The organism is Streptomyces sp. NRRL F-4489 (assembly GCF_001509485.1).
Lineage (GTDB): Bacteria > Actinomycetota > Actinomycetes > Streptomycetales > Streptomycetaceae > Streptomyces.
In genome coordinates this window covers 1-41,661 of sequence record NZ_LLZI01000249.1, presented here as the reverse complement: position 1 = coordinate 41,661, position 41,661 = coordinate 1, and the positions used below count along the sequence as shown (strand labels likewise).

At 73.2% G+C, this 41,661-nt stretch carries 39 protein-coding genes and 1 pseudogene; 24 read left to right on the top strand and 16 right to left on the bottom strand.

Features of this window, described 5'->3' with window-relative positions:
- Nucleotides 1–250: 250 nt before the first annotated feature.
- The 3 genes from ADL22_RS35500 (at nt 251) to proP (ending at nt 3,633) form a co-directional block, all read left to right on the top strand.
- Entirely contained in the window at nt 251–970 is a 720-nt protein-coding gene (locus tag ADL22_RS35500) for a hypothetical protein (RefSeq protein ID WP_066984078.1), read from the top strand.
- A gap of 142 nt (nt 971–1,112) precedes the next feature.
- A complete protein-coding gene (locus ADL22_RS24995; protein ID WP_066984075.1) occupies nt 1,113–1,814 on the top strand; it encodes a class F sortase in 702 nt (233 codons plus the stop codon).
- 229 nt (nt 1,815–2,043) lie between these two features.
- The gene (gene proP, locus ADL22_RS24990; RefSeq protein WP_066984072.1) at nt 2,044–3,633 is read left to right on the top strand and encodes a glycine betaine/L-proline transporter ProP; all 1,590 of its coding nucleotides are present in this window, start codon (nt 2,044–2,046) and stop codon (nt 3,631–3,633) included.
- A 30-nt stretch (nt 3,634–3,663) separates the two neighbouring features.
- Here proP and ADL22_RS24985 read toward each other — a convergent pair whose 3' ends face one another.
- Nucleotides 3,664–4,353 carry a hypothetical protein gene (locus ADL22_RS24985; protein WP_066984069.1) on the bottom strand — a complete coding sequence of 230 codons (690 nt, stop codon included), beginning with the start codon at nt 4,351–4,353 and terminating at the stop codon, nt 3,664–3,666.
- Nucleotides 4,354–4,503: 150 nt separating this feature from the next.
- On the opposite strand from ADL22_RS24985, the gene hemC reads away from it, so the two are divergent.
- Together hemC and ADL22_RS24975 are read left to right on the top strand one after the other, a co-directional pair.
- On the top strand, nt 4,504–5,439 hold the full coding sequence (hemC, locus tag ADL22_RS24980) for a hydroxymethylbilane synthase (protein WP_066984065.1): 936 nt from the start codon (nt 4,504–4,506) through the stop codon (nt 5,437–5,439).
- A 79-nt stretch (nt 5,440–5,518) separates the two neighbouring features.
- Nucleotides 5,519–6,538, top strand: a complete 1,020-nt coding sequence (locus ADL22_RS24975; protein ID WP_079064401.1) for an agmatine deiminase family protein — start codon at nt 5,519–5,521, stop codon at nt 6,536–6,538.
- Between the two features lie 21 nt (nt 6,539–6,559).
- On the opposite strand, the gene ADL22_RS37035 is transcribed toward ADL22_RS24975, so the two are convergent.
- Nucleotides 6,560–6,655, bottom strand: coding sequence for a 50S ribosomal protein L37 (locus ADL22_RS37035; protein ID WP_372503274.1), 96 nt, complete (start codon nt 6,653–6,655; stop codon nt 6,560–6,562).
- A gap of 243 nt (nt 6,656–6,898) precedes the next feature.
- Between ADL22_RS37035 and ADL22_RS24970 the strand changes: the two genes are divergently transcribed.
- Nucleotides 6,899–7,453, top strand: coding sequence for a MarR family winged helix-turn-helix transcriptional regulator (locus ADL22_RS24970; protein ID WP_066984059.1), 555 nt, complete (start codon nt 6,899–6,901; stop codon nt 7,451–7,453).
- Entirely contained in the window at nt 7,450–10,035 is a 2,586-nt protein-coding gene (locus tag ADL22_RS24965; protein WP_066984056.1) for an MFS transporter, read from the top strand. The genes ADL22_RS24970 and ADL22_RS24965 overlap by 4 nt, the downstream gene beginning before the upstream one ends.
- Before the next feature lie 79 nt (nt 10,036–10,114).
- On the opposite strand, the gene gntA is transcribed toward ADL22_RS24965, so the two are convergent.
- Both gntA and ADL22_RS24955 read right to left on the bottom strand, forming a co-directional pair.
- Nucleotides 10,115–10,849 (bottom strand): guanitoxin biosynthesis heme-dependent pre-guanitoxin N-hydroxylase GntA, encoded by a 735-nt coding sequence (gene gntA, locus ADL22_RS24960; RefSeq protein WP_066984053.1) that lies wholly within the window; start codon nt 10,847–10,849, stop codon nt 10,115–10,117.
- 135 nt (nt 10,850–10,984) lie between these two features.
- Nucleotides 10,985–11,767 (bottom strand): MerR family transcriptional regulator, encoded by a 783-nt coding sequence (locus ADL22_RS24955; protein WP_066984049.1) that lies wholly within the window; start codon nt 11,765–11,767, stop codon nt 10,985–10,987.
- 173 nt (nt 11,768–11,940) lie between these two features.
- Between ADL22_RS24955 and lpdA the strand changes: the two genes are divergently transcribed.
- The 3 genes from lpdA (at nt 11,941) to ADL22_RS24940 (ending at nt 14,821) form a co-directional block, all read left to right on the top strand.
- Nucleotides 11,941–13,341 carry a dihydrolipoyl dehydrogenase gene (lpdA, locus tag ADL22_RS24950; protein ID WP_066984046.1) on the top strand — a complete coding sequence of 467 codons (1,401 nt, stop codon included), beginning with the start codon at nt 11,941–11,943 and terminating at the stop codon, nt 13,339–13,341.
- A 212-nt stretch (nt 13,342–13,553) separates the two neighbouring features.
- Nucleotides 13,554–13,985 (top strand): Rrf2 family transcriptional regulator, encoded by a 432-nt coding sequence (locus ADL22_RS24945; protein WP_066984043.1) that lies wholly within the window; start codon nt 13,554–13,556, stop codon nt 13,983–13,985.
- 83 nt (nt 13,986–14,068) lie between these two features.
- Nucleotides 14,069–14,821: an SDR family NAD(P)-dependent oxidoreductase gene (locus ADL22_RS24940; RefSeq protein WP_066984040.1), complete on the top strand. Its 753-nt coding sequence runs from the start codon at nt 14,069–14,071 to the stop codon at nt 14,819–14,821.
- Nucleotides 14,822–15,181: 360 nt separating this feature from the next.
- Here the strand turns inward: ADL22_RS24940 and ADL22_RS36420 are convergent.
- Nucleotides 15,182–15,346, bottom strand: a pseudogene (locus tag ADL22_RS36420) (phytanoyl-CoA dioxygenase); the annotation flags it as partial.
- Nucleotides 15,347–15,518: 172 nt separating this feature from the next.
- Between ADL22_RS36420 and ADL22_RS24930 the strand changes: the two are divergent.
- Nucleotides 15,519–16,931, top strand: coding sequence for a hypothetical protein (locus ADL22_RS24930; RefSeq protein ID WP_066984034.1), 1,413 nt, complete (start codon nt 15,519–15,521; stop codon nt 16,929–16,931).
- Between the two features lie 88 nt (nt 16,932–17,019).
- Here ADL22_RS24930 and ADL22_RS24925 read toward each other — a convergent pair whose 3' ends face one another.
- Both ADL22_RS24925 and def read right to left on the bottom strand, forming a co-directional pair.
- On the bottom strand, nt 17,020–17,820 hold the full coding sequence (locus tag ADL22_RS24925; protein ID WP_079064403.1) for a nucleotidyltransferase family protein: 801 nt from the start codon (nt 17,818–17,820) through the stop codon (nt 17,020–17,022).
- A 105-nt stretch (nt 17,821–17,925) separates the two neighbouring features.
- Nucleotides 17,926–18,534 carry a peptide deformylase gene (gene def / locus ADL22_RS24920; protein ID WP_066984031.1) on the bottom strand — a complete coding sequence of 203 codons (609 nt, stop codon included), beginning with the start codon at nt 18,532–18,534 and terminating at the stop codon, nt 17,926–17,928.
- A 73-nt stretch (nt 18,535–18,607) separates the two neighbouring features.
- Between def and ADL22_RS24915 the strand changes: the two genes are divergently transcribed.
- The gene (locus ADL22_RS24915) at nt 18,608–19,186 is read left to right on the top strand and encodes a helix-turn-helix domain-containing protein (RefSeq protein ID WP_066984028.1); all 579 of its coding nucleotides are present in this window, start codon (nt 18,608–18,610) and stop codon (nt 19,184–19,186) included.
- 9 nt (nt 19,187–19,195) lie between these two features.
- Here the strand turns inward: ADL22_RS24915 and ADL22_RS24910 are convergent, their stop codons facing one another.
- The 9 genes from ADL22_RS24910 to ADL22_RS24870 all read right to left on the bottom strand — a co-directional run bounded on the left by ADL22_RS24910 (nt 19,196) and on the right by ADL22_RS24870 (nt 26,591).
- The gene (locus ADL22_RS24910; protein WP_066984025.1) at nt 19,196–19,960 is read right to left on the bottom strand and encodes an alpha/beta hydrolase; all 765 of its coding nucleotides are present in this window, start codon (nt 19,958–19,960) and stop codon (nt 19,196–19,198) included.
- A gap of 246 nt (nt 19,961–20,206) precedes the next feature.
- Nucleotides 20,207–21,019, bottom strand: coding sequence for a TIGR03619 family F420-dependent LLM class oxidoreductase (locus ADL22_RS24905; RefSeq protein WP_066984022.1), 813 nt, complete (start codon nt 21,017–21,019; stop codon nt 20,207–20,209).
- Nucleotides 21,016–22,374: a class I adenylate-forming enzyme family protein gene (locus ADL22_RS24900; RefSeq protein WP_066984018.1), complete on the bottom strand. Its 1,359-nt coding sequence runs from the start codon at nt 22,372–22,374 to the stop codon at nt 21,016–21,018. Before ADL22_RS24900 ends, ADL22_RS24905 begins: the two co-directional genes overlap by 4 nt.
- Nucleotides 22,371–22,892, bottom strand: a complete 522-nt coding sequence (locus ADL22_RS24895; protein WP_066984015.1) for a polyketide synthase — start codon at nt 22,890–22,892, stop codon at nt 22,371–22,373. Before ADL22_RS24895 ends, ADL22_RS24900 begins: the two co-directional genes overlap by 4 nt.
- On the bottom strand, nt 22,889–23,986 hold the full coding sequence (locus ADL22_RS24890; protein ID WP_234430851.1) for a beta-ketoacyl-[acyl-carrier-protein] synthase family protein: 1,098 nt from the start codon (nt 23,984–23,986) through the stop codon (nt 22,889–22,891). The genes ADL22_RS24895 and ADL22_RS24890 overlap by 4 nt, the downstream gene beginning before the upstream one ends.
- 5 nt (nt 23,987–23,991) lie before the next feature.
- Nucleotides 23,992–24,375, bottom strand: a complete 384-nt coding sequence (locus tag ADL22_RS24885) for a 3-hydroxyacyl-ACP dehydratase FabZ family protein (RefSeq protein ID WP_234430850.1) — start codon at nt 24,373–24,375, stop codon at nt 23,992–23,994.
- A 7-nt stretch (nt 24,376–24,382) separates the two neighbouring features.
- Entirely contained in the window at nt 24,383–24,934 is a 552-nt protein-coding gene (locus tag ADL22_RS24880) for an acyl-CoA thioesterase (protein WP_234430849.1), read from the bottom strand.
- A 5-nt stretch (nt 24,935–24,939) separates the two neighbouring features.
- Nucleotides 24,940–26,325, bottom strand: a complete 1,386-nt coding sequence (locus ADL22_RS24875) for an aminotransferase class III-fold pyridoxal phosphate-dependent enzyme (RefSeq protein ID WP_066984006.1) — start codon at nt 26,323–26,325, stop codon at nt 24,940–24,942.
- Nucleotides 26,322–26,591, bottom strand: a complete 270-nt coding sequence (locus ADL22_RS24870) for an acyl carrier protein (protein ID WP_066984003.1) — start codon at nt 26,589–26,591, stop codon at nt 26,322–26,324. Before ADL22_RS24870 ends, ADL22_RS24875 begins: the two co-directional genes overlap by 4 nt.
- A gap of 708 nt (nt 26,592–27,299) precedes the next feature.
- On the opposite strand from ADL22_RS24870, the gene ADL22_RS24865 reads away from it, so the two are divergent.
- The 12 genes from ADL22_RS24865 to ADL22_RS24810 all read left to right on the top strand — a co-directional run.
- Entirely contained in the window at nt 27,300–27,815 is a 516-nt protein-coding gene (locus tag ADL22_RS24865; protein WP_066984000.1) for a nucleoside 2-deoxyribosyltransferase, read from the top strand.
- Nucleotide 27,816: 1 nt separating this feature from the next.
- Complete coding sequence (locus ADL22_RS24860) at nt 27,817–28,710, top strand: dihydroorotate dehydrogenase (protein ID WP_066983997.1); 894 nt, start codon at nt 27,817–27,819, stop codon at nt 28,708–28,710.
- Nucleotides 28,707–29,489: a creatininase family protein gene (locus ADL22_RS24855; RefSeq protein ID WP_066983994.1), complete on the top strand. Its 783-nt coding sequence runs from the start codon at nt 28,707–28,709 to the stop codon at nt 29,487–29,489. Before ADL22_RS24860 ends, ADL22_RS24855 begins: the two co-directional genes overlap by 4 nt.
- Entirely contained in the window at nt 29,486–30,808 is a 1,323-nt protein-coding gene (locus ADL22_RS24850; RefSeq protein WP_066983991.1) for a hypothetical protein, read from the top strand. The genes ADL22_RS24855 and ADL22_RS24850 overlap by 4 nt, the downstream gene beginning before the upstream one ends.
- Nucleotides 30,805–32,256, top strand: coding sequence for an MFS transporter (locus ADL22_RS24845; RefSeq protein WP_066983988.1), 1,452 nt, complete (start codon nt 30,805–30,807; stop codon nt 32,254–32,256). Before ADL22_RS24850 ends, ADL22_RS24845 begins: the two co-directional genes overlap by 4 nt.
- A 192-nt stretch (nt 32,257–32,448) precedes the next feature.
- Complete coding sequence (locus tag ADL22_RS24840) at nt 32,449–33,816, top strand: homocitrate synthase (RefSeq protein ID WP_066983984.1); 1,368 nt, start codon at nt 32,449–32,451, stop codon at nt 33,814–33,816.
- A complete protein-coding gene (locus ADL22_RS24835) occupies nt 33,813–34,826 on the top strand; it encodes an iron-containing redox enzyme family protein (protein ID WP_066983981.1) in 1,014 nt (337 codons plus the stop codon). Before ADL22_RS24840 ends, ADL22_RS24835 begins: the two co-directional genes overlap by 4 nt.
- The gene (locus tag ADL22_RS24830) at nt 34,823–36,061 is read left to right on the top strand and encodes a hypothetical protein (protein WP_066983978.1); all 1,239 of its coding nucleotides are present in this window, start codon (nt 34,823–34,825) and stop codon (nt 36,059–36,061) included. The genes ADL22_RS24835 and ADL22_RS24830 overlap by 4 nt, the downstream gene beginning before the upstream one ends.
- A gap of 10 nt (nt 36,062–36,071) precedes the next feature.
- On the top strand, nt 36,072–37,376 hold the full coding sequence (locus ADL22_RS24825; protein WP_066983975.1) for an ATP-grasp domain-containing protein: 1,305 nt from the start codon (nt 36,072–36,074) through the stop codon (nt 37,374–37,376).
- A complete protein-coding gene (locus tag ADL22_RS24820; protein ID WP_066983972.1) occupies nt 37,373–38,674 on the top strand; it encodes an ATP-grasp domain-containing protein in 1,302 nt (433 codons plus the stop codon). The genes ADL22_RS24825 and ADL22_RS24820 overlap by 4 nt, the downstream gene beginning before the upstream one ends.
- Nucleotides 38,671–39,960: an MFS transporter gene (locus ADL22_RS24815; RefSeq protein WP_234430848.1), complete on the top strand. Its 1,290-nt coding sequence runs from the start codon at nt 38,671–38,673 to the stop codon at nt 39,958–39,960. The genes ADL22_RS24820 and ADL22_RS24815 overlap by 4 nt, the downstream gene beginning before the upstream one ends.
- Before the next feature lie 9 nt (nt 39,961–39,969).
- Nucleotides 39,970–41,661: BCCT family transporter (locus ADL22_RS24810; RefSeq protein WP_066984081.1), on the top strand; the 1,692-nt coding region annotated here is incomplete at its 3' end.

The following is a 41,661-nucleotide window of genomic DNA, read 5'->3' as shown; positions in this document are numbered from 1 at the left end:
CGCGGCCCTCTCGAAGCCCCCCATATCGGCCCTCTAGCCCACCCTGATGACGACACGCCGGAGCCACCCGCCGTCCAACGGGTGAATACGTCGTTCCGCGCCACCCGAAGAGCCGACGTTGTCCCCCGAATGCGGCGTTCTCCGGTGGTGCCGCGCCCGATTACGGCTGACGGTGATCACGTCGCTACTGCGATCCGATGTGCCGACGAAGTGTCAGCCTTCGCAGTCGCGCCGAAAGGAACATGTCTCCATGCGCACTGCCCGCACTCTGCTCGCCTCCGCCGCCATCACGGCGGCGCTGACCATCTCCGCGCCCGCGGCATACGCCATGGGCCTGGCCGAGGACGTCACCTCGGGCAGCGGTACCGCGGTCACCGGCAACGACCACGACCACGGCAATAGCGACCACGACCGGAACGGCAGAGGCGACCGTGACCGTGACCACGGCCGTGACCGTGACCGTGACCACGGTCGGGACCACGACCGCGACCGTGACCGGGACCGTGACCGCGACCACGGCCGCGGTGACCACGACCACGGCCGCGACCACCACCGCAAGCCGCACGGCGGTGTGCACACCGGCGGCGGCGCGCTGGCCATGCCCGTGACCGGGGACTGGGACCAGGGCTACGGCGACGACCACGGCCGCGACCGTGACCGCGACCACGGCCGTGACCGTGACCGTGACCACGGCCGTGACCGTGACCGTGACCGTGACCACGGCCGTGACCGCGACCGTGACCACGGTGGCTACGGCGACCGCGACCACGGTGGCTACGGCGACCGCGACCACGGCCGCGGTGACCACGACCACTGGGGCCGCCGCCCGCACGGCGGTGTCCACACCGGTGGCGGCGGGATGGCGATGTCCGGCAGCGGTCTGGCCGCCGGCTCGGTCCTGATGCTCGGTGGTCTGGGTGCCGGTGCCTACATGCTGCGTCGCCGCAACACGTCGGGCACCGCGGCCTGATAAGGCTGCCCCCTCCGGAGGTCGATGTGCAGTCGCGGCCACCGTCCTCGCCGGACGGTGGCCGCGGCGATTGCGGCCCCGCCGCGCCGGTGCCGCGCGCCCCCTCCGCGCCTCGCCCCGCCCGCTCACGAAAGGCCCTCCCATGACCGCCCAGCAGCCGCCCCAGCCGAATCCCGACCCCGACCCGCCCACGGCAGCCGCCGCGGCCCGCCCCGCCGGGCGCGGCCTGATCTGGGCAGCGGGAGCCTTTCTGCTGGGTGCCTTCCTCGTCTACAACTCCGTCGACACCTCCGCGGACGCCACCACCCCGCAGTCCCGGCCCGCGGTCGCCGCCTCCGCCTCGCACCGGGCCGCCACGCCCCGCACCGACCTGGCGCTGCCCCGGTCCGCGCCGAAGCGGCTGACGATCCCGGAAATCGCCGTGGACGCGCCGTTCACCCAGCTCACCCTGGCCCCCACCGGGCAGCTCAACCCCCCGCCGGCCGGCGACACCAACCTCGTCGGATGGTTCAAGGACGGCGCGGCGCCGGGCGAGCGCGGTGCGGCGATCGTCGCGGGGCACGTCGACACCAAGACCGGGCCGGCGGTGTTCCTGCAACTGGAGACCCTCAAGCCCGGCAGCACCGTGGAGATCACCCGTGAGGACGGGATCGTCGCCACCTTCAAGATCGACTCGGTGGAGACGTTCAGCAAGGCGAACTTCCCCAACGACCGGGTCTACTCCGACACCCCCGACGCCCAGCTCCGGCTGATCACCTGCGGTGGCGCCTACGACCGCAAGGCCAAGGACTACGTGGCCAATGTGGTGGCGTTCGCCCACCTCGTCTCGTCGAAACGAGCCTGAAGCGCGAAGCGCGCGTGAACCGGCCATGACCACGGCCCGGGCCGGCCGGCCACCGGCCCGGGCCGTGCGAGCGCCCAGCCACGGGCCGTTCGCCTCCCTCCGGCCCGGGCCTTTCGCCTCCCGTCACCGCGCCCGACACGCGGTCCCGGCGGGTCTGCTCTCCGCGCGGAACGGCCGGGGAAATAATGGCGAATATGAGGCACCGAATTCCGCTCCGTGACGGGAAGAAATGAGCGCCCGCCGCAATCCTCCGGGCCCGCGCCGGGACCGGAGGGTTTCCGGTGGGCGGAGCGCCGAGACCGAACGCCTTCTGCGCATTCTGCTGCGCCGCAGGAAAGAGCCGCTGAGCGCCGAGGACGTGACGATCACCGACCGTCCGGCGGTGCGCCGGGCGGTGTCGGCGGCCGCGCTCGGCAACATGATGGAATGGTTCGACTTCGGCGTCTACGCCTATTTGGCGGGGACGTTGGGGAAGGTGTTCTTCCCCGCCAGCTCGTCCGGCGCCCAGGTGGTCTCGTCGTTCGCCACCTTCGCCGCGGCCTTCGTCGTCCGGCCGCTGGGCGGGATGGTGTTCGGGCCGCTCGGCGACCGGATCGGACGGCAGCGGGTGCTGGCCGCCACCATGATCATGATGGCGGTCAGCACCTTCGCCGTAGGATTCCTGCCCAGTTATCACGCCATCGGCTTCACCGCGCCGATTCTGCTGCTGATCTGCCGGCTGGTACAGGGATTCTCCACCGGCGGCGAATATGCCGGAGCCACCACCTATATCGCCGAATACGCCCCCGACAAACGGCGCGGATTCCTCGGCAGCTGGCTCGACTTCGGCACCTTCGTCGGCTATTCGCTGGGTTCCGGACTGGTCACCGTCCTCACCGCGGTGCTCGGCGAGGACGGGCTGGTCTCCTGGGGCTGGCGGCTGCCGTTCCTCGTCGCCGGACCGCTCGGACTGATCGGCCTCTACATGCGGCTGAAGCTGGAGGAGACCCCGGCCTTCCAGCGCGAGGCCGAACTCGCCCACCAGGAAGCGGAGGAGAGCGTCGCCGCGGGCGGTGAGGACCCGGTGGAGACCGCCCGCCAGTCCGGTCACGGCCGGCTGCGGGAGATCTTCACCCGGCACTGGCAGGCCGTGCTGATCTGCATGGGGCTGGTGCTGCTCTACAACGTCACCAACTACATGGTGACCTCCTACCTGCCGACCTTCATGACCGAGACGCTCGGCGAGGACCCGCTCACCGCCCAGCTGCTCGTCCTCGGCACGATGATCGTGGTGGTGCTGACCATCACCACCGTCGGCCGCAGCTCCGACCGCTGGGGCCGCCGCCCCCTCTTCATGTCCGGCAGCATCGCCCTGATCGCGCTCGCCTACCCCGCGTTCCTCCTCATCCGGGCGGGCGGCATCCTGCTGCCCGCCTTCGGCTGCCTGATCCTGGGACTGCTGCTGGTGTGCTTCGCCGGCACCTCCGCCGCCACCCTCCCGGCGCTGTTCCCGACCCGGCTGCGCTACGGCGCGCTGTCCATCGCGTTCAACATCTCGGTGTCGCTCTTCGGCGGCACCACGCCGCTGTTCGCCTCCGGGCTGGTGGCGCTGACCGGGAGCCGGATGGTGCCCGCGTACTACCTGATGGCGGCCGGCGTCGTCGGCCTGTTCTCGACGCTCTTCCTGCACGAGACGGCGGGCAAGCCGCTACGGGGCTCCGGTCCGATGGTGGAGACCAAGGAGCAGGCCCGCAGGCTGGTCGCGCACAGCCGCACCGAGGCCGGCCGGCGCGCCCGCGACATCTGGATCCGGCTGCGGCACCCCTGGCACCGCCACTGACCCTCCGCCCGTCCCACCGCCGGGCCCCCGTTACGCCCGTACCGTGCCGTCCCAGCGCCACCGGGTGCGGCGCGGGTGCCCGGGAAGCTCGGCGCGCCCGGTGGCCCAGAGCAGGGCCGGCCAGGGCGCCGCGCCCTCCGGGGCGTCCGGGAACAGGCGGGCCAGCACCCGGGCGCACAACTCGGCCGGCGGCTCCCAGCCGAGCCCCAGACCGGCGGCCAGGTCGTGGGTGTGCACCAGCGTCTCGACGATCCCCATCGCCGCGAAGCCCTCCGCGTCCGAGACGCCGAACACATGGTGGGCGCGGACGTGCGGGGGAGTGGTGCGGACCATGGCGACCAGCAGCGCGCCGCACGACTCCAGGACCGCGAGGAGCCCGGCCGGCCCGGCGGCCCGGTCGGCGTGCACCGCGTTGGCCGGGCCGCCGGGCCGCCGGCGGTGCCAGTCGAACGGCACCTCGCGGTCCAACGGCGGTGCGGCGGGCCCCAGTTGGGCGGCGTAGGCGAAGAGGTCGTCGGCGAGGTGCTCGGCGGTCTCCCAGCAGTCCCACTCCAGCGTCCCGGCCGGGCCGCCGTCCCAGGCCGCGGCCGGCGCGGTGCGCAGCAGCGCCACCGAGAGCCGTACGGCGCGGGCGAGATCATCGGCGGTGACGGGGCCGGGTGCGGCGGTGGCGGGGGAGGGCCGTTCGGGTATCCCGGCCTGCGTCTCGGAGGTGGACATGACGAGACGCTATCGTGCGGGCCGGTACGGGCCCGGCGCGGGTCCGGTACGGTCCGGTCGTCCGCGGACCGGGCCGCGGGTGACGCGACGCACGGAAACTCCGACGCGCTGTCGGTAACTGTCCGGATTTGACGTTCTATCATCGGCGCCATGTCCGCCCCTGAACTCATCCGCATCGTCTCCCGCGACTCGCCCATGGCCCTGGCCCAGGTGGAGCGCGTCCGCACCGAACTGGCCGCGCTGCATCCCGGCATCACCACGGAGGTCGTCCCCGTCAAGACGACCGGTGACCGGTGGATGGGCGCGCTCTCCCAGGTGGAGGGCAAGGGGGCGTTCACCAAGGAGGTGGACGCGGCCCTGCTGGCGGGCGCCGCGGACCTCGCGGTGCACTGCGTCAAGGACATCCCCGGCGACCGCCCGCTGCCGGCCGGGACGACGTTCGCCGCCTTCCTCAAGCGCGACGACGTCCGCGACGCGCTGATCCACCCCGGCGGGCTCACCCTCGACGAGCTGCCCGCCGGCACCCGTATCGGCACCTCCTCGGTGCGCCGGATCGCCCAGCTCGCCGCCTCGCACCCGCATCTGGAATGCGTGCCGATGCGCGGCAACGCCAACCGCCGGATGGAGAAGCTGGCCGCCGGCGAGGCCGACGCACTGCTGCTCGCCGTCTCCGGGCTGGAGCGGATCGGCCGCACGGACGCGATCACCGAGATCCTCCCGGTCGAGATGATGTGCCCGCCGATCGGCGCCGGGACGCTCGCCCTCCAGTGCCGGGAGGACGACACCGCCACCATCGAGGCGGTCAGCGGCCTCGGCGACCCGGCGACGTACCGCGAGACCATGGCCGAGCGGATGCTGCTGCACGTCCTCCAGGGCCACTGCAACAGCCCGATCGCCGGCTACGCCACCACCGACCGGCGCGGCGAACTCTCCCTGCGGGCCAGCGTCTTCACGCCGGACGGCAAGACCGTGCTCAACGCCCACGAGTGGGCCGGTCCGCTCACCCCGGAGACGCTGGGCACCTCCGTGGCCGTGGCGCTGCTGCGCCAGGGTGCCCGTGAGCTGATCGACGGGATCGCGCACTGACGCGCTGACCCGCCCGCGTACCGTTCCACCCGCGCACCGACCCCGACGACCCCGCCGCCGCGACCAGGGAGCCCGCGCCATGCGCCTTCGGATGCCCGCCGAGTGGACCCCGCACGACGCCTGCCTGATGGCCTGGCCGAGCCGGGAGTCGCTGTGGGGCGCGGCCTTCGGGGCCGCCCGCCGGGAGTACGCCGAGGTGGCCCGGGCGATCGCCGCCTTCGAGCCGGTGATCATGATCGCCGCGCCCGGGCAGGGCGCGGCGGCCCGGGCCCGGTGCGGTGCGGACATCGAGATCATCGAGCTGCCGCTGGACGACTCCTGGCTGCGGGACTCCGGCCCGGTCTTCGCCTTCACCGACGACGGCCGCCGGGTCGGCGTGGACTTCCGCTTCAACGCCTGGGGCGGCAAGCACCGCCCCTGGGACGACGACGACCGGCTGACCGCGCGGCTGCTGGAGCGGCTGGGTATCGAGCGGGTGCACTCCGGGATGGTGCTGGAGGGCGGATCGTTCACCGTCGACGGCGAGGGCACGCTGATCACCACCGAGCAGTGCCTGCTGCACCCCAACCGCAATCCCGCGCTGACCCGCGCGGACATCGAGGCCGAGCTGGGCCGGCGGCTGGGCGCGGAGAAGGTGATCTGGCTGCCGTACGGCGGGGTGGAGGACACCGAGACGGACGGGCATGTGGACGGGGTCTGCGCCTTCGTGGCGCCCGGGAAGGTCGTCGCGTTCCTCCCGGACGACGAGCGCCACCCGGATTTCGCCCGGATGCGGGCCAACCGCGACATCCTGGCGGCGGCCACCGATGCCCGGGGCCGCCGGCTGGAGATCGTCGAGCTGCCGCAGACCGCGTACGGCACGGTCGGCGGCGAGCCCGTCGAGGTCGGCTATCTGAACTTCTATCTGGCCAACGGCGGGGCGGTGGTCCCGGTGGGCGGCGGCGACGGGGACGAGGCCGCGCTCGCGGTGCTCGCCGGCGCGCTGCCCGGCCGCCGGGTGGTCGGCGTACCCGCCCCGACGCTCGCCTACGGGGGCGGCGGGGTGCACTGCATCACCCAGCAGCTGCCCCGGGCGCCCCGCCCCGTCCAGCCGGCCTGACCGAAGGAGCCGGCCGCCCGCTCAGGACTGCGGGCGCTTGCCGTGGTTGGCCGCGTGGTTGCGGCGGGCCTTCTTCTTGCGGCGGCGCTTCGACGACATGGTGTCTCCCTTCGTCACGAGGGCCAATGGTGCATTTCCGGCATGTCTACCACTTTGCCGGGTACTCGGCCGGGGGAGCGGAGGTGGTGTCGGGGGCGCGCGGCGAGCACTCCCGAGCCGCGCCGTGCTGCGGTGAGCCGTCCCGTGGTCGGCGGCACCCGTCGGCAGCCGCTATGCTTGCTGGATACAAGCAATGTATCCAGTGGACCGGCTGGAACATGCCTTCACGCATGCACGCATTCAGTGCGAGGGATCACGACGATGAGTAACGGCACGGTCCATGCCTGCGACGCGGACGGGGTCGCGCAGATCACCGTCGCGTCGAGCCTGGACGAGGCCGCCGCGGGGCTGGGAACGGAAGTGGTCCGTTTCAGCCGCCTGATCGCGGCCTGGAAGCAGCGGGTCAAGCACGACGCCGGGGCGGCCGACCGGGTCCTGCTGGCCAGGCTGGTGTGCGGCGGGGACCAGCGGGCGACCGATCTGGCCGCCGACGCCTTCCTCGACCTGTCGACCGTCAGCCGGCAGGTGCGCTCGCTGGTCGAGCGGGGCCTGGTGGCCCGCCGCCCCGACCCCGAGGACCGCCGCGGGTCGCTGCTGACCGCGACCGAGGCGGGGCGGGCCCGCTTCGAGGACTACCGGCGTCAGCGCGACGCCGAACTGGCCGGGATCCTCGAATCCTGGTCGCCACAGGACCGGGCCGACCTGATCCGGCTGCTCAGCCGGCTCAACAAGGACCTGGCAGAACGACAACACTCACGGCCGGGCCCCGGGGGAGACCAGGGCACCGCCGTGGAGCAGGGAGAGATACGTACATGAGCACAGCCACCTCTCCGCCAGGGGCGCAAGCCAAGGCGATACCCGGGGCGGGGGCGCTCAGCCACCGCCAGATCCTGACCATCCTCAGCGGCCTGATGCTGGGGATGTTCCTGGCCGCGCTCGACCAGACCATCGTCAGCACCTCCATCCGGACCATCGCCGACGACCTGCACGGGCTGAGCCAGCAGGCCTGGGCGACCACCGCCTACCTGATCACCTCCACGATCGCCACGCCGCTGTACGGCAAGCTGTCCGACCTCCACGGCCGCAAGCCCTACTACCTCGCCGCGATCAGCATCTTCGTGGTGGGCTCGGTGCTCTGCACCTTCTCCACCTCGATGACCGAACTCGCGTCGTTCCGCGCCCTCCAGGGCCTGGGCGCCGGTGGTCTGATGTCGCTGGCACTGGCGATCATCGGCGACATCGTCCCGCCCCGGGAGCGCGCCCGCTACCAGGGCTACATGCTCGGTACGTTCGCCACCTCCAGCGTCGCCGGTCCGCTGATCGGCGGCGCGCTGGCCGGCCAGGCCACCCTGCTCGGCATCACCGGCTGGCGCTGGGTCTTCCTGGTCAACGTGCCGATCGGCATCATCGCGCTGTTCGTCGTCGCCAAGGTCCTCAACATCCCGCACACCCGCCGCAACCACCGCATCGACTGGTGGGGCGCGCTGACCATCACCGTCGGCGTGGTGCCGCTGCTGCTCGTCGCCGAGCAGGGCCGGGAGTGGGGCTGGACCTCGGCCGCGTCGATCGCCTGCTACGCCATCGGTGTCGTCGGCATCATCGCCTGGATCTTCGTCGAGCGCTGGATCGGCGACGACGCGCTGATCCCGATGCGGCTGTTCCGCAACGGCACCTTCAGCAAGACCAGCGTGCTGTCCGTGCTGATCGGTATGGGCATGTTCGGCGGGATGCTGATGATCCCGCAGTACCTCCAGATCGTGAAGGGCGCCAGCCCCACCAAATCGGGCCTGGAGATGCTGCCGCTGATGGCGGGCATGATGATCGCCTCCATCGTCTCCGGCCAGGTCACCGCCAAGACCGGCCGCTACAAGGTCTTCCCGATCGTCGGCACCGCGCTGATGATCGCCGCGATGCTGCTCTTCCACTACCGCGTCCAGTGGGACACCGCGCTGTGGGAGACCATGGTCTACATGCTCGTCTTCGGCCTCGGCCTGGGCGGCTGCATGCAGACCCTGGTGCTGGCCGTGCAGAACGCGGTCCCGCCGCGCGACATGGGTGTGGCCACCGCGTCCTCCACCTTCTTCCGGCAGATGGGCGCCACCGCCGGTACCGCGATCTTCCTGTCGGTGCTGTTCAGCACGGTCGGCGACAAGATCGGCGACGCGTTCAAGGCGGCCGCGTCCACCGCGCGGTTCCAGGGCGCGCTGAAGGACCCGTCGGTGCTGCACGACCCGGCCAACAAGCCGGTGCTCGACATGCTCAAGCACCCCGGCAACGGCGGCGCCTCGGGCGTGCTGAGCGACTCCTCGTTCATCCAGCACCTCGACCCGCGGCTGGCCGAACCGTTCAAGCGCGGTTTCGCCGACTCCATGCACACCGTCTTCCTGATGGGTGCGATCGTGGTCGCGCTGGCCTTCGTGCTGATGTGGTTCATCAAGGAGGTGCCGCTGCGGCAGATGTCGGGCCTCCAGGCGCGCGCCCAGGCCGATGCCGAGGCGAACGGCGAGGTCCCGCCGGCCGCGGAGACCGCGCCGGCCGAGGCCCCGGCCCCGGAGGCGGTCCCGGCCCCGGAGGCGGTCCCGGCCGCCGCCGCGACCGCCGTGGCGGCGCCGGCCCCCGGCCCCGACGCGACCGGCCCGGTGATCACCGGCACCGTGCGCGACAGCGGCGGCCACCCGGTGCCGCAGGCCGCGGTCACCCTGATCAGCGTCGGCGGGCGGCAGCTCGGCCGCACCACCACCGACGCGGACGGCGGCTACGCGCTGCCGACCACCGGCGCCGGCACCTACGTCCTGATCGGCTCCGCCGGCGCCCGCAAGCCGCAGGCGCTGACGGTCGTGGTCGGCGCCGAGCCGGTCACCTTCGATCTGACGCTCAGCGGCGCGGCCGGACTGTCCGGCGAGGTCCGCGAGGAGAAGAACGACGACCCGGTGCCCGGCGCCCTGGTGGTGGCCACCGACATCCGCGGCGAGGTCGTGGCCTCCGGCGTGGTGGGCCAGGACGGCGGCTTCGCGTTCGAGGAGCTGACCCCGGGCAGCTACACCCTCGCGGTCAGCGCCGAGCGGCACCGCCCCTCCGCCCTCCAGGTGGAGGTCGCCGCCGGCACCCGCAACTGGTACGAGGTCCGGCTGACGCTGGGCGCCCAGGTCCGCGGCACCGTCCGCACCAACCGGGGCGGCCCGGTGGGCGACGCCCGGGTCACCCTGCTGGACCCCGCGGGCAACGTCGTGGGCAGCGCCACCAGCGGCCACGACGGCGAGTACGTCTTCACCGACCTCGACAGTGGTGAGTACACGCTGATCGCCAGCGGCTACCCGCCGGCCGCCGCGCCGCTGCGGCTGACCGCCGCCGGCCAGGCCGAGTGCGATATCGAGCTCAGCCACGACACGGTGAACTGACACCCGCCGCCACGGCAACGGGCAAGGGCGAGGGCCCGGCGACTCCGGTCGCCGGGCCCTCGCCCGTACCCGGGGACGGCTACCGCTGCCGGGGCCGCATCACCTCGCCGCCGGCCGGGGCGGAAAGGCCCTCCACGGCCGGCGCCGGCTCGTGCCGGGAAGTGAACGGGCAGGTCCAGTCCGGCTCGGTGAACCGCCCCGAGAAGTGCCGGGCCGGCTGCTCGTACTCGTACTCCGCGAAGCTCGGGTTCACCGAGCCGTTGATGCGCTGCTCGCGGCGGCGGATCGCGTGCTGGAGCGAGTAGAACTTCTCGCCCAGCAGCATGAACTGCGCCAGCGAGTTGAAGGCGATCGCCGGCACCGGGGCGCGGCGGCTGGCCCGGGACGACCCGGGGTGCATCCCGACCAGGAAGAACGACATCCCGCCCACGTGGAAGCCGAAGTGCGGCTGGGTGGGGTCGGAGGTCGAGCCCGTCTCGACGCCGTGGCCGGGGGCGTCGAGGTCGTGCATCAGCTGGAGGTGCCGCCACAGCACCTCCTCGAACGCCGCCTCGTCGAGCCCGTCCGGTCCGTCGAAGGTCGCCACGAACGTGCGGAAGCTCTGCGCCGACAGCTGCGGGCGGACCTCGGTGACGTACGCCAGGACGTCCTGGTGGTTCCGCTCGGCCGCTTCCGGGTCGCCCAGCTCGCCGTAGTGCCGGTGGGTGATCGCCGCGCGCTTGAGGGCGGAGCGGGCGCCCAGGCAGCTGAACTCGCGGGTCTGTATGAAGTGTTCCAGTGCGGCACGGTGCGCCGCGGTACGGGGTTCGGTCATGGGGAGCCTTGATCGGTGGAGGGTGGTCGTGGCGGGCGGGGTATCCGGGAAGATCGGCGGCTGCCGTGATCGACAGTGCGGTGCCCTGGCCGGCACGGCAAGGACCTAACCGGACAAAATCCGGCCGTTGCCTGCTTACGGGGCGTCGGGCGCGTCCGCTGCCTCGTACGCGTCCGCGTCCCCTGGTGCGCAGGCGTCCGCGTCCGCCAGATAGGTGTGCAGGCGTCCCGAGCCGTCGAGCATCGCCCGGGACCGGTGGGTCAGTTCCTCCGCGCGGCGGGCGAGTGCGGTGCGCAGCTCCGCGCTGCTGCCCGTGCGCCGCAGGCCGTCCAGCACCGTGCGGATCCGCGGCAGCGGATAGCCGCCGCGCCGCAGCAGCTGGACCAGCCGGGCGTCCCGCAGCTCCGCCGGGCCGTACCAGCGGTACCCGGTGGCCGCTTCCCGCTCCGGCGCCAGCAGCCCGGCGGACTCCCACACCCGCAGTGCCGAGGTGCGCAGCCCCAGGCGGGCGGCGACCTCCCCGATGCGCAACGGGAAGCGGTCGCCCGGACCGGCCGGCTCCGGATGGTGGCCCGCCAGGCCGTCCAGTGCCCGCTCCACCTCCTGGAGCGCCTGCCGTTCCCCGTGCAGCTCGGCGTGGCCGGCGTCGATCAGCGCCAGCGCCTCCGGCACCCGTCCGGTGTGCACCGCCCGCATCACCGCCTGCGCGGCCGGCCGCCCGTAGCCGCGCGCGAGGGCCCGGTAGGTCAGGACGGCCGCGCGGTGCCGGGCGGAGTAGCGGCGGTAGCCGGACGGGGACCGGGGCACCGGGGGCAGCACCCCGTCGTCCTCGTAATTGCGGATCAGCTGGGTCGAGACGCCCGCCAGCCGCGCCAGGTCGATCGGCCGGAGGGTGCCGTGCGCCCGCGTCCCGGACATCGCCGCCCGCCTTTCCGCCGGACGGGCGCCCCGCCGTCCGCCACCGATTGCCTCGCAGTTGGGGTGCAGGCTAACGGGGACGGCGGCCGGGCGGGCTAACGGGGCCCGGCCGCCCCCCCCGCCTGGACCGCGACGCGCTGCGGAGCCGATGCCCCCCGCCTAGGCTGCCGCCCATGAACGGACAATTCGACGTCGTCGTCCTGGGCGCGGGCCCCGGAGGGTATGTCGCGGCCATCCGGGCCGCCCAGCTCGGGCTGCGCACGGCGATCGTCGAGGCGAAGTTCTGGGGCGGGGTGTGTCTCAACATCGGCTGCGTCCCGTCGAAGGCCCTGCTGCGCAATGCCGAGATCGCCCACCTCGTGGGCCGCGAGGCGAAGACCTTCGGGATGCGGGTCGACGGCCAGGTCACCTTCGACTACCGCGAGGCGTATCTGCGCAGCCGCAAGGTGGCCGAGGGGCGCGCCAAGGGCGTGCACTTCCTGATGAAGAAGAACAAGATCGAGCAGTTCGAGGGCGTCGGCACCTTCATCGATCCGCACACCCTGCACGTCACCCTGGGCGACGGCCGCACCGAAACCCTCTCGTTCCGCCACGCCATCATCGCCACCGGCTCGGTCACCCGGCTGCTGCCCGGCACGTCGCTGAGCCGCCGGGTGGTGACCTACGAGGAGCAGATCCTCTCCGACGAACTGCCGGGCAGCATCCTGATCGCGGGGGCCGGCGCCATCGGCGTGGAGTTCGCCTACGTCCTGCGCGCCTACGGTGTCGAGGTCACCCTGGTGGAGTTCCTGGACCGGGTCGTTCCGCTGGAGGACGAGGAGGTGTCGGCCGAACTCGCCCGCCGCTACCGCAAGTTGGGCATCAACGTGCTGCCGTCCACCCGCGTCGAGGGGATCGACGACTCCGGGGAGAAGGTCCGGGTCACCGTCACCACGGGCGGCCAGCGGCAGACGCTGGAGGCCGACAAGGTGCTCCAGGCCATCGGCTTCCAGCCGCGGATCACCGGCTTCGGACTGGAGAGCACCGGCGTCCGGCTGACCGACCGCGGCGCGATCGACATCGACGGCCGGTGCCGGACGAGCGTGCCGCACATTTACGCCATCGGCGATGTCACGGCCAAGCTGATGCTGGCGCACGCCGCCGAGGCGATGGGCGTGGTCGCGGCGGAGACCATCGCCGGCGCGGAGACCATGGAGCTGGACTACCTCATGATCCCGCGGGTGACGTTCTGCCAGCCGCAGATCGCCAGCTTCGGCTGGACCGAGGCGCAGGCCCGCGAGCAGGGCTTCGACGTCCGGGTGGCGAAGTTCCCGTTCACCGCCAACGCCAAGGCGCACGGGCTCGGCGACACCGCGGGCTTCGCCAAGCTCGTCAGCGACGCCCGCTACGGCGAACTCCTCGGCGCCCACCTCATCGGCCCCGAAGTCACCGAGCTGCTACCGGAGTTGACGCTGGCCCAGAAGTGGGACCTCACGGTCCACGAGCTGGCGCGCAACGTCCACGGCCACCCGACCCTCGGCGAGGCGATCCAGGAAGCGGTCCACGGCCTGGCCGGGCACATGATCAATATGTGACCGGTCAGCATATGGCCGATCAGCGCGGTGACCTGCGGCGATGAGTGGGACTCAGCCGCTGGCCGGATCGTCCGATCGTGTCGCCGACGACGTTGTCCAACTGATCTGTGCGTGGAGTCAGGCTCGGCCCGGTGCCGCCTCCAGTGACTTGCCGAACGTCAATGTAACAACTAACGTTACGACGACCTGAGGCGTGAAGGGGGTGAGGGGCGATCAGTGCCAACAGCAGACTGACCATCGCCGCGCATGCCCTGACGTGGATCGGGCTGTACCAGCGCCGCGGCCACGACGTGGCCACCTCCGAGCAGATCGCGACGAGCGTCAACACCAACCCGGTGGTGGTCCGCCGCCTCCTGTCCGAGCTCCGCCGGGCGGGCCTCGTCGCGTCGCGGCGAGGCGCCGGTGCCGGCTGGACGCTGGCACGGGACCTGGAGGAGATCACCCTGCTCGATGTCTACGAGGCGGTCGAGCCGGGGCCGCTTTTCGCGCTGCACCGCTCGCGGCCCGACCCCGAGTGCGTCGTGGGCCGCGGCATCGGGCCGGCGCTGACCTCCGCCTACACAGAGATCGAGGCCGCCCTCCGTCAAGAGTTGGCGAGGATCACACTGGAGTACGTCCTGCGGGACGTACTCAAAGCCGCCTAGCACGCCCCTCGGGCCGTATCGGTGGCAGTTTTCCGCGCCGTCGATGTAACAAACATGGTTACCTCAAGGATCCGGAGAATCCCATGGGACAGCTGGACAACAAAACCGCCCTGGTGACCGGCGCTTCCACCGGCATCGGTCTGGCCATCGCGCGCCGGTTCGCCACTGAGGGAGCGACGGTCTACCTGACCGGCCGCCGCAGGGCCGAACTGGACACCGCCGTCGCGCAGGTCGGTGACCGGGGAATCGGCGTTCAGGGCGACGTGTCGCAGCTCGACGACCTCGACCGGCTCTTCGCCGGGATCGAGGAGCGCAGCGGACGCCTCGACATCGTCGTCGCCAACGCCGGCCTCGGGGACTACGGCCCGCTCGGCAAGATCACCGAGGAGGAGTACGAACGCACGACCTCCGTCAACCTCAAAGGCACGATCTTCACCGTGCAAAAGGCCCTGCCTCTGCTGCCGGACGGCGCCTCGGTGATTCTGCTCTCCTCCAGCGCGGCCCTGCGCGCTGTCCCGGGCCTGGGTGTCTACGCCGCCACCAAGGCCGCGATCCGCAGCCTTGCCCGCACGTGGGCCGCCGAACTGGCCAACCGCCGGATCCGCGTCAACGCCCTGACGCCCGGCCCCGTCGAGACCCCCGGCGGTGACGAACTGCGGGCCGCGTTCCCGCAGGACAACCAGTCCGCGGCGGCCCAGCCCGCCGCACCGACCCCGCTCGGTCGCGCCGGTCACCCCGACGAGGTCGCCGCCACCGCCCTCTACCTGGCCGGAGACCAGAGCTCCTTCACCACCGGTGCGGAACTACTCGTCGACGGCGGCGCAACCCAGCTCTAGAGCTGCCCTGATACGCATGCGACACTCGTGCGACTTGCCGTGGGCGGGGTGGCCTGTCTCCCCGCTGAAGCCTGCGAAGCCGGGCCGGCCAGGTGCGGACCGGCGCGGCCTTGATGCGGGGCCGGAGTAACTGGAGCAGCCGCGAGCAAGCGGCCCGAAAGCTCCGGGAACCGATCGATGCGGGCGACACCGTCTCGGTGCCGGTGCCGGTGCACGTGTCCGGGGACAGAAAGGGAATGCCCCTCTCGGTCGCGGTGCGCCCTCCCGATCACGCGGACCGGGACAGCGTGTACGGGAAGCTGACGCTGGGCTGAGAGGTTGCTGACGCGGTTTCCGGCGCTCTCCCTGGTGGGGCTGCGGGGCCTGTCCAAGGCCCCGGCGGATCGCTGTCTCCACGGGTGAGTAGGCGCTGTCGGCCCGCTCCGGTTCGTACGGGGCGGCGGGCAACAGGGGCGGTTGGGCCATGAAGCGGGGTCGTGGGCCGTGGTGTGGTGGTTCCGCGTGGATCAGGAAGGTGCGGAACAGTTCGCGGTACCGCGCAGGGGGAGCGCTTCACGCCGATTTCATCGGCTGCGCCTAGCGTACGCATCCCCGGCATCCTGCGCGCAGGAGCTTCCTCAAAAGGCCATGTACCTAACGGTGTTGACGCGGCAACCGCTTCCTCCGTCGTCCGGGGGGCCGCGGGAAGGAGGGCGCCGTGAGTGACTACGTCAAGCGTCTGCCTCCGGCAGCGCTGCCGGAGGGCGGTGTGGCGTCCTGGTCCGTCGCCGACGCCGAGCGCTGGCGGGCGGCTCGCGTCCCGGCGATCTTCAGCCCAGCCGTGGGGAGTTGGCTACTCCTCGTCCTGGTCACCGCGTCGTACGTTCTGACGTCCGGGTTCTCGGCGCCGCGGTGGAACGGTGGCGCGTCGATGCCTGGCGACACCGACTGGCTCGGGTACCCCGCGACGGTCCTGCTGACGGCGCTGCCGTGGTGGTACCGCTACCTGCCGGTCCCCACGGTGCCGGCCGCGGTCATGGTCGCCGTGGAAGCGGCCCGCTCACTGGCGTCTTCCGACACCGGCGACCGCCTGGCCACCAGCGGATACTGCCTCGCCCTGGCCGTCTCCGCAGGGGCGTTCACGGGTGCCTGGCTGCGCCTTCGGGCCCGCCGCGAGCAGCGGGCGCTCGCCCTCGCCGCGGCCGGCCCGCGCCGTCACGAACTCCCGGACGGGGCGCCCGAGACGGACGACTACCGCGGCTACCGGCAGTTCTACCTCGGCCTCGGTTTGTGCCTCGTCGCCGGCGTCCTCCTCATCCACGGTCTCGTCAACAGCCTGATGGCGCCGGACCACGCACCGTACGACGCCGTCGGGCAGCAGGTCGCCGCCCTGCTGTTCCTCGTCCCCGGAACCACGGTGTACGGGCGCGGCCACGTCGCCTACCGAGCGGCCCGTCGGCTGAACGAGGCACCCCAGCCGGCTCTGCTGGTGGGCGTACGCATCGGGCCGGACGGCTACCACTGGCTGTATCCGGACGCCCGCACCACCTCGGGGCGGCCCCTGATCACCTACTTCCCGCGGGCACGGGACACCGACGGCACCGCGCGCCTCCTGGGCACCGATTCCGCCTACGGAGCCGGCGACGGGCACTACGACATCGACCCCCGCAGCGAACCCTTCGAGGCGGTCCTGTACGGCGCGCCCTGGGAAGGTGCCGAGGTCGCCCTGGAGTACGCGGTCATTGACCGCAGTGCGTACCAGGGCTCGGAGCGTACGTACGCCGCCGTCACGGTCGCCCAGCTGCTGCCGCGCCGGCACCATGGCCTCGGTCCGTGGCAGCCGGCGGACGGCGCGGCCCGTGCCGCCGCCCGGCGCGAGCGGATCCGCAAGGAGGAGCGGGAGAGACGGGAATGGGCCGAGAAGCAGGAAGAGCGCCTGCGCCAGCGGCAACGGACCTCCTCGACGCGGCGGACACCCCGGGGGCGCGGGGGCGGGACGCGCGGCCGGCGACACGGCAGGCCCGGCAGCTGGGGCGAGGGGCACGGCTGCGGAACCGGCGGTCACAGCTGCGGCGGCAGCCATGGCTGTGGCGGGCACGGTTGCGGAGGGCACGGCTGCGGCGGCGCATGAGCGACCGGTGCCGCCGGCCGGGCGGGCGCACCGTCGTGGCCGTGGCATCCGCGGGTCGCAGGATCAATAGGTGAGCGCCACTGGGTGATTACTCGGTCCGAGTCGTGTGGGTTGCCTGGCGGGAGGTCCTTCGGGCGGTCCTTCGGATGGCCAGATCGCGTTCCAGACTCATCACGTCCGCCGGGGTGTTCACCGCCCGCCACGGCGCGTCGATCGGGTAGCCGGTCAGCTGGCGGGCGCCGACGAGGCGGGGGAGGGTGGTGTCGGCGTGATCGCCCTCCTCGGGGAGGAGGGCGGTGACGCGCCAGGCGAAGAGGTACACCCCGGCGTTCACGCGGCCCGGCACCGGGGTGGCCGGGGCGAGGTCTGTCACCCGGCCCAGCTCGTCGTGGGCGACCGCCCTGCCGGGCAGGCCGGGACCGGCGAGCGCCACGGTCGCCGCGGCCCCGGCCCGTACGTGATGGGCGCGCATTCCGCCCAGGCAGAAGCGCGTCCAGATGTCCCCGTAGACGGCGAACCACGGTTCGCCCGGATACGGCAGCGCCCGCGCGGCCCGGCGCAGGCCGCCGCCGCGCCCCAGCGGCCGTTCCTCGACCACCGCCGCGGTCCGCGGGGGCGGCGGACGGGAGTCGAGGTACGCGACGATCACCTCGGCCAGATGCCCCGCGGACACCACGACGCGTTCGACGCCGCACGCGGCGAGCCAGTCGAGTTGATGGCGCAGGATGGGCACCCCGTTGACCTCCACCATCGCCTTGGGCCGCTCCCGGGTCAGCGGCAGCAGGCGCGTGCCCGCTCCGCCGGCCAGGATGACGGCCTGCCGCGCGGACAGCGGGCCGCCGCCTCGTCCGCACCCGTGAACGCCGGGCGAGGGGTGGGATTGGATCATGTTCTGGTAGATACCCGCCCCGCCGCACCGGAACCGGACGGGCGGCAAAAGGCGTGCGGGGCAGTGGAGTTGGGCGGTGACCGGGGGCGGGTGCGCCCAACCGCTTCACCGGGCCAGGCGGGCAGCCCTGGCCGCGCGTTGGGCGAAGACGTCCTCCTTGCGGTTTTCCATCTGCCGCAGCGCGTTCTTGCGGTCCCGTGCGGTGAGCCGGTCGAGGTAGGTGTGGCCGAGGAGGTGGTCGGTCTCGTGCTGCAGGCACCGGGCGAAATAGCCCGTGCCTTCGATGACGAGGGGGTTGCCGTCCTTGTCGAAGCCGCGGACGGTGGCGCGATCGGTGCGCGGAACCTCCATGGTCGCGCCGGGCACCGACAGGCAGCCCTCGAAGTCGTCGATGAGGCGGCGGCTGCCTGGATCGGGCAGCTCCAGTACCGGGTTGACGACATGGCCGACATGGCGGACGCCGTGGTCGTCCGGGCAGTCGTAGACGAAGAGGCGCAGATCGACGCCGACTTGATTGGCCGCCAGACCGGCCCCGTCCGCCACGGACATGGTCAGGAACATGTCGTCGATGAGCGCCGACAGCTCCGGGGTGCCGAAGTCGGTCACTTCCCGGCACGGGCGGCTGAGCACCTCCTCGCCGATCACGGTGACCCTGCGGAACGACCCCCGTTCCGCCTCCGGCGGAAGCGTCGGGCGTTCGTCACGAACAGGCATTGCTGTCCCCCTTCTTGGCTTGCGCGGCCTTCTTGGCTTGCGCAGCGCTTTGCAAAGTAGCAGACTTTGCAAAGTGACTGAAGATGACCTCAACGCCCCGGCCCGCCGGACCGCCGGTGCCGGCGAGGGACTGCCCGAGCACGAAGTCCGCACCGCGCTGCTGGACCTGCTCGCCGACGTCGGCACCGCGACAGCGACCGAAGCCGCGGCCCGGCTGGGCTACAGCTCCGGCCTCTGCTCGTTCCACCTGCGGCAGCTCGCGCGCCACGGGTACATCGAGGAGGCCCCGCACCGCGGCGGCCGCGCGCGCCCCTGGCGGCTGCGCCGGGGGGCGCCCGCGGCCGGCGGCGCCGCCGAGGAGGAGTTCAGCGACTTGGCCCGCGGGCTGGAGGACGAGAGCTGGCAGCGCTGGCTGGACCGGCGGGGGGAAGCGCCGGACGGGTGGCGCCACGACGAGGCGTTCAGCGCCGTCGCCTATCTGACGCCCGAGGAGATGAGCCGAGTCGCGGACGCGATCCGGCGGACGCTGGCGCCGTACCAGGACCGCGAACAGCGGCCGCTGGCCCGGCCCGAGGACGCCCGGCCGGTGGCGCTCATCACCCGGCTCTTCCCCCTCCTGCCTCAGCCGGCGGACGGCGGGGACGCGGACTGACCGCGCGCGTCAGGCCGCCGAAGCGACCGCGCTCCCCAGGTGCCGGGCGAAGAACCGGACCGCGCTGTCGACCTCGAACCGCGGCAGCTCCTTGTGCCTGCCCGAGTTCACGTGCAGGGACTTCTCCTTCGAGGCGAAGGCGTCGAACAGCGCGAGACCCTCCTCGCGGGAGATGTGCTCGTCGTCCCACTGGAGGTCGAACTCGATCGGGATGGTGATCTGCCGCGCCTTCCCGGCCAGGACCTGCGGCCAGTGCTGGCCGAAGACCGCGGCGGTGATCCTGGGTTCTGCGGCCACGAACGGCACGCCGATCGCGGTGCCCATGTTGATGCCCCAGTAGCCGACCGGACCGCCGGTGCCGATCTCCGGCAGCTCCTGGAGGGCGTCCAGCAGCGCGCGGTACTCCGGCACGGCGAGCCGCGCCAGGTGGTCGTTGTAGCGGACGACGATCGGGCCTTCCGGCTCGCCCGCCGCCCGCGCCCGGAACAGCTCGGCGATCTCCGCCTCGTCGTGCGCCGTGCGCGGCCGGTCGCCGTGACCGGGCGCGTCGAGGACGGCGACGTGGAAACCGCAGCCGGTGACGAGGCGCTGCGCCCGGCCCGACATCGCCGGGTGCTTCTTGTGGTTGCCGCCGCCGTGGCCCATCAGGACCAGGGGCGCGCGATCGGCGCCGGAAGCCGGCGACCAGAGAACTCCGGGTACGTCATCCACGGTGAAGTCGCGCTCGCGCACGCCGTTCGACGACGACTCGGAGGTGAAAAGGAAAGCATTCATGGCGTATGGCCTTTCGGGAGTGCCTGGTGTGTCGAGGCGCTCCCGGCGGCGACGCTACGTCAGTCGCCGGCCGTGACGGGAAGGGGGAGCACCCACATCGCTACAGCGTTCACGGGGTCTCACCTCCTCGGGCGGGGTCACGGACGACCGGAAAGCTATCAGTGCGTTGATCATTTCTCCAACCCTTTTTCCCGCTTTCCCGCCGCGTGATCACCAGTCCGTAAGCCGTCCGCTAGCCGCTAGCCGCTACCCGCTCACCGCCGCCCGCACCGGCGCCAGGAGCGACAGGTCGTCGGTGGTCACGGTCAGATGGGTCGCGCCGGCGGACTGCCAGGCGTCGGCGAGGGCGCGCCAGGTGCGCGGGCGGTCGGGGGCGGGGTGCAGGCGGGCCTCGATGCCGAAGGCGGACAGGTCGCGGCCGGCGTCGGTCACCGCCGTGCGCAGCTCGGTGATGAGCGCGGCGCCCCGGCCGACGCGGTTGGCGAGCAGGGCCGACATGGTGAAGCCGTCGGCGAGGGCGGCGATCCGGCGCAGGGCGCGCGGCCGGCCGCCGGTGCGGAGGGTGCCGCCGCCCATCCAGAGCGGGACGCGCGGCGGCCGGGGGGTGAGGGTGACGCCGGAGAACGCGATGTGCGCTCCGGTGAACTCGGCGTCCGGGCGCGTCAACAGCAGGCGGAGCGCGCGGACCTGTTCCGCGAACAGTGCCGCGCGGTCCGCCGGGGCGACGCCGAGCGCGGCGGCTTCGGCGGGGTCGGACCCCAGGGCGACGCCCAGCCGCAGCCGGCCGCCGCTGAGCTGGGCCAGCTGCGCGGTCTGCTTGGCGGCGAGCACCACCGGGCGGTACGGCAGGATCGTCATCGCGGTCGCCAGCTCGATGCGGGTGGTGACGGCCGCCAGGAACGCCACCAGGGTCAGGCTCTCGTAGGCGGGGGTGGGGGAGACCAGGTGCTCCGGGACGGAGAGGTGGTGGTAGCCGAGGCGTTCCGCGGTTTCGGCGAACTCGCGGAGGCGGGCGGGGGACAGGCCCGCGGGGACGGTGCAGCCGAGGCGGAGGGTCATTTGCGGAAGGTCTCCGGGTCGGCGGGCGAGAGGAAGACCGCGCGCGGGCGTTCGGCGGGCAGCAGCTGGGAGTTGAGCAGGCGCCGCACCGCCCGTTCGCCGCCGCGCAGGGCGTCGGTGACCCACAGGTGGACGTCGAGGACCTGCCCGCCGTCCTCGGTCACCACCTCGGGCAGGCAGCGCACCACGCCCGGGATGGCGTGCGCGGCCTGCCGGACGGTGTTGAGGGAGACCTTCTCGCCGCGCAGTACGACGAAGTCCGACAGGCGGCCGTGGAAGGTGAGATAGCCGTCGTCGATCGAGAAGGCGTCGCCGGTGGCGAGGGTGCGCGGGCCCAGCAGGACCCGTCCGCTGCGCTGCCCGACCCGCCGCAGCAGGACGGTGTCGGACTCGACGAGGAGTTCGCCGACGCCGTCCCGTACGTCGCGCAGTGAGGCGCGTACGCCGGGCAGCGGGCGGCCTACCGAGCCGTGGCGGTGCGGCGGTTCGGCGTGCGCGGCCAGGGTGGACACCCGCGGCCCGGCCTCGGTGAGGCCGTAGGTCAGATACAGCTCGCCGGACGGGCGCGCGGCGAGCAGGGCCGCCACCTCGGCGGGCGCGAGCCGGTCCCCGCCGACGGCCAGCGCGCGCGGACCGCGGGGTACGAGCCCGGGGGCGGCCAGCAGGCGGCGGGCGAGGGTCGGGGTCAGCGAGGAGTGGGTGACACCGTGCGCGGTGACCGCCGCGCGGTATCCGGCCGGTGAGAACGGCGGCCCGTCGAGGACCAGCCGCGCCCCGGTGGCGTACGCGGCGAGCGCCTGTGCCACCAGCGCGTAGGAGTAGTACAGCGGCAGATTCACCAGCAGGGTGTCGGACGCGGTGATGCCGGTGGCCCCGGCGTGCAGGCGGGCGTTGTGCAGCAGCGCCGGCACCCGGTGCACGCACGCGCTGAACATCCCCGACGTACCGGAGGTGGACAGCAGGATCTCGCCCGGCCGGTACGGGGTCGGGGGATGCCCGGTCGGGACGGCGAACGCGCCGCCCACCGGCGTCCGCGGCCCGTCGCCGGTCGGCCGGGTGGTGACCACCGTGCCGGCCCCGAGGTGCCCGGCCAGCGCGCGCAGCCGCTGCCACGGGGTGCTCGGCGGTACGGCCAGCGGTACGAGTCCCAGCAGCAGTGCGGCGAGCAGGACGCGCAGCAGCTCGCCGCCGTTGGCCAGGCACAGCACGACCGCTTCGCCCGGGGCCAGGCCGAGCCCGGACAGGTCCGCCAGGACGTCGTCCACCCCGCCGGGGGCGCGGTCGTCGGCCCGGGGCGCGGCGGCCTCGACCCGGGTGAGGAAGCCGGCCACCCCGGACCGGGTCAGGCCCGTCACCGGTCCGCCCCGGCAGCGGTCAGGACCAGGCACGAGCACAGCTCGCGGCCCGCGGCGCTGCCGCACAGGCCGACCAGGAAGACGTGCCGGGCGTGGCCGTCCGCGAACCAGCCGCCGATCACGGTGAACGCCGCGGGGGTGGCGTCGTCCGGATGCGCCGCCAGCAGCAGCGACGGCCCGCGCAGCCCGTGGCGCAGGGCCGGCAGCCCGGCCAGCACCCCCGGATTGGCGCCGGCGAAGCGCAGTGGGGAGACCCGGGAGCGCGGTACCGAACCGGCGATCCGGCGCATCGTCCGCCGGGTCCCGGTCGCGCTCATCACCAGGATCCCGGTGTCCTCGGCGGCGTCCGGGACGGGCGCGGCGGCGCAGTCGGCCAGCGCCCGGTCCACGGTCTCGGCGACCAGCCAGGCCACCGGGTCGGCGTAGAAGGACGGTTTGTTCCGCGCGTGGTCGGCCGGGTCGTCGGCGACCAGCGTCGCCGAGCCCAGCAGCCGCGTGCCCGGCGGTACCCGCGTCACGCCCTCACCCCTTCGAACAGCAGACAGGTGTTGAAGCCGCCGAACCCCAGCGTCAGGCTCAACCCGGCGCCGGCGCCCACCGGTTGGGCCGCGCCCGTGGCCAGCCGCAGCGGAGTCGCGGGCGCGCGCAGTCCGGTGACCGGCGGCACCCGGCGGTGGCGCAGCGCCAGGACGGTCGCCACGGCCTCGATGGCGCCGGTCGCGCCCAGGCTGTGCCCGAAGGCGCCCTTGGTGGCGAACACCAACGGCCCGCCGGGGCCGAAGAATTCCAGCAGACTGCGCGCCTCGACCGCGTCGTTGAGCGGTGTGCCGGTGCCGTGGGCGTTGACCACCGCGATATCGGCGGGGGCCAGTCCGGCGGAGGCCAGGCACCGTTCCATCGCGCGCAGTACGGCGCGGCCGGACGGGTCCGGGGCGGTGAGCCCGGCCGCGTCGTTGGCCGCGCCGGTCCCGCGCAGCCGGGCGTGGACCCGGGCGCCGCGCTCCCGGGCGGAGTCGGGGTGCTCGACCACCATGACCGCCGCGCCCTCGCCGAGCAGCATGCCGTCGCGGGTACGGTCGAACGCCCGGAGGCCGGTGGGGCTCATCGTCCCCAGCGCCGAATGCCCGAGCCGCTTAGCCTCGGTGACCACGTCCACCCCGCCCGCCACGCAGATCCGCCGCGCGCCCGAGCGCACCAGGGCGTGCGCGACGGCGAGCGCGTCCGATCCGGCGGAGCACGCGGTCATCACGCACAGCGGCGTGCCCGGGTGCCCGAGGTCCGCCGCCGCGTCATCGGCCCAGGTGTGCAGGGACGGTTCGTCCTCGTCCAGACAGGCGCCGAAGCTGGTGCCCAGGACGAGGCCGATGCCGGGGTCGGCGGGGGACAGACCGGCGTCCGCGAACGCGGCGGCCAGCGTCCGGCCGGCCAGCACCCGCTGGCGCTCGGCCGGCGGCGTCCCGTAGGGCGGTGACGCGACGACGGCCGCGGCGGTGTTGCGCAGCGGATGCGGCGAATCGACCGGCGCCAGGCCCGAGTCGCCCGCGCACAGCCGCTCCCAGACCGCCTCCGGGTCCCGGCCCAGCGGCGTGTCCCAGGCCAGTCCGGTGATCACCGGTGTCACCACGGCCGGGCCCCCGCCGGATCCAGCCGCACCCGGCTCATCGCGCCGCGGAAGGCGGCGACCGGCCGGCCCGCGACCGTCACCCCGGCGGAGAAGGCGAACGTGCGGCCGGAGTGCCGGTCCGCGCGGACGTCGAGCACCACCTGGTCGCCGGGCACGACCGGGGCGAGGAAGCGGGACTTGACCGTGCCGACCAGCGTCGCCTCGTCGTCGGCGAGTGGCGCGCTGCTCAACTGGTAGAGCAGCACGCCGGATTGGGCGAACGCCTGCATGGTGTGGCTGCCCGGCAGGATCACCCCCGGGATCAGCCCGCGCTCGGGCAGGTGCCCGGACAGCGCGCCCATCTCCGCCGAGACGGCGAACATACTGCGCAGGAACACCCCGGGCTCATGGTCCAGCACCCGGTCGATGAACAGCCGGGGATGGCGTCCCCGTACCAGCGCGGCGATGGCCGACGTGCCCAGGGGCCGCGCCGCGCGGTCCGCCGGGGGAGGGGGTGGCGAGTCCTTCGTGTGCTCGTTCGCGTGCCGCATCGGTGACGATTCCTCTCAGTGCCTGTCGCAGCGGCGCCGGCAGGGGCACCGCGCGCCGGGTGCCCGGGTCGACGGCGGCGAAGACCAGATCCCCGGCCGCCAGCGGGGTGCGGGCGCCGTCCTCCTCCTCGCGCAGCAGGCGCACCGCCAGCGCGAACCAGGCCGCGCCGGCGTGCCCGACCCCGGCGTCCGCGACGATCACATCGCGGTACCCGGCGCTGCGGAGATAGCGCACCCGCAGCTCGGCGGCCACCAGATCGACGCCCGCCGCGCCGAAGGCGGTCAGCCCCGCGCCGTGCGCCTCCAGGTGCTCCATGCCCGCGGTCTCCATCAGGGAGGTGAAGCGGGAGAAGTGCACGATCCCGGTCGCGTCGGTGTCGACGTGCTCGATCCGGGTGCGGAACACGGCGCTCACCGCAGGGCCCGGGCGCCCGCCGCCACCCGCTCCACGATCTCGTCGGCCTGCGCGGCGGTCGCGGTCAGCGGCAGCACGATCCGCAGCGTGGGGTGGATGTAGCGCCGGCCGCCGGGGCGCTTCCCCGCGCCCGCCATGAACTCCGCGTACACACCCGCCTCGATCAGCGCCCGGCGCAGCGCGCCGATCCGGCCCGCCGCCGCGGCGGTCAGCTCCACGCCGAGCATCGCGCCGGTGCCGCGGACCTCGGTGAACACCTCCGGGTGGCGGCGCACCAGGACGGCGTCGAGGCGGTCGGCCAGGTGCGCGCCGACGCCGGCCGACCGCCGCAGCAGGCCCTCGGCCTCGATGTGCTCGAGGCCGTCCCGCATCACCGCGCAGGGCAGCGGCCGCAGATCGGAGGTGGCCACCGCGCCGGTCGCGCGGACGGTCAGCTCCCTGCGTGCGATCACCATCGAGGTGGACACCGCGCCCATGCCCAGGAACTTCCCGATGACGGTGATATCGGTGGGCACCGGCCCGTCCGCGTCGCGCATCGCGAACCAGCGGCCGGTCTTGGCGAACGTCAGCACCTCGTCGGCCACCAGCAGCACACCGGCGGCCGCGCACCGCCGGGCGAGGTCGCGCAGATAGCCGGGCGGCGGCGCGAGCACGCCCGCGTCGCCCTGGACCGGTTCGACCACGACGGCCAGCAGCCGGCCGGCCGCCGCGGCGAAGTAGTCCGCCAGGGCGCCCGGATCGCCGAACGGGAGGTGGTCGACGCGCAGGCCGTACGGCGCCGCGGTCTCGGGGGCGGGCAGCCCGGTCCGGTAGTAGCCGCGGTTGAGCAGCGGCACCAGCCCGCCGGTCCAGCCGTGCCAGGCACCGTGGAACGCCAGGACGGTGTCCCGCCGCTCCTTGCCCGGGCGGTGGCGCAGCCGCCGGCCGTCGAACCGCGACTCCAGCACCAGCCGCAGCGCCAGCTCATTGCCCTCCGAACCGGAGTTGCGGCCGCTGACGTGGTACTGCCCGGTGGGGAAGTGGTCGGTCCACAGCCCGCCGGGGCCGAAGAGCCGGTCCAGCAGCTCCGCCCGCTCCAGCGACCCCAGTTCGTCGGTGACGCCGCCGGCGGCGGCGCCGCGCACCAGCGCGTCGCGGACGACGGGGTGGCCGCCGCCCAGGGCCGCGCTGGCGTAACCGCCACTGGCGTCCAGCAGCCGCAGCCGCCGGCCCCGCCCCTCGGGGCTGAGGTCGACCACCTCCAGCTCCAGACCGCGCCCGCCCACACAGGCGAACGGCAGCCGCGCCGTGCCGTAGTGGTTGAGGTGGAGGTCCGTACCGCGCGCCAGGACACCGGCCGGCGCCCCGGTGCGGCCGCCGCGGGCGACCGGCGCCGCGCTCATGCGGTGGCCTGGGGGCGGTCGGCCCCCGACAGCCGCTCGACCAGGGCCAGCACGTCGCCGAGCGTGGCCAACCGGCCCGCGGCGACCGCCTCGTCCGGGATGGTGATACCGAACGCCTCCTCGCACTGCACGCGCAGCTCCACGAAGCCGAGTGAGTCCATGCCGTAGCTCTCGCGCAGGCTGTCGTCGAGCCGCATCTGGTCGATCGGCACCTCCACCAGCACCTCGGAGTGCAGAATGCGTTTGATGGTCTGCAAGGCGTTCACCAGAACTTTCCCCTCTGGGTGGGTTCATTCAGAAAGCCGCGGCCGGGTGTCGTCCGGCGCGTGGAAAAAGGAAGACGGGAAACGGCGGAAACGGGCGGGCCGAAGGTGAGCCGGCGCCGACCGGAAAGAAGGCGGCGGGCCGGACGAGGCATTTTCATCGAAGCTAGTCGAGGCGTTATCGGCTGTCAATGGCCGCCGATTTCCCCGTCGCCCGTGTATTCCTTACCCGCTTTCCCGCGCCGATATCCGCGAGGATTGTGCACGTGCGTTCGACGGTGTTTCGGACGCTGGTGACCGGCGATAGATTTTCCGGCGGATCAGTAATCCGCGGTACGTCGCCCGCGCCCGCGCGACCAGGGGGAAGCGTGCGTCCCGGGGGCGGCCGCCGCCCATCGCGGGCGGATTGGTATGCACGTTTCGTGCCCATTTGGGCCACATTTCCGTCTGGCGCAGACTGGTGGTTGTGGTGATGAATCGCCCCGGACTAGTCTTAACTCGTCTATTTGCCTACCTGGTGGACGCCGTGTGCGGGACGAGGAGGCAACCGGGCAGCACCCGGTGACACCGCCGGTCCTGGCGCCCTCAATTCCCTGCAATTCACCGAAAGCGCAGGACGTGCTTGCGCTGCCTCTCCCATGCCATTCCGGTGGCCGGCCCCGCCCGATTGCCGGTCGTCGGCAGTACCTTCCGAAGGAACCGCGAAAAGCCATGAGTGTCCCCCCGGACGCCCTGCGCGGCGTCACCCTGTTTGTCGGCGGACCGATCCAGCACGCCCTGGTGCCCGGCGGAATGGCGGCGCCGATCCGCGACTGCCTGAGACTGGCCATCGACCGGTCGCGGGAAGCCGGCGCCACCGTGCTCTCCGCGCATGTGGCGGAGCGATTCGGCGCCGACACCGCGTCGTTCACCCCGGAAGAGGTCTCCGTGCGCGACTACGCGTGGATGCGCCAGTGCGACGTCTTCGTGCCCGTCCTGCCGGTCCTCGACGGCACCCTGCTCCGCTCGGACGGCACCCATATCGAACTGGGCTGGGCCAGCGCGCTGGGCCGCCCCATCGTGGGCATCACCGACCAGCCCTTCGCCGAGTCGGCCAGCCATCTGCTCAAGGGGCTCGCCCACGTCGCCGCCGCCACGTTCCTGTCCACCGAGGACCTCGCCGGCGACCCGGCCGTACTGGTCGACGGCGTCCTCGCCGCGCTCGGCCGGTCCAGGACGGCGGCCTGACATGGCGTCAGCGGCCCACGTACTGGGACTGGACCTGGCCAACCCCGTCATGGTCGGCTCCGGCCTCCTCACCGACCAGGAACGCAATATCCGCAGACTGCTGCGCTCCGGCGCCGGCGCGGTCGTCACCAAGACCATCCACCCCACGCCGCCCACCGGCCTGGACGAGCGGATCCTCCGGCTGCCCACCGGAATGATCAACAGCACCACCTACTCCAAACGGTCCGTCGACCACTGGCTGGGCATCCTGCGCGACCTGGCCCGCGACCGGCTCCCGGTCATCGCCTCCCTGCACGCCGACAGCCCGGCCGAACTCGCCGACCTGGCCGCCCGGGTCGCGGCGACCGGCTGCCGCGCCCTGGAACTCGGCATCTCCTGCCTCAACGGGAAGGACGGCCTCGACGACGCCCCCGAGCGGGTGCACGCCTACACCGCCGCCGTCCGCGCCGCGACCCGGGTGCCGTTCTCCGTCAAGCTGGCCAGCGGCGAGGGCCTGCACGGCCGGGCGTTCGCCGCCGCCGCGGCCGGCGCGGACGCGCTGACCGTCAGCGACACGCTGCCCGCCGCCGCCGTCCACCCGGAATCCGGCGGCCTCCGCCTCGGCGGCGTCTTCGGCTACTCCGGCCCTGGCATCAAACCGCTCGTCCTGGCCTCCCTGTGGAAGCTGCGCGAAGCCGGCTTCCCGCTGCCGCTGATCGGCTCCGGCGGCGTCCAGTCCGGCCGCGACGTCCACGACTACCTGCGGGTCGGCGCGGTGGCGGCCCAGGTCTACACCGCGCTGCACACCGACATGCAGCCCACCCTCACCCGGATCGTCGCCGAGGCCACCGGAGTGGCGGTACCCGGCCCCGCGCCCGCCGCCGCGCCGGACCGCACCGGGCAGGTGCGGCCGTGACGCCCCGGCCGGCCGCCCGGCGGCTGTGCGATCTGAGCAGCGCCGAGGTCCTGGCGGCCACCGCCGGGCGGACCGTGGTGTGGCCGGTCGGCTCCATCGAACAGCACGGCCCGCACCTGCCGCTGTCCGTCGACACCCTCCTGGCCGACGCGTTCGCCCGGCACATCGCCCGCGAACTGGACGCCCTGACCCTTCCCGCGCAGCCCATCGCGGCGCGGTCGCTGCCGCAGAGCGGCGGCGGCCTGGCCTTCCCCGGCACCGTCCACGTCCGCGGCCGGTCCCTGCTGGCCTTCCTGGAGGACACCCTGGAATCGCTGTGCGCCCTGCCGTGGCGCCGGCTGCTGATCGTCAACGGCCATTACGAGAACGAGCCGTTCCTCTTCGAGGCGCTGGACGAGGTGGGGCGGCGGCCCGTGGCCGCGGGCAAGGAGTTCATCGCGCTGAGCTGGTGGAGCCTGGTCGACCCGGACTGGCTGGCCGCGCGGGTACCGCTCTTCCCCGGCTGGCACGCCGAACACGCCGGGCTCACCGAGACCAGCCTGATGCTCCACCTCCACCCCGACCTGGTCGCCGACGCGCGGCCCGACCACCCCGACCCGCCCCGCCCGGGCATCCACCTGCACCCCGCCGATGTGCGCCGCACGACCAACCAGGGCGTCCTGTCGAACACCTCGGGCGCCACCGCGGCCCTGGGCCGGGACCTCTTCCGGCACGTCGTCGCGGCCGCGGTGGCCCTGGTGACCGAGGGCGCCGGACTGCTGCGCGAGGAGACACCATGACCACCCCCACCCTGTGCGTGTGCAACGCCGTCGACACCCTGCACGACTTCGCCGTCCGTACCCTCCGCACCGCCCGTACCGACGGCGGCGACGGCGTCGAGGAGCTGCTGTCGGAGTGCTACGCCCAGCAGGACCAGGCGCTGTTCTGGGGCCCGTTGGAGAAGATGCTGATCACTTACGAGCCGATCGGGGAACTGGACTGGCAGCGGAAATTCCTCGACCTCCCCGGCGTGGTCAACCTCAGCCCGGCCGGCCGCACCGGCTCCCTGTTCGCCGACGCGCTCGCCGACCCCGGCCTGATGGCCGCCGTCGCCGCCCACGCCGGGCCCGGCCGCCGGCTCCGGCTGATCCCGCACACCACCACCGCCGACCTGTGGCGGTTCACCGAGGCCCTGTTCACCGACCACGGCGTCGCGGTCGAACTGCCGGAGAGCACGCCGCTGCAGAGCCTGCGCGACCAACTGGACACCAAGACCGGCCTGCGCGACCTGGCCGCCGACCTCGGCATGACGGACGGGCCCTGCCGCATCCCGCCCGGCACCCACTGCGCCGGTATGGACGAGGTGCCGGCGGCGGTGCGGGCCATGCTCGCCACCGGCAGACCGTGCATCGTCAAGCCCGACCGCGGTGAGGCGAGCCTCGGGCTGCTCATCTTCCGCCCGGGCGACGACGACATCGACGCGCGCCTGGCCGCGTCCGCGTTCCACGGCGACGACCCGGTGGTGGTCGAGGAGTTCCTCGACGGCGATATCGCCTTCCCGTCCGTGGAGTACGCGGTGCCCGGCGACGCCCCGCCGCGCCTGTGCTACACCACCGACATGCTCTTCGAGGGCGCCACCCACCTGCGCGGCAACGTCACCGCCCGGGAGCTGCGCGACCGGTGGTGGTACCGCCCGCTGACCGCGGGCGGCCTCCGGCTGGCCGCCGAGATGCAACGGCGCGGCTACCGCGGCCGGTTCGGCATCGACGCCATCGCCCGCGACGGCACCGTCTACCTCCACGACCTCAACGCCCGCCGCACCGGCTCCAGCCACGTCCACGAATTCGGCGCACACCTCATCGGCCCCCACTACCTCAACACCCACGCGGTCGGCAACTACGACTTCTACGGACTCCCGGCCGGTATCGACCTGCCGGAGGTGCTGCGCCGGCTCGGACGGCTGGTCGCCTCCCCCCGGCACGCCGGACGCGGTGTCGTGCCCACCGAGCTGACGGACCTGCGAACTGGCAGACTGAGCTGCATGTTCTACGCTCCGAGCCTGGCCGCGCTGCACGATCTGATCACCCGCACCAGGGCGGCTCTGGGCCCGCACCGGTGAGCAGCGCGCCCCCGGTGACCGGGGCCCGGCGCTGGCTGGTCCTGGCCGTGGTGCTGCTGTGCTTCCTGCCCGCGGCCATGGACGTCACCATCCTCACCATCACCGTCCCGACCCTCGCCCACGACCTGCGCGCGTCACCGTCCGCACTGCTGTGGACGGTGGACGTGTACTCCCTCCTGATGGTCGGACTGGTCCTGGTGAGCGGGCCGTTGGGCGACCGGATCGGCCACCAGCGGCTGCTGCTGGCCGGATTGGGAGTCTTCAGCGCGGCCTCGGCGCTGTGCGCGGTGGCACCCGGGGCGCACGCCCTGATCGGCGCGCGGGCGCTGCTGGCGGTCGGCGCGTCGATGGTCATCCCGGCCACGCTGGCGCTGATCCGGCAGACGTTCGGCGACGGCCGCGACCACGCGGTGGCCATCGGGGCGTGGAGCGCGGTCGCCGCCGGGGCCTCGGCGCTCGGGCCCGTTGTGGGCGGCTTCCTGCTCCAGCACTTCTGGTGGGGCTCGATCTTCCTGGTCAACCTCCCGATCGTGGCCGTCGCCCTGCCCGCCGTGGCGCTGCTGCTGCCCAACCGCGTCGAGGCCGAACGCCAGCCCTGGGAAGCCACCTCGCCCGTCCTGTCGATCGTGGGCTTCCTCGGCAGCGCCTACGCCATCATCGCCTTCACCCACGACGGCGTCGGACCGCTGGAGGTGGCGGTGCCGGCCGTACTGGGCCTGACCGCGCTGGCCCTGTTCGTACGGCGCCAGCAGCGCGCCCCGCACCCGATGCTGGACCTCTCCCTCTTCCGGCTGCCCGGGCTGCGCGCCGGAGTGGTGGCCTCGGTGCTGCCGGTGCTGGTGATGGTCGGCTTCGAACTCCAACTGGTGCAGTTCCTCCAGTTCGTCGAGGGAATGTCGGCCGAGGCCGCCGCGTTCTACCTGATCCCGATGCCGGTGGCCGCGACGGTCGCCGGCCCGGTCGGCGGCATGCTGCTCTCCCGCCTGGGCCGGCCGCGGGCGGACGTGCCGGCCGGCCTGCTGCTCGCGGTGGCCGGGTACGTCCTGGTCGCGTCCGGCACGGTGGTCCCGTTCGGTCTGGCCCTGATCGGCTTCGGCCACGGCCTGGTCCAGATGGTCGCCTCGAATCTGATCATGTCCACCGCGCCCTCCTCCCAGGCGGGCGCCGCCGCGGGCATCGAGTCGGTCTCGTACGAGGCGGGCGCCGGCCTGGGCATCGCCGTCTTCGGCACGGTCACCGCCGTCGCCTACCGCGCGTTCCTCCCGCCGGGCCAGCCGACGTCCCCGCTGAAAGCCGGCACCTCCCCGGAAACGGGCCGGGCCTTCGCCGACGCGTTCCACACCACCACCTGGCTCGCCGCCGCGCTCACGCTGGCCACGGTCTTCCTCGCCACCCCGCAGGCAGCGGCGGCCGAGGCACCCGGTGAGGGTCCCCGGGCTGCCCGTTAGCCGCCTCATCGCTCCCAGGGGAAGCGCCCCGGGCCGGGAAAGAACCGTATGCCGGGCAAGGTTGGATCTTGTGACCTACCTCACACAACATGAAGACTTGCCCGGAGATAGGGGTGTTGGGAGGATCCCAGCGCACTGTGCAGGTTGGTTCGGGATCCATGCCTTTGTTCGTTCTCTACGAAGTGAGCACAAATGGCAGAATGTACCAGCTCAACCGCTTTTCACCCCTCGATCGACTTATTCGACGAGACCCTGCGGGAAGGGTCGGAGCGCGCTCCGATCGCCGCTTCCATCGAAGACAAGTGCCACCTCGCCGCCGCCATCACCGCGGCCGGTATCCGCACCCTCGTCGTCGGGATGTTCCCCGACGTCCCGCACAACATCGAACTGCTCGACACCCTGCTCGACCAGCAGGCGAGCGGCGCCCTCCCCCCGGCGACGCGGTTCGTCGTCATCTCCCACCTCGGTCCGCGGATGGACCAGACGCTCAAGGCCCTCGACGCGCTCGGCCGGGATCTGGGCCGGGTCTGGGTGCTGGCCATCCACGCGGTCTCCGACCAGCAGATCGAGCACCTGTACCCGACCATCCGCGAGCAGGACACCGACGGCGGCCCCTTCGACCGCGCCGCCTGGGAAGCGCACACCGACGCCGAACGCAAGGCCGCCAACCTCCTGTGGTACCGCGAACAGCTCGGCGGACTGCGGCCGGTCGGCCAACTGGGCGGCTTCATCGCCGGGTTCATCGACGCCTTCCGCGCCGAACCGGGCCACGTACGCGACGCGGTGCGCATCGCCGAGGACAGCGGTATCGGCGAGATCCGGCTGATCGACACCGCGGGCACCTGCACCCCGCGGCAGGCCCAGGACTTCCTCGGCGGGCTGGTCACCGGCTTCCCGGGGATCAAGTTCTACGGCCACTTCCACGACGACTTCGGGATGGCCACCGCCAACGCGGTCACCGGCCTGAGCGTCGGACTGTGCGGCACCGATGTGTCGGTCGGCGGATTCGCCAACCGCGCCGGACACCCGGCCCTGGCCGAGGTCGTGATGGCGCTGCGCCAGCTCCACGACATCCGGCTGCCCGGCTTCCGCACCCAGGACCTCTACGGCCTCAGCCGCCTCGTGGAGCGGACCTACGGCCTGCTGGAGGACCCGGCGAAGGCCGTCACCGGCGTCGTCACCCACGCCGTCCAGAGCGGCATCCGCACCGAACTGCTCAACCGCGCCCCCCGGATCTTCGACAACCTCGACCCGGCCGACGTCGGCTCGCGGGAGATCCGGATGTTCGGCGTCCGCAGCGGCCGGGACGGTCTGCTGCGCATCATCCGGGAGCACGCCGCCGACCTGGCCGACGCCGGTATCGAGGCGACCCCCGAGGCCGCCGACCTGCTCTACGACAAGCTCGTCGCCGAATGGCAGGACCGCAGCGAGCGCGCCAGGACCCGCCTGCTCGACACGATCGGCGCCTACCGCCAAGCGCTCGACGACGCCTTTTTCACCGAGGACGCGGTCATCGACTGGGTCCGCGCGTCCGCACCGTCAACGGGGAGAACGAAGTGACCGACGTCCTGCTGGAGACCAGCCTCAGTTCCCTCGTCCGGTCGCTGGGCGCCGACCCCGCCTCGTCCGCGCTGAACGAGGTGGAGCGCCGGGTCAACGAGGCGGTGGTACGCGCCTTCCACGACGGCGACGCGGCCGCCGAACTGGACCTGCACCGCTTCCTGTACGAGATCAACGCCCACCGGCTGCTGCCCCCGTGGTCCGAGCACTGGCGCGACTACGGGCACCCGGTGCTGCTCGCCGCGCACCGCACGGCGCAGGAGGCGTGGCTGGCCAGGGACCGCGCCGTAGTCGGCGCGGACACGGCGGTGCCGGGCACCGCCGAGGAGTTCGCCGCCTGGGCCACCAAGACCTGCGAGGGCCACGCGTCCGGCGTCACCCACCCGCTCTTCGACTTCCTCGCCGACGACGCGACCTTCGAGCAGCTCCGCGACTTCATCGCCCAGGAAACGCCGTTCGACATCCACTTCGGGGACCTGGTCGCACTGCTGCTGCCCGGCGTGCACGGCGAGCTGAAGATCGAACTGGCCGGCAACTTCTGGGACGAGATGGGCCGCGGCACGGCGGACGCCACCCACCGCCGGCTGCGCCTGGCGATGATGGAGCGGGTCGGCGTCCCCCTGGATGGCTACCTCACCGACGTGGACGGCTACTGGCTCGAGGAACTCCGCCTGGCCAACCTCTACTTCCAGACCGCCGCGGACCGCCGGCTGGCCCCGCAGGCGGTCGGCATGCTGCTGGCCACCGAACTCGTCGTCCCCGGCCGCATCGACCGCCAGATCGACGGCTGGCGCCGGGTCGGCCTGACCGATCCGGAGATGCACTACCTGCGCGAACACGTCACCGTCGACGTGGAACACGCCCAGGGATGGCTCGACCACGTCGTGGTCCCGCTGGCCCGCACCCGCCCCGACCTGCTGCCCGAGATCGCCCTCGGCGTCATGCGGCGGCTCGACGCGGCGCTCGCCGTGTGCGACCGGGCCTGGAACGCGCTGCGATCCACGGCGTGAGCCACCCCGCCCCGCAGGCCGCGGCCGCCGCCGATCCCCTCCTGGACGTGCTGGTGATCGGCTGCGGCCTGCGGGCCACCGGCCTGCTGACCGCGACCCCCGAACTGTTCCGCCACGACCTCGGCGTCCTCGACGCCGCGGACCGGCTCGGTGTCGGCTCGTTCGCCCACTACGACATCGAATCCAACTCCCACGGCAGCGACTTCTTCGGCTGGATCGACCCCGCCGGGCCGTTCGGACCGCTGCTGGCCGAGGAGCCCGTCCGCCGGCTGCGCACCGTCCCCGGCTCGTTCCACCTCGCCCTGCTGGCCGAGGCGCTGGACCGCGCGGGCCGGGCCATCGGCGCCATGCTCCCGCCGGACCGGCTCGTCCTCGGGGACGAGGCGGTGGAGGTGGCGCTGCGCACCGGCGGCCCGGTACGGGTCCGCACCCGGGCCGGGCGGACACTCCGGGCCGGCACCGTCGTCCTCGCCACCGGCATCCGCGAGCGGACCGGCCCCGAACTCCGGCGCTGGCAAGGGAAGTTGGTACTGTCCCGCGCTTTGGTCGCGCCCGGCGCTCGCGAGCGGTGCGCCGAACTGGGCCGCCGCCCCGGGCCGTTGTGCCTCGCGGGCGCCTCGCACAGCGCGTTCTCCGTCCTGCACCGGATCCTCGCCCACCGCCCGCCGGACGGACCCGAGATCGTACTGGTCACCCGTTCCCCGGTCCGCATCCACTACCCGGACCGGGACGCCTACCGGGCCGCCAACCACACCCCCGCCGAGGCCGTCCCGGACCCGGACCGCGACATCTGCCCGGAGACCGGCAACGTCCACCGCTACTCCGGGCTGCGCAACACCTCCAAGGCGCTCTTCCACGCGGTCGCGGCCGGCCGCGTACCGGGCGTGCGCCTGGTGGTGGCGCCGGACGCGGCCGACCGCGCGCCGTACTTCGAACGGGCCCGGGTGATCGTCCAGTCGACCGGCTACGGCAGCAATCCGCCCGCCGTCACCCGCGACGGCCGGCCCGTCCGGTGCACGACCGCCGGCGGCCTGGTGCGGACCGACGAGCGGGGCCGGCTGCTGCTCGACGGGACCGCCGCCGAAGCCGTCTTCGTGATGGGCATGGACCCCTACCCGTACGACGACAACAGCGTCAATCCGACCAACCAATACGCCCGCCGCGGGCGCCATATACTCGGCCAACTGTCGAAACGGGGGACATATGAGGCCGCCGGCCGGTGGCAGCGATGCTGAGGAGCACACGGTGAGCGAACTGGTCTTCGTCGGAACGACCGGTCCCGGACTGCAGGCACTGGAGTACGCCCGGGAGGCGGGGCACCGCACCGTCCTGATCCACTCCCCGCGCCATGACTTCTTCCTCCCGGACGCCCAACGGGCCAGGGCCCGGGAACTGGTGGACCGGGTGGTCGAGGTGGACGACGTGGCGGACACGGCGGGGGTGCTGGACGCCCTGCGCGCGGCGGGCACCGACCCGGCCGGTATCGACGCCGTCCTGACCACCCTGCACTTCAGCATCGTGCCAACGGCCCATCTGGCCAAGGCACTTGGCCTCCCCGGCTGCGACCCGGACGCCATCCTCGCCGCCAAGGACAAGGCCCGCTGCCGCCGCGTCCTGGACGCCGAGGGCATCCCCAACCTCGGCCACGCGGTCGGCCGGGACCTGCCCGGTGTACTGGCCGCGGCCGACCGCCTGGGATACCCGGTGATCGTCAAACCCGCCACCGGCGTCGGCAAGGTCAGCACCGCCCTGGCCCGTTCCGCACCGGACATCGAGGCCCTCTTCGCCGCCGCCGGGGACGCCGCCCGGACCGTCGACCCCGGGGTGGCCGCGGAACTCGACGGCCGCTTCATCGTCGAGGAGGTCGCGGTCGGCCCGCTGTACTCCGTCGAAGTCGCCTGCGACGGGCGGACGTTCACCCCGCTGGTCGTGGTGCGCCGCAAGACCGGCCGGGACAACCCGGTGCTGGAACTGGGCTCGACCGTGCCGTGCGGTCTGCCCGCGGAGCGGGAGCGCGAGGTGGGCGAGTACGCGGTGCGGGTCTGCCGGGCGCTCGGCCTCGGCGTCGGCCTCTTCCACGTCGAGGTCATCGGCACCGCGCACGGCCCCCGGCTGATCGAGGTGAACCCCCGGGTCTCCGGCGGCGCCATCCCCGACCTCGTCACCGCGGCGACCGGCCGCAACCTCTTCGCGGTCCTGGTCGACCTGTTCACCGGCCGGCCGGCGCCCGCGGCACCGTTCCCGCCGATCGCCGGCGCCTCGCACTCCTTCATCACCGCGGCCCGCGACTGCACCGTCCGGGACGACCTGCCGGACGACTGGTTCGACGCGCTCCGGCCCCGCATCCACTCCGGCTGGACGACCGTACGGCCCGGTGACCGGCTGCGCCGGATGGACGGCAACTTCGACACCTACGGCGTCGTCCGGGTCGTCGCCGAGGACGCCGGGACCGCCGAACGCACCTGCGCCGGGCTGATGGCCGAGGTGGAGAAGACCCTCGGCATCCCCTTGACGCCCGTGGCGGCCCCCTCCGAAAGGACAGCGCGATGACCCCCGACACCACCGTCTTACTCGTCGGCGCCAACGACGAGATGGTGCACAAGGCCGTACGACTCGGCCTGCACGTCCTGCTGGTGCAGCACCCCACCAAGATCACCGAATCCCAGCGGGAACGGTCCGCGGCCGTCCACATCCTGGACTACACCGACTGGTCCCTGCTGGCCCCCCTGGCCACAGCGCTCCACCGGGACCCGGGCTTCGCCGTCGCCATGTCGCTGACCGAGGCCGGTCTGGAACCGGCCGGCCGCGTCAACGACCTGCTGGGCCTGGACGGTACGCCGCACACGGTGGCCCGCCGCTTCCGCGACAAGGGCGCCATGCGCCGCCACCTGGCCGCGCACGACCCCTCCGCGGTCGGCGCCGCACCGCTCACCGGCCGCGACGACCTGGCCTCCTTCGGCGGCCGCTACGGCTACCCCTTCATCGTCAAACCGCTCGACGCCACCGCCAGCTTCGGCGTGTTCCGGGTCGACGGCCCGGCGGACACCGACCGCGTCTGGGCGGGCGTCCAGCGGCTGCGCGGCACCCGCACGGACCGGGGCTCGATGCCGTTCCCCATCGAGGACTTCCTGATGGAGGAGTACCTCGACGGCCCGGAGTTCAGCGTCGAGTCCTTCAGTTTCCACGGCCGCCACGTCATCGTCGCCATCACCGAGAAGTTCGTCGCCCCGGACACCTTCACCGAACTGGGCCATGCCGTTCCGGCGCGGCTGGACGAGGCCGTGGCGAACGAGATACGCGGGGCCACCCGCCGCTTCCTGGACCTGATGGGGCTGACGGACGGTGTGTGCCATACCGAGATCCGGCTCGGCCGGCGGGGGCCCGCGGTGATCGAGAGCCACAACCGGATCGGCGGCGACGCCATCCCCGACCTGGTGCGCGGCGCGTACGGCATCGACCTGACCAGCTACGCCCTCGGCTGGCCGTTCGGCCTGGTCCCCGAACTCCCGGACCGGCCGCGGGCGCACACCGGGGCGAGCACCCGCTTCCTGGTGGGCGTCCCCGGCCGGATCGAATCCATCGCCGGTGTCGATACGGCCCGCGCCAGGGACGATGTGCTGGCCGTCGCGGTCACGGCCCGGCCCGGGGACACCGTCCGCGCCCCGCGCGACAACTGGGACCGGCTCGGCCTGATCGCGGTGACCGGCCGCGACACCGCCGACGCCCTCCGCCGGGGCGCCGAGCTGGCCCGCGGCTGCCTCGCCGTCCGCATCACCGCCGACGACGGGACCACCCGCCTCGCCGACGTGGCCGAGATCGACGCGGCCGAGGCCGAGGTCGAGGCGTGACCCTCACCGAGCGCCTCGACCGCCCCACCCAGGTGCGCTACATGCTCGGCATGGTGGTCGACACCATCGGCAGCGGTATGTACCTCCCGGTCTCCCTGCTCTTCTTCCACCACACCACCGGACTGCCGGTCACCCGGGTGGGCGTCATCGTCAGCACCGCCGCCGTCCTCGGCCTGGTCGGCTCCCCGCTCGCCGGGCTGCTCGTGGACCGCTACGGCGCGCGCACCGTCCTCGTCGGGGTCTACGGGGTCCGGGCCGTCGGCTTCGCGGTCTACCCCCTGGTGCACAGCCAGGTCCCGATGGTCCTGGCGGTGACGCTGGTCGCGCTCGGCGACGCCTCGTTTCCCCCGGCGATGCAGGCGTTCGTCGCCGAGATCACCGGGGGAGCGGGCCGCGACCGGCTCATCGCGGCCCAACGCAGCCTGCGCAACGCCGGGTTGGGGATCGGCGGATTGATCGTCGGCACCGCGCTCGGGGCGGGCAGCGACTCCGCCTACCGGGCGGTGGTCCTGGGGGCCGGGGCCGCGTTCCTCGTCGCGGGTGTGCTGATCCGCACGATCCCGGTGTCGAGGACGCCCGGCCGCGCCCGTACGCCAGGCGGCGGCTTCCGCACCGTCTTCCGCAACCGCCCCTTCCTCACCCTGACGGCCGTGAACATCCCCACCGCGTTCGGCTACACCGTGCTGTCGGTGAGCCTGCCGGTGTACCTCACCCAGAAGCTGGGCGCGCCCGACTCGCTGGCGGGCGTGCTCTACGCCGTCAACACCGTGGGCATCGCGGCCCTCCAGATCCCGGTCACCCGGGTGCTGGCCCGCCGGCGCCGGACCCGCTCGGCGGCGCTCGGCGGTGCCGTCTTCTCCCTGTCGTTCCTGGGCTTCGCCGCGCTCGGCGCCGTACCGGTGGGCGGCACGCTGCTGGCCGGGGTGTTCACCGCCACCGTCCTGTTCACCCTCGGGGAACTCCTGCACGGCGCGGCCGCGTCCGCGCTGGCGGCCAGCGCCGCGCCGGAGCCGACCCGCGGCCGCCACCTCGCCGTCTACCAGCTCTCCTGGTCCGTCCCGACCGCGCTCGCCCCGGCGGTCCTGACCGCCCTGCTCGACCTGTCCGCGACCGCCCTCTGGCTGGTCCTCGCCGCGGGCGTCGCCTGCTCCGCGCTGGCCATGCTCCGCCTGGAGACCCGGCTGCCCGCCCAGGCCGTCCACCCCACCGCACCGGCCCGCCCGGTGCCACCGGGGGAGCGGCGCCCGGCGCGCCCGCGCCGCGAATCGGGTCAATTCCCGCCATAGTGGGGCGGCATGAGTACGGAGTCCACGCCTCCCGCCGCGCCCGCCCGGAAGCCGCGGAGCCAGCCCCCGGATCCCACCGTCGTGGCCATCGGGGTGGTGGCCGTCCTCCTGGTGGTGGGGTGGGCGTCCCTCGGCAAGGACAATTTCGACAACCTGTCGAGCACCGCCCTGGACTGGGTGCTGGCCAACTTCGGCTGGCTCTTCGTGGTGGCCGCCGACTTCTTCCTGGTGCTGTGCGTCGTCCTCGCGTTCAGCCGGTTCGGCGCGATCCGGCTCGGCCGGGACGACGCCGAACCGGAGTTCACCAACCTCGCCTGGATCGCGATGATGTTCAGCGCCGGGATGGGCATCGGCCTGATGTTCTACGGCGTGGGCGAACCCCTCCAGCACTACCTCTCCCCGCCCCCGGGCTCCGGCGCCGCCGCCGCGACCCCGCACGCGGCCCGCGCCGCCCTGGAGTACTCGTTCTTCCACTGGACCCTCACCCCCTGGGCCATCTACGGCATCGCCGGACTCGCGCTGGCCTACGCCGGCTTCCGCAAGGGCCGCGGCAACCGCCTCAGCTCCGCCTTCGTCCCGCTGATCGGCGCCCGCCGGGCCACCGGGGCGCCCGGCGTACTGATCGACCTGCTGGCGGTCTTCGCCACCGTCTTCGGCACCGCGACCAGCCTCGGCCTCGGCACCCTCCAGGTCGCCGAGGGCCTCAACCTGACGGCCGGCGCGCCCAGCAGCCGCACGGTGCAGCTGATCATCATCGCCGCGCTGTCGGCGGCCTTCGTCGGCTCCGCCTTCTCCGGCCTGCACAAGGGCGTGAAGTGGCTGAGCACCCTCAACATCCTGCTGGCCGCGCTGCTGATGGTGTTCGTCTTCGTGGCCGGCCCGACCGTGTACGTCCTGAACACGATCCCGGCGAGCCTGGGCGGCTACCTCTTCCGGCTGCTGCCGATGGCCTCGCAGACCGGCGCCTTCACCGACTCCGCCTGGCTGGGCCGGTGGACGATCTTCTACTGGGCGTGGTGGCTGTCCTGGGCGCCCTTCGTCGGCACCTTCCTCGCCCGGATCTCGCACGGCCGGACCATCCGCCAGTTCCTCATCGGCGTCCTGCTGGTGCCCAGCGGCGCGACGATGGTGTGGTTCTCCGTCATGGGCGGCAGCGCGATCCGGCAGGACGCCACCGGGCACGCCGACCTCGCGCGGGCCGCCGGCCAGGGCGCGGAGGCGGCCCTCTTCGGGCTGCTGGACAGTCTGCCGCTGGGCGCGCTCACCTCCTGGCTGGCGATGGTCCTGGTCATGACGTACTTCATCACCAGCGCCGACTCCGCCTCGCTGGTGATGGGCTCGCTGACCAGCCGCGGCGCGCTGCACCCCAGGACCTGGCTGGTCGTCCTGTGGGGCGTGCTGATGGCCGCGGTCGCCGCCGTGCTGCTGGTCGCGGGCGGGCTGGGCGCGCTCCAGACGGCGACGATCCTGGTGGCGCTGCCGTTCGTGCTGGTGATGCTGGCGCTGTGCTGGTCGCTGCTGGCCGAGCTGCGGGCGGACCCGGGGGCCGGGCCGGCGCGGCACGCCCTGCACGGGCTGCGGGACGCGGTGACGGCCATGGTCGGCAAGGCCGTCACCGAGCGCGGCAAACCCCAGCACCCGCGCCTGCGGCGGCTGCGCCGCGCGGCTGAGACCCGGCGGGGGGAGGGGGCGGACCGGGGT

Bases quoted from the DNA above. Each gene is read 5' to 3' on its own strand.
- ADL22_RS35500 (WP_066984078.1), top strand. From the start codon at position 251: ATGCGCACTGCCCGCACTCTGCTCGCCTCCGCCGCCATCACGGCGGCG.
- ADL22_RS24995 (WP_066984075.1), top strand. From the start codon at position 1,113: ATGACCGCCCAGCAGCCGCCCCAGCCGAATCCCGACCCCGACCCGCCC.
- proP (WP_066984072.1), top strand. From the start codon at position 2,044: ATGAGCGCCCGCCGCAATCCTCCGGGCCCGCGCCGGGACCGGAGGGTT.
- ADL22_RS24985 (WP_066984069.1), bottom strand. From the start codon at position 4,353: ATGTCCACCTCCGAGACGCAGGCCGGGATACCCGAACGGCCCTCCCCC.
- hemC (WP_066984065.1), top strand. From the start codon at position 4,504: ATGTCCGCCCCTGAACTCATCCGCATCGTCTCCCGCGACTCGCCCATG.
- ADL22_RS24975 (WP_079064401.1), top strand. From the start codon at position 5,519: ATGCGCCTTCGGATGCCCGCCGAGTGGACCCCGCACGACGCCTGCCTG.
- ADL22_RS24970 (WP_066984059.1), top strand. From the start codon at position 6,899: ATGAGTAACGGCACGGTCCATGCCTGCGACGCGGACGGGGTCGCGCAG.
- ADL22_RS24965 (WP_066984056.1), top strand. From the start codon at position 7,450: ATGAGCACAGCCACCTCTCCGCCAGGGGCGCAAGCCAAGGCGATACCC.
- gntA (WP_066984053.1), bottom strand. From the start codon at position 10,849: ATGACCGAACCCCGTACCGCGGCGCACCGTGCCGCACTGGAACACTTC.
- ADL22_RS24955 (WP_066984049.1), bottom strand. From the start codon at position 11,767: ATGTCCGGGACGCGGGCGCACGGCACCCTCCGGCCGATCGACCTGGCG.
- lpdA (WP_066984046.1), top strand. From the start codon at position 11,941: ATGAACGGACAATTCGACGTCGTCGTCCTGGGCGCGGGCCCCGGAGGG.
- ADL22_RS24940 (WP_066984040.1), top strand. From the start codon at position 14,069: ATGGGACAGCTGGACAACAAAACCGCCCTGGTGACCGGCGCTTCCACC.
- ADL22_RS24925 (WP_079064403.1), bottom strand. From the start codon at position 17,820: ATGATCCAATCCCACCCCTCGCCCGGCGTTCACGGGTGCGGACGAGGC.
- def (WP_066984031.1), bottom strand. From the start codon at position 18,534: ATGCCTGTTCGTGACGAACGCCCGACGCTTCCGCCGGAGGCGGAACGG.
- ADL22_RS24910 (WP_066984025.1), bottom strand. From the start codon at position 19,960: ATGAATGCTTTCCTTTTCACCTCCGAGTCGTCGTCGAACGGCGTGCGC.
- ADL22_RS24905 (WP_066984022.1), bottom strand. From the start codon at position 21,019: ATGACCCTCCGCCTCGGCTGCACCGTCCCCGCGGGCCTGTCCCCCGCC.
- ADL22_RS24875 (WP_066984006.1), bottom strand. From the start codon at position 26,325: ATGAGCGCGGCGCCGGTCGCCCGCGGCGGCCGCACCGGGGCGCCGGCC.
- ADL22_RS24865 (WP_066984000.1), top strand. From the start codon at position 27,300: ATGAGTGTCCCCCCGGACGCCCTGCGCGGCGTCACCCTGTTTGTCGGC.
- ADL22_RS24860 (WP_066983997.1), top strand. From the start codon at position 27,817: ATGGCGTCAGCGGCCCACGTACTGGGACTGGACCTGGCCAACCCCGTC.
- ADL22_RS24850 (WP_066983991.1), top strand. From the start codon at position 29,486: ATGACCACCCCCACCCTGTGCGTGTGCAACGCCGTCGACACCCTGCAC.
- ADL22_RS24840 (WP_066983984.1), top strand. From the start codon at position 32,449: ATGGCAGAATGTACCAGCTCAACCGCTTTTCACCCCTCGATCGACTTA.
- ADL22_RS24820 (WP_066983972.1), top strand. From the start codon at position 37,373: ATGACCCCCGACACCACCGTCTTACTCGTCGGCGCCAACGACGAGATG.